Source organism: Turicibacter bilis (assembly GCF_024499055.1).
Taxonomy (GTDB): Bacteria; Bacillota_I; Bacilli_A; order MOL361; family Turicibacteraceae; genus Turicibacter; species Turicibacter bilis.
In genome coordinates this window covers 115,343-173,013 of record NZ_CP071249.1, presented here as the reverse complement: position 1 = coordinate 173,013, position 57,671 = coordinate 115,343, and the positions used below count along the sequence as shown (strand labels likewise).

Genomic DNA, 57,671 nt, shown 5'->3' with positions numbered 1-57,671 from the left:
TAATGGATTTTCTGTAACAGCTTCAAACATAAATTGAGCTTTTTTACTTGGTGTATAGAATTGTCCATCTTCAAATAAACGGCGCTCATTTTCTGTTAAAGTGTCCCCTTCTTTAAATGGCCATTGAATTCCTTTTGAATCCACTAAAGCATTATAATCAACACCTGTAATATCACATGGCATTCCTTTTGAACATTTTTTCATTTTTTCAAAGACTTCTTGAGGTGTTTTCCATCCATCAAGTAAATCCCCCATTCCAAGTGCTTTACCAACATTTAAAATAACATTGAAATCAGTCATTTCATTTTCTTCCATTAATAAAGCCGGGCGTACAGCAGATAAACGACGTTCCGTATTGATTAATGTTCCTTCTTTTTTCGTTCCAGGTACAACTGGGAAGAAGACACTACAATCTTCTGAGCTATCTGTATCGTCATAAATATCTTGAACGATGAATAAATCTAATTTGTCCATTGCCTCTTTGAATGTTTCATTATTAATCCATGAGTGACGTGGATTTGTACAAAGAACCCATAATGCTTTAATTTCTCCAGCATTAATTTTTTCGATAATCGCATTGTATGGTAACGTTGGTTTAGATGGTAACCATGATTCATCGATTCCTAATGCTTCTGCTACTGCTTGACGACGAACTGGATTATCATAATCTCCCCCACCGTATAAACCAGCTGTATTACTGAATAAACGTGATCCCATGGCATTACTTTGACCAGTAATTGAGTTCGCTCCTGTACCAGGACGTCCCATATTTCCTGTCATTAAGGCAATATTGATAATAGCTTGCGCATTACGCACCGCTTCATATCCTTGGTTAATTCCCATTGTCCACCAAAGTGAAACAGCTTTTCCTTCATGAATCATTGTTGCTAATTCTAATACTTGTTCAGCTGTTAAGTTTGTTTTCTCTTCAACTTTATCTAATGTAAACTCTTTAACAAATGTTTTGAATTCTTCAAACTTTTCTGTATGGTTTTCAATGTATGCTGCATCAATCCAATTTTTTTCAATTAATACATGAGCTAATGTATATAATAACGTTAAATCAGATTTTGCTTTTAAACGGTAGAAATGATCGGCACGTTTTGCTGTTTCTGTATAACGTGGATCAATAACAATCACTTTTTTACCTTCAATTTTGTTCGCTTTAATACGTCCCCAAAGAATTGGATGAGCAACCACTGGATTTGCTCCGATTAAAATGATTGTATCTGATAATTCTAAATCATTTAATGTATATGGTGGTGCGTCAAATCCAAAACTTTGTTTATGTGCTACAACACTCGTCGCCATACATAAGCGTGTATTTCCATCTACGTTAGCTTTTAAGAAGTTACGCATGACATGTCCGTATAACGCCATTTCTTCTAGCGTTAATTGTCCGGTACTGATTCCGGCAATACTTTCTGGACCATATTGTTCATGGATTTCTTTTAATTTATTGGCTGTGTAAGTAAAAGCTTCATTCCATGAAACATGTTCAAATGTTCCATCTTCTTTTTTAATACGTGGTAATGGATTTGCTTTATAAACTGAGTGCTGTTTATCTAAATTTAATCCTTTAATACATGAGAATCCATTATTAACTGGATAGCCTTTTGTCGGAATGACTTTTACAATTTTGTTCTCTTCTACGATGTAATCGATATTACAAGCTAATGAACAATAATTACATGTCGACTGTACTTTTTTCATAAGTATCTCCTTTCAATAGTAGCGCATAAACTTGATGAATCTAAAGTGCTTCCTAAATTAACTAATTTAAATTAATTTTGAACGTAGCGAATCCCACTCCAGTAAATATTATGCTTAACAATCGCATCTTCACCTAAGTTAACATCTTCAAGTACCCATTTTTTAAACTCCATGAATCCTGTACGATCCACGATGTAACCAATGTGTTCTTTTCCACCAGGTGCATCTTTTGCGATATACTCTGTTACATACTTATATGTATTTTGGATAATTTTAATGATGCTATCCTCATCTGCCCAAACAATAAAGTCTTCTGCTAAACGTGGATTTTTCTTACCTGTACGTCCCATAATGGCTAAACGATAGTACTTTTCTTTGCTGCGCGTCCATGCTGCTGTTGGGCAGTTAATCACACATTCTCCACATCCGATACATTTTGAATGATCACGTTCAACTTTATAATTCACAGATGATAAAGCACCTGTTGCTTTTTTCTTACAAGCACGAACACAAGCCCCACACGAAACACAACGATCTTTGTCATACTGAGGCTTAGTCATCCCAATAATTCCAAAGTCATGCATACGTGCTTTAATACAGTCATTAGGGCACCCTGTTAAAGCAATTTTAAAGTGTAAATCATTAGGAAAAACTGCTTTTTCAATACGTTTAGCAAAGTTTGTCGTATTGTAGTTTGCAAAAGGACACACATTATTACCAATACAAGCTGATACATTTCGTGTTCCAGCTGCTGTATATCCTTTTCCAGGAATCTCTTGATTAATATCTAGCCCTTCGATAATTGGCTGTAATAACTCATTGACTTTCGGAATGTCTTCAAATTTAATACCAGGGATTTCAAATCCTTGACGTGTGGTAAGGTGAACAGCACCATTTCCATACGTATTAGCAATTTCATAAATTTTCAATAAATATTCAGCTTGAAGCGCTCCACCTGGAACCCTAACACGAGAAGCTGTAATTCCACGATGCTTCGTTACACGAAATGCATTTTTCTTTAAAAGCTTAGTATTCACATCCATGCTGACACCCTCCTTAGTCAATTAAATCTTTCCCTTTAGTGTAATTAAATACTGGACCTTCTAGGCAAATGTAGGTGTCATCAATTTTACAGTGACCACATTTTCCAATTCCACAGCACATTTTACGTTCTTGCGAAATCCAAATATTTTGTTCAGCAATTCCACGTTTTAAGAACTCTTGGACAGTAAAATGCATCATCATTGGAGGTCCAACGACAATGACCTGAACATCATCTAAGTTTTTAATCGGTAAGTCTGGAATAAATTTTGTAACTAATCCAACATGTCCTTCATAACCTTCTTCTGCTTTATCAACCGTTAGAATGACTTCTGATGTTTCGCGCCATTTAGCTAAATCAGCTTTGAATAAGACATCTTCTGGTGATTTGAATCCTGTGATTAAGGTAAATCCATTTGATCGACTAGCATCTGTTGCGAAATAATCAACCACACCACGAACTGGAGATAATCCCGTTCCTCCAGCTACGACAATTAATTCTTTTCCTTCATAGTTTGCCACATCAAAACCATTTCCATATGGTCCTCGTAAGAATAAATGTTGTCCTTTATAGTGATTAAAGATTTCATTTGTTACTTTTCCAACTTTACGAATTGTTAAATCAACATAGTCTTCACCAATGCCACTTACTGAAATTGGAGCTTCACCGTATTTTGGAAGTGAAACTTCAAAAAATTGACCAGGTTTAACCTCACCTTGATAAGCCATACGGAATGTAAACTCGATTTCAGTATGCTGAATTACATCTTTGATTTCTGATAAAAACGGGATATACTCATTTACTGTCATTATTCCACCTCATCCATTGCTTTCCCTAGTTTGTTAATACAGTTAGAGAACGAAATATATTCTGGACAAACATCATCACAACGACCACAACCCACACACATATGATATCCATTACGTTTTTTAAAGTCGTAAATTTTATGCATCACTTTAAATCGCATGCGTTGTCCTTTATTTTCACGGAACTTATGTCCGCCAGCCATATCTGTATATCCATTTACTTGACATGATGCCCATACACGGCGTCGCTCTCCACATTTATGATTGTCTTGATAGAAAATGTCTTGCATCGTAAAGCATGTACACGTTGGACACACAAAATTACAACGTCCACAAGCAATACAACGCTCACTATACTCTTCCCACATGTCAGAATAGATAATTCGTAAATCTAATTTTTCAGGAATCTCAACATGAACTGGATTTTCTGTCACGAATTTTGGTGTGACTTCAGTCGTCTCCATCGCTTTAAGTTTTGCATCTGATAATAGTTCTTCGCATTTAATATCAAATGCCACTTGATCTTCTGCTAAATGAATATACGCCTCATAATGATCACACGTATTCGTTCCCATATCGACACAAAAACAGTTATTAAAGCTTTTTTCACATCCCATGACAACAAATTTTGCTTTCTCGCGGAATTTTTTGTAATAAATATCTTCAAAACCATTGCGTAAATAAATCTCATCTAGACGACGAACTGCATGTAGATCACAACTACGTAAGAAGATTAAAAGGTTTTGTTCATTCATTGACGCTTCTTTGACTTCTGTTTCTGTAAAGAAGAATAATGTTTGTGTAATTGGTAATAATACCTCTTTGTACGAAAAACTTGATTTTTCATTAAATTCAATTTCCTCAATACATTTGATTTCCCCGTAACGAACACGGTGCGTATCTGAGAAAGTTCCTTCTCCTTCATACTTCTTTGGTGCATAAATTACATACTTTTTTGCTAATTCTTCTAAAACTTCATTGAAATTAGCCCTTGCCATAATTAACCCCATAATAAAAGACCTCGCTTCTTAAGTTCTTTACTGTAACGAGGTCATTGTACTCTATTTCACAATTTTTTTCCGTGATAAAAATCACACAATGAGTGATTTTCATCACAAGTTGTGCATATTAGTGTACATTTATATATTTTTATGGTATGCACCTAAAGCTTCAATGGAGATAACTTTAATTTTTTTATTTTCATATTCAACTAAATTAGCCGCTATTAATTTTTTTAAAGCCCTTGAAACAGTTTCACGCTGTGCTCCTAATAATTGAGATAAATAGGAAACCGTTAAAGGTAAGTCAATTAAATAACCCTGATCAATTTGCACTCCATAATCTCGACATAAACGATATAACTTTGCGGCTAACTTTCGTTCCATCGCTATATTAGTTGGAGCATTTTTTAATTGCCGATACGTTCGTCTTAACTTCGAACAATATTGATTTATAACAGCTTGAGTTAAAGCAAAGTCATTCTCCATGATTTTAATAAATTTCTCTTTTGAACAAATAAGGATAGTAGAAGCTTCAAAACATTCACAGTCAATTGCGCATGGAAGTTGATTCGTTAGATTATCATTGAGCAAATGTCCTTTATCTAAGATAAAAATGACTCGTTTTTCTCCAACTTCACTCAGTTTATAAATCGATACCTTCCCACTTAAGACAATAAAAACTTGATCGATTAACTCTTTATCTCTAAAGATATAGCACCCTTTTTTATACTTAGCAACTCTCATACACTCTAATAATTCATCCATACTTTCCTGTTTAATACTCGAAAATAATTCAATATGACGTAATGTTTCCGCATTTACTACTTCCATATAACACTCCTTCTTAACCGTCTAATTCTTTTTAGGTCACCTCTAAATTTTTTACTCTTTCACTTCTATCATACAAATTCTTATCATAATTTAAAGTGTTTTTTTTTTCCATCCCCCCTCACATCCGTTATTTTTCTATCCTAACATTCATCTCATTCTTTCTAGTTTTACAATAAAAAAACTTACATATTCTAACTCAAATGATTATTTAAAATTTAACCTCTCACCTTATTCATTCTCTATCATTTAATCCTTTATTCTTTACCTCTTCAATATAAAAAAGGCTATCTTTAGTTCAGCAAGTGCCTAACTAAAGATAGCCTTTTCAAATGATGACTTACATTTTATATTCCTATAATAAAAACTGCATTAACTAGTCTTCTATTCTATCGCCTCCGCTAAAATCCTTTCCTATAAAACAATGATTAACGCTAAATAAGCAAAGAATGATAAGGTGGCAAGAATATGCCACTTGACACTTGGTTTTCCATTCTTTGTGATTAAATAACCCGTTCCGGCAATCGCTAACATTACGCACGAAAAACCAACATATTTAAGAAAACGATCTGTCCCAAACTTCATTGCTGTTTCATATAGCATTCCAAGGACAGATAAACTTCCTAACACCATATGTAAATTAATAATAAACCTCGTCTTTTTACCAAAAGCTTTTGGAATATAGTAAACTAATAACGCAGCAAAAAAACATCCATGTGATAACATTTTAATCTCTCCTTAGCTTAAACTTTTTTCTTTTTTAGAACCAGCGGGAATCGTTTCAATTCTAAACATAAAATAATAAAACTTCGCGATCACTAACACAATTAAGAAAATTCGCATATGTAAATTATCAACAAGAAAGAAAGGGAAACAAAGCATGATATCGGCAGTTAATAAGATGGTCCATTTTTGTTTTAGTGTCATTTGTCGATTTTGAACAAAGCTTTCTAAGTGCTTCTTATATAAATTTGTTGATTTAAACCAACAATCAAATCGATCTGATCCTTTGACAAAACAAACGGATGCTAATAATAAGAATGGTGTAGTTGGTAATATCGGTAAAATAACCCCTAATAACCCCAATCCCACACAAATTAAACCACATAATACTAATAATGCTTTTGTTATTTTTTTCATCTTAGCTCGCTCCCTTTCTTAATAAAACATGTGACGGAAAAATTCAATAGGTGAATAGATTAAGACACGTGGTCCAGAAAATCGCATCACATCTTTTACTTTTTGTTTCATGTCTTTTTTATAACAATGAATTGGACATTTCTGACAAGTTGTCTTTTCATCTCCAAACTTACAAAAACTTAAACGTTTATGAGCATAAGTTAATAATTCTTGACACTCATCACATAATCCATGTGATTTATGTTGATGTTTTTTATGACAATATAATTCAATCATTAATTTAATCACGCGTTTTTCACGTTCTACTCTTCCCTTAGCCATCTTATCCACTCCTATCAACGATAATCATTATCATTAATTGTCTAAAAATAGAGGACTAGGAGAGCCTAATCCTTACTATTTATTTTTGTAAAATTAATGTTTGATTTTCTAACTTATAGACTTGATCACAAATCGCTGTTGTCGATTTACGATGTGAAATCATAACAATCGTTTTATCCTTATTATAATCATTGATCGATTTTAGAATTGATCCTTCATTTAGTGCATCTAAATTACTTGTTGGCTCATCTAAGATTAAAACATCACCATCATGTAAAAAGGCACGTGCTAATCCTAAACGTTGCTTTTCGCCTGAAGACACCATTCCTCCAAGCTCTCCAACTTTTGTTTCATATCCATTTGGTAAAGTTTCAATAAATTCATGAATGGATGCTTTTTTCGCTGCTTCAATGACTTCTTCTAATGTCGCATCGGCTTTTCCAATTTTAATATTGTTTGCAATCGTATCATTGAATAAATAAGTTTCTTGACTAACCAATGTTTGTTTTGTGCGAAGTGAAGCTGTTGGAATCTCTGAAATATTTGTGCCATCGATTTCAACGCATCCTTTTTCAACATCAAAATAACGCATTAATAATTTAATGAACGTACTTTTCCCAATTCCACTTGGCCCAATTAACGCTAGCTTATCTCCTTTTTTAATCGAAACAGAAGCTTCATTAAAAATCGGAGTTTTTCCATTTGGATAAGTAAACGTCACTTGATCAAAGGCTAACTCATTCATTTCAACTGTTGCCATTCCTTCAACTTCAGTGACTTGTGGCTCTTCATCTAATAAATCAAATAATCGCTGTGCACATGCAAACGTATGAGCTAACGTATTTGATAAGTTACTTAATGCGACAACCGGTCCAAATGATGAAGCAATAATAACTAATGCCACTAAAACTAATGTTAAGCTTAATTGTCCCGTTGTATAGAAATAGAACCCCATTCCAACGAAAACTAACATCGCTGAAGTAATGATAACCCCTGTTAATCCAGTTACAAATCCTTCATGATCTTTAATTTTTCGAACACTTTTATTTAACTGATTTGATTGCTCATTTAAGGCAGCTAAACGCTCTTGTCCTTGATTAAATAATAAGATTTCTTTTAAGCCACGTAATGAATCTAAAATATATTGATTACTGCTTGCAAATGCTTGACGATAGTTGACCCCTGCCGTCTTCACAAGTATTGATGATACGTAAGGTACGATAACTCCAACTAAAATAAAATATGCAGCAGCAACAAATCCGTAAGCAGGATGAATGAAATATAAAATGATTGCAATCATACTATTTGTTAATAAAGCAATTGCGATCGGTGCGATCGTATGTGCGTAGAATACTTCTAATAATTCAATATCTGAAGTAATTAATGAAATTAAATTCCCTTTATCTTTTCCTTCCAATTTCGCTGGTGCTAACGTACGAAGTTTCGTAAAGATTTTATCTCGTAACAGATATAAAATTTTAAAGGCTATGTAATGTCCTGATAATTGTTCAGCATAACGTAATAGCCCACGGCTCACGGCACAAACCACCATAATAATAATGGCTGCTTGGAACGTAACGATGGTTGGTCCTTCTACAATTGTTCCAAGCGCAACAGCAGCAAAACTAGCAATGGCAATTGCTGCTAAGAATCCTAGAACTCCCATCGTAATCGTGATTAACATCACAAAAATTAATGGTTTCAATTCTAAGATTAATCGCTTCATAATACTAAATCCAGATTGACGTTGCATTATCTCACCTCTCTAATGCTCTCTAATTGTTGTTGTTCAGATACCATGTGTGCATATACTTCATCTTGACTCATTAGAGCTTCGTGTGTACCTGACTCAACTAATTCTCCTAATTTAAAGACATGAATCATTTTCGCACGTTTCACGCTTGATAAACGATGCGAAATAACCATGATTGTTTTTGTTTCAGATAAATCATAAATTGCATCCCAAATCGCTTCTTCACTTTCAACATCAATATTTGATGTCGCTTCATCGAAGATAATGGCTTGACGATTCGCTAAAATAACACGTGCTAACGCTAAGCGTTGCTTTTGTCCACCTGATAATGAACTTCCGTTTTCAGCGACTTCCGTCTCTAATCCATTTGGTAAACTAGTTACAAATTCATATAAACGCGCTGTTTTTAATGCCTGTTCAATCTCTTCCATTGTTGCAGCTGGGTTGGCCATTAATAAATTATCACGAAGTGTTCCTTTGAAGATGTGACTATGAGCTGATACTAATGAAACGTGACGATATAACTCCTCAGGTGCAATGTCAGATAGGCGAACTCCATTTAAAGTAATCTGCCCATGATTCACTTTCTTTTGCGCCAATAATAAAGCGGCCATTGTACTCTTACCACTTCCACTCTCTCCAACAATAGCAGTTAAACCACCCGGTGTTAAGTCCAATGAAATATCTTTTAAGACTTGACGTTGGCCATCATAACTAAAGTTTACATTTTCAACTTTAATATTTAACTGATCGCTAGCCGGAATCACTTTTGGAGACTTAACCACTTCTTCTTCTGTATCCAATAAAGCAAAAATACGATCTGAAGCCGCCATCCCATTCATCGCAATATGGAAATATGAACCTAATAAACGAAGTGGGATAAAGAATTCTGATGATAATAAGATAATCACAATTAAATCTCCAACTTGAAGATTTCCATTTTTAAATTGATAAAGAGCAACAATTGTTCCAAGTGCTGATCCACCAAATGCAATTAAATCCATAATATTAATTGAATTTAATTGCATACTTAAAACTTTCATCGTAATACGACGGAAAGCTTCGGCCTCTTCATTCATTTCAATATGTTTTTGATCATCCTGACCATAAACTTTTAACGTTGTTAAACCTTGTAAATTTTCTAAGAATGTATCTCCTAAATTAGCGTAGTTATTCCAATACTCTTTTAAAATACGTTTTGCTACTTTCATAATGGCAATAATCGATACGGGAATTAGTGGGACACATAACATAAAGACTAACGCCGCTTGCCATGAAATAAACGAAATAACAACAAATAGTGTTAAAGGTGCTAAAAGTGAATAGAAAAATTGAGGGATATATTTACCAAAGTAAATTTCTAACTGCTCTACTCCTTCAATTGAAAGTTGAACAACTCCTGATGTCTTTTCAGATTTCTGATAATCCATCCCTAAACGTAACAATTTCTCATATACTAAACGACGTAATGTCGCACGTGCATTCGCAGATGACTTATATGAAAATGTCCCATATAAATGGTGACTCACTAATTTAACAATTAGGGCAATTACAATAATAATAATCCCCATCGTTAATGAGACATGCTTCGTTAACATATAATCCGACATTGCTGTCCATAGTGATCCACTAGTCAAATTTAATGTTTGTCCCGCTACCATCACATTTATTAATTGACCAATTAATAAAACAATAATGATATTACAAATAATCCCAATCCAACTACATAAAATAGTTAACCCCATATATTTTTTGGATTCATCACAAATCGAGATGAGCCTTTTATTGATCATCATATCTATTTCAACTCCATTTCTTCTCCGCTTAACGTTATCTATGATAATGATTATCATTAACTCTCGTTTTCTAGTATAGCATAGATCTTTCTAATTTTTATAACTATATTCACTTCTTTACCCTTTTCAACATTTTTATCCATAAAAAAAATCTAACGATATCGTTAGACTCTAATTCAATGTTGCTTTCACAACGTAGCGCTCTTTATTCAGACCATAATAAACAAATGGGTAACAAGTCACTAAGGTTAATACACTCTCCTCCGTCGATTCAAAAATATAAGGATCATTAGGAAGTCTAATTGAAATTTCATCAACCGCATAATAAAAAATTCCTTCAACGCTTTCAATGATAATTGGTTCTCCAACTTTAAGATCTTTTAGGGACCATAAAAATTGTTCTCGATGCCCATAAATTAAACAATTTCCTTTCCTACCTGGAAGTAATGAGAGTGGATTGTGAGCTAACCCTTGTTCAAGTTGTTCTTTCTCAACGCCTTCAATTATAATCAAAGACTCTTCTAAAAATTGAGCACGCCCAACAATGGATCCAACATCAGTTACCTTCTTTAAAGTAGCCGTCATTAGATTGGTATCTGGAAACAAAATAAATCCTTGAGCAGGTTGCCACTGGTTGCAAATGCTGCTAATTAATATTCATCTTTAATAAATGATAAGAAGGAGTGAGAGTAACTATGAGCAAACTAAAAATTAAGAAAAATAAAATGATGTTATTAGACTTCTTCATGATTTAGGTATCGTACAATAAGAACACCTAAGCAAGTTAAACTAACACCGAAACTGCTCATAAAGTAGATAGGAGAAAGGCCTGTTGTTGGCATCTTCCGTGCATCAACTACATTAATGGGCTCATGAGGAAACTCTACTTCATATAAATCAATATTAGAAGCATCAATACTCATCACTTGATACTGCTGGGATACTTCATAACCTTCTGTTGATTGTAAGACTTTTAACTCAATAAGACCAGGTGTAACTTCAATCAGTACTTCTCCTTCAGAATTAGTTCGATAAACACCTAACTGTTCTCCATCTGGCGTAAATACTCCAATTAAAACATCAGATAGTCGATTACTTTGGTTGGCTGATTCAAATGCGGATACCTTAATATAACTAATAGCTTCGGGATATGTCTGTGCTTCAACTGAAACCTTTGAAAAAAGACATAAAGTTAATAAGAGATACATGATTTTAACTATTTTTTTCATTCAATCACCTTTTTATATAAAATACTAACAGATTAATGAGCCCTCTTAACTGGACCAGATTTAAAAGACTCAAACCTCCTTAATTACTCTTAATCCTATAAACAATCATCCGTCTATGATTAACGAGAATAATTGTTTCTTATATAGATATAACTATTTTTTACTATTCATCTTAAATTATAACAACTAATCGATTAGAAAATATTTCCTTTTATCTATATCCTCTTCTGTTTATTAAAACATAATATGGTATAATAACCTCAAATTTAAAAAAGGGGGAATCCAACCTATGCTAAATGAAGCATTAATTAAAGATGTATTAGATGAAGCAATGTCATTAGGTGCAGACTTTGCTGAAATCTATGTTGAACAAACAGAATCCCAATCCATTGATATGGTTGGCGGCAAAGTAGATAAAGCCAATCGCGGACAAGATTATGGAGTTGGAATTCGATTATTCCAAGGAACAAATTCAGTGTACGGATATACAAATGATTCATCACGTGAAAACTTGTTAAAAACAGCTCGTGAAATTGCATCAGCTCTTGTAGGTGAGGTCATTAGGAAACCATTAAATCTTGTTCGACAAAATATTATTAACCAACATATCATTCAAACGGATTTAAGTGAAATGCCTGCTTCACGACGTGTTGAAAAAATGCGTCAAGTGAGTGACACGATTAAACACTATCACGAATCAATTAGTCAAAGCGCTGTTGCTTTATCTGAAAAAAAACAACATGTCTTAATTGCTAATACAGAAGGAACATTAGTGGAAGATACTCGTGTCTATACTCGCCTTTTCATTCGAGCCGTTGCTTCAAATGGGAAAGAAATGCAAACGGGCGCACATGGTCCTGGGGCTTTACAAGGCTTTGAATTTATCGAAAATCTTGATCTTGATTTTTATGCTAATGATGCTGCTCGTCAAGCGGTAACCATGTTAAATGCAGGCCCTTGTCCAAGTGGAAAAATGCCAGTTGTTATCGATAATGGATTTGGAGGCGTGATTTTCCACGAAGCTTGCGGACATGGTTTAGAGGCAAGTTCTGTTGCAAAAGGGCTATCTGTCTTTGCCAATAAACTAGGTGAACAAGTAGCAAACCCAATTGTGACAGCCATCGATGACGGAACGATTCCAAATGCTTGGGGTTCTTTAAATGTTGATGATGAAGGAACACCAACACAACGTAAAGTATTAATTGAAAATGGGATCTTAAAAAGTTACATGATTGATAAATTAAATGGTCGTCGTATGAAGATGGCATCAACTGGTTCTGGACGTCGTCAAAATTATCGTTTTGCTCCAACCTCACGTATGACCAATACATTTATTGCTGAAGGTCCAAACACAAGCGATGAAATTATCGCTAACACGGAGTATGGTCTTTATGCTAAAAGTATGGGGGGCGGTTCAGTTAATCCTGGAACAGGTGACTTTAATTTTGCCGTTAATGAAGGATATATTATTCGTAATGGAAAAATTGCTGAACCCGTTCGTGGTGCAACACTCATTGGTAATGGACCAGCTATTTTACACCAAATTGATATGGTCGGTGAAAACTTAGCACGCGCTCAAGGAATGTGTGGTGCTGCCAGTGGTTCAATTCCAACTGATGTTGGTCAGCCTGCTCTTCGTGTAAAAGAAATTACTGTTGGTGGAGCAAAGGGGGAATAAAAGATGATTAATTTAGATTTATTATTTGAAGCAGGATCAAAAGCAGGCTTAACAGATATGGAAGTTTATGTAGTTAAAAATGATAACTTTTCATGTAAAGTTTTTGAACAAAATGTTGATTCTTACTCTGTTTCAAAAACACAAGGCTTATCGTTTCGTGGGGTTTATGAAGGTAAGATGGGCTATACATATACGGAAAAATGTGATGATTCATCCATCCCATTCATCGTATCTAGCGTCATTGATAATGCCCTGTTAATTGAAAAAGATGAAAATGAAGAATTATATGCTGGAAATGATAACTATGTTTCTTTAAATCTTTATAATGAATCTTTTAATGAAGTCAGTGCATTAGATAAAATTAACTTCTTAAAAGAAGTAGAAAACGAATGTTTTGCTTTAGATTCACGTGTTAAATCCGTAGACTATTGTGCCTTTTCAAATGGAACAACTGAAGTTGCTCTTAAAAATACAAAAGGATTAGATGTCTCAGAACGTCAAAACTTTGCTTATACATATGTTAGTGTTTTAGTTTCTGAAAATGGAGAAAATAAAAACGATGGAGACTTCATCATTAGTACAGATTTTAATGACTACGAACCAAAATCACTGGCTAAAAAAATCGTTTCTGCCGCTCTTTCACAACTTGGAGCAACAAAAGTAAAATCAGGAACATACCCGATTGTTCTAAAAAATTTAGTTGCAGGCTCTATTTTAGAAGCGATGAGTGGTATCTTTTCTGCAGAAGCTGTTTTAAAAGACTTATCCCGATTAAAAGATAAAGTTGGAACATCTATCGCTAACCCACTGATCACGATTATTGATGATCCACATTTAGAAAATGGAATGGGAAGTTCATCATTCGATGGTGAAGGTGTGGCAACATTTGCAAAAGAAGTTATCACTAAAGGAATTCTTAATACTTACTTACATTCCTTAACAACAGCTAAAACATTTAATGTTCAGCCAACAGGAAACGCTTCGCGTGCTAGTTTTAAAAGTTCTGTCAATATTTCACCAAGTAATATGTATATTAAACCACAACAAACAAGCTTTGATGAAATCCTTCAACAAGTATCAAATGGAATTTATGTGACGGATGTTCAAGGATTACATGCAGGTTTAAATGCAATTTCAGGAGATTTCTCACTATCAGCTAGTGGATTTTTAATTGAAGATGGAAAAGTAACAAAACCAGTTCACGAAATGACGATTGCTGGTAACTTCTTTGATGTACTCAATCACATCGTCGGTGTTGGTAATGACCTTGACTTTGGTCCTTCAAATGTAGGTTCTCCAACCCTTTGGATTGAATCATTAGCGGTAGCTGGTGAATAGGAGTTACTAAAATGAAGAACCGACTCTATAATTTGATATTTCCCATTTGGATGCTGATCTTTATTCCTATGACATGGCTGATTGTTTTACCAGCTAATTTCCTCATTGATAGTCTCATCCTACTTCTTTCACTTTTTCTATTCGTTAAATCAAACTATTGGATGATTTACAAACAAACTATCCTAAAGATTTGGGGATTTGGTTTTTTATCCGACTTCATTGGTGCTCTCATTCTATTTAGTATCTATTTAAGTGATTTTTTTATCCAAAACAGTGTCATCTCTAATTGGTGGTACGATAATGTCTTTTATCCAGTTTCATATGATCCATTCAGTTCAATTTTTAGCATCATTTGGTGCTCGATTGCCGTTTTAGTTTCTGGAATCTGTATTTATGAATTCAATTACCGTGTTAGTTTTAAACAGTTATCATTAGAACCAAAAACAAAAAAGAAAATGGCATTATTACTTGCCATTTGTACTGCACCTTACTTATTTTTAGTACCAACCGCACTATTTTTCTAATAAAAAAAATCGTAGATTTCTCTACGATTTTTTTATTACTTTTCTTTCATATAGTGAATATAAAACAATTGCAATAATACTGAAGAATACTGGTCCCGCCATCATCCATAACGTTTTATCATAATCTCCTGTAGTTAATGGTTCCACAATTGAAAATACATTCGCAAATCCAACAACGGCTGTTACAATATAAGCAACAACGATTGCTACTGTTTTACTTTTATAAATGACAAATGGTTTTTTGATTTCATCTTTTCGTTTAAACGAAATGAATGCAATTGAAATAAATAAATAAGGAATGGTCATCGCAACATTCGTCATTAACACTAATTTGTCAAAGAATTTAGCGGCTGACTCCCCCCCAAATGAAACAAGTAGAATTAAAATAATCGCAATAATCGCTTGAACTTTCATTGCATTAACAGGTAATCCATTTTTGGTTTTCGTTAATGATTCTGGCCAAATTCTCTTTGGTGTTCCTTCAATTAATTGTTTCAATGGACTATATGATAACGTCATAAATGCTCCGCTTAATGCTAAGAACATTGACAATCCTACAAAACGAGCTACCCAAGAACCTATTTGAAGTGAAAGTTGTTCACTTAAACCAAGAGCATGACCTAACTCATAACCAAGATTTTGCATAATAATATATGCTACATTCCCTGTATTTACACCAGAACCTGATAAAACGCTAGTCCAATTTGTAAAGATACCGATCATAAAAATTCCAATGATATAACCTAACGAAATAATTCCCGCTGCAATTAACAGCCCTTTAGGAAATGTTTTAACGGGATTCTCCGTTTGATCGACTAATCCACCAACAACTTCTGTTCCACCAAATGCAAAAATAGCAAATGTTAAAAATGATAGCGTAGCGACAACACTTTGATAATTTCCGTTTGGTGACTTTGTAAAGGCATGCGTAACATCTGCTATTGGTTGAGCTAATTGACCTTTGTTTAAAATTAAAATTAGGATTCCACCGATTAATAGTACAATATTTAATAAAGCAACGGCTGAGCCACCAATTGATGTTACCTTTTTAATGCTTTCTAATCCGCGAGAAATTAAAACAAAAACAAGGATTAGCCAAGCCACTCCTAAAAGTCCTAGAACTTGTGTACTTGAAAGTCCAAATACACCCCATTGACTTGTTGTATCATGTCCAAAAATCATGTTTGATAATGGAATCCAAATGGTTGAAGCAACGTTCACCATCCAAATCACATAAGAAGCATACCACATAAAAATCCCAATAAATGCGTAGCGTGGTCCTACCGACTTCTCCATCCATGAGTAGATTCCACCCTTTTCATTTTTAAACGCGGCTCCAAATTCTGCAATCATGAAGGCAAATGGAATAAAATAAGTAATTGCTGCAATGATATACCAAGGAATAGCCGCATATCCCATTAAAAAGAATCCACGTGGCATATTCGCAAATCCAAAAACAGATGTAAAGATCATCAAGATTAATGATACTAATGTTAGTTTTCCTGTTGCACTTTTCGTCATTCTTTAACCTCTCTCACTAATAAAATAAACTTTACTTAATTTTTTCTCAAAACAATATTTAATTTTCTTTCTTAACATTCCCAATAGTTATACTTTTATTCATACCAATTTAACTCGAATTCTGTCAACAATTATAAAGTTTTTTTCGTCTTTTTTCCCTCTTTTTATTAAAAAGAATACGTTAAACTATTACTGTAATCGTTAACAGATATAGTTATAAAGGAGCTAAAATGATGCTAGAACCCAAACCAATTTTTAAACCTTATCAATTTGTTCAACAAATTGAATTTAAAAACAAAGATATTCATCGTCATGATTTAGGCTTAGATTATTTTGGATTTATTAAAACATCTCATGTGATTGAACGAACAATGATTGAGTATGAAATCGTCTTTGCCTCTTCAAATGAACATAGAGTATTAGAATATTCATTACGTCCACTATCAGATGATGAGATCGAAAGTCGCTTAGAACAGATTTTAAAATCGCCTGAGAAGTACCAAACATTCATTGATACTCTTCAGAGTGAACTAAACTTACAACTAGATTACCCTAATCTATTCTGCACTCAATCGCTCCCTCTTGAAATGGCACTCGAATAAAAAGACAATGACCTTTTAGTCATTGTCTTTTTATTTCCTTGAAATAGGATAAGTCATTGCGACATGATCGATGCCAGCATCTTTAAACACTTCTCCATAAGAAGTAAAACCTAAACTTTCATAAAATTTAACAGCTGTCAATTGTGCATCTAGTTGAATCTCTTTAGCAGTGGTCTGTCCTTTGATGTAACTCATGGCCTCTAACATCAGATTTTTTCCAAAACCTTTTTTACGTGCCTCTTTTAAAACAGCCACACGTCCAATTTTAGCAATATCTTTATTTTTAATAATCACCCTAGCTGTTCCCAAAGCCTTTTCATCCTCATAGGCAATAAAAATAGGAACAAAACAATCATAGTCATCAATTTCCTCCTGGACTGGGACGGATTGTTCTCCAATAAATACAGTCGTACGAATTCTAAAAGCATCTGCAAAATGTTTCTGATTCGTGGCTAAAATAACATTCATGTGATGATACTATTAGGACTTGATGCCCTAATAGTCCCCTCCTCTCCTGATTTAATCTCTTATTTTTTAATTACTTGATATAGGTTTCATAATAGTTAGTATAACTTGTATTAAAAGTTACTAATGCTTCTTGATGTAATAAAGAAATGGCATTAGCTTCATCGATAGCTAAATTAATAGCCGTTACTAACTCATCTAATCTCGCTACCGGGGTTGATGGAGTAATTTCACGATAAAAAACGTTTTGTGCTTCATTTAAAGCCAATAAGGCTTCAACATACTTAATTAAACTTGTCTCATAGTTTACATATTGAGAAATTAAAGTGTTCGTTTCTGTTTTTGATTGATCATTTTTATTTTCTTGATTCTGTTTTTCTAATTCTGACTGATTCAAACGCGCTCTTAGAATACAGGCTTGATACGTTTCAAGATAAGTCCTACTTTCTTGAACAGTTGTTTTTCCCTCTTCAATTAATGGTTGAACTTGATCAAAAGGATCTAAACCTTTTTCAATAATGTCATTGTATATCGTCGTTTCCTTGCTAATCAAATCAGTCAATGTTTGATTATTGACGTTACATTTATTTTGACTAGAAATATGCTCATTTAAAGCATTAAAAATCTTCGCTTCATGTTGACTACGGCATCCACTTAAAACGACTAAAAGACCTAGTGATAGTAATATTAACCATTGCTTCACAAGTGCCACTCCTTTAAAATTTGGATATCCTTTAGTTTATCACTTTCTAACATATTCATACGTCATGAAATTGAATATATTGTAAATATTTAACTAGTACTCAAAATTTTAAAGCAAGTAATATCGATGTAAGCGCTATAGGGCTCTATCTCAATCATCGATTTTTATAAATAAGTAAACAAATCCATCGATTTGAGATAACACTACTCTTTTTTTGACATAAATATATAATAGGTTGATTACCTATACCAACGGTAAGTATCATCTCAAAGGGGGATTTCCATGCGTCAAGCCTTTTCACCACCTCCACCGCCCCCTTCACCTTCTCCTTTTTTCGATGAAGGTAATATTGATGAGGGACTAGGACAAACTGGACAAAAAATTTCCGCTGAAGACCGAGTACCACCTGAATGCCCTCAATTTCTCCCCTTTTTACTCTCACTTGATCCTTACTCCCTTGTGACGCTTGGTTATATCATTGCTATCTTTATTGCGATGGAAGCTAAACACCCAGAGGAACAAGAGGCTATCGGAAACTTTTTAGAGGTTATTGCAACTAATATTGAATATATTGCTGAGCAAGGATTTTATTTACAACAGCTCGACGAGCGACGTCAAGACAAAATTGAGGCAATTGAAAAACAAGAACTTCGAGACGAGATTAATGAACTTAAACAAACCATTGCTGAACTTCAAGATCAAATTATTGCCTGTTGTCCAGGGGCAGCAGCCTCGTTAAGTGAAACAAATGAGGCGAGTTCAGAATAGTAAAAGGCTCAAAGAACTAAATTTCTTTAAGCCTTTTTGTTATGATTTGAAGTTGGTTAATCATTGCAATCAACACCATGGCAAGTGCTCCCCCTGAGGTATCAATTAAAACATCAGTAAATGCACAAGCACGTCCAGGAACAAAAGCCTGGTGAAGTTCATCCGTACAAGCGTATAAAAAGACACCCAATAATGCATAAAATAATACTCGTCTAAATGAAAGATAATCAATTATAACATTAAATATTAGTACATACAAAATCAGATATTCAGTAAAATGCGCACCTTTTCGAATGATGAGCTGTAATTCTATTCCAAACAGTTGGTGTGGTATAAATGGAAAAAGTGACAGCAATTGTTCTACTAAACCACTGCTTTCTGAAGATTGCTCCCCAGTCTGTGCAGAAAATAAAAAGATGACCAACATCCATACTAATAAAACTAACCATTTGATTTTACGTTGCATTTCTCATCCCTAATTTCAATCACCCTAACCATGAGGTTAGGGGCAAATTTTTTAGTTATAATTTAAAATCGTTTCACGAATCTCATCCCAACGGAAGGCATCACGAATTCCATCTTCAATTGAGTATTTAGCTTCCCAATCAATTAAGTTTTTAGCTCGTTCACAGCTTGCATAAGCACCTGCCACATCTCCTGGACGTGGTTCAGTCTCTGCTTTATTGACTTCACGACCTAATACAGATTCAAAAATAGACACTAATTCTTTAACCGTTACACCATTTCCTGTTCCTAAGTTAATGACTAAGTAAGGATTTGATGGATCTTCAGAGCGTGCAAAGGCTTGATCAAAGTTTTCAATGGCTTTAACGTGTGCCATCGCTAAATCCCAAACATGAATATAATCACGGATTCCTGAACCATCGCGTGTTGGCCAGTTCACTCCTGTGATATTAAAGATCGCTTCCTCACTTGAAGCAGCTTCTAATAATTTAGCTAAAACGTGTGATGGGAACTGAACGTGTGCTCCAGAACGTAATTTTGGGTCCGCTCCAATTGGATTAAAGTAGCGAAGTGCAATTCCATGCATCCCATACGCGTGACAGAAATCTTGTAAAATCATTTCCATCATGTATTTTGTACGAGCATATGGACTTGATGGTTTTAATGGTGCTGATTCAGTTACTTTGAACCCTGGTACGACATCATATAATGAAGCTGATGATGAGAATACAACATTTTTGCATCCTAATTCATTTAAGTTTTTAAATAACTCTAACGATTTAGAAACATTTTCTGTGTAATATTCATATGGATTTGAGACTGAATCAGGCACCACGATTAATGCTGCAAAGTGAATACAGTGCTTGATTTCAGGATGATCAGTAAATATTTTTTCTAAAACTTGGCGATCTGCGATATCTCCTTGGTAAAAGATTTTCCCTTCCGTAAATTCTTTACGACCTGTGACTAACGAATCTAAAATGATTGGTGTATGTCCATGATCTTCTAAGGCTGATACAACGGTACGTCCAATATATCCTGCCCCTCCAGTGACTAATACTTTCATGAGTTTCATCCTTTCTTATATAAAAGTTTCATTTATTCATAGTCTACCCTAAAAAATAATTAATTGACACTCATTCAATAAATCTATTAATTAAAAGAGGATTTGACCTCTAAATTTTATCATAATTTGCCTATCAAAAAAACTAGTATTCCGTTTTTTCGCTACTATCTTTAAAAATGTGTACTTAAAGCGGTACAAGCGCACTCCTTAAATCACTCACGTTTGAATAAAATATCATGTAATACAAAACAAGTGAGGTGATCAACAAATGGCTAATTATTATGACCGTGATACTGAATCACAATCCGCTGATACAAGTATTGATGTGTTACAATCAGAATTTCAAGGAATCTTTATCAAAGATTCTAACGAAATCCGAATTAATCAAACTGAGGCTCAAGCATTAATTGTCCTTCAAATTGCTTTACAAGCTGCTCTAGACGTGCTTCTGATCGCATTTGACTTAGATGATAACGACGATGATGTTCGTGAATTACAATCAATCATTCAATCAATTAAAGGTGCTCAGTTGCAACATCAAAAAATTATCATTAAAGATTGTAATGATATTACATTGAATCAACAACAGCTTCAAGTGGATGCTTTAATACAAGTCGCACTCCAACTTCTTGCAAAACTTGAAGCAAAATTTGTCGAGATTTAATTGACCTTGTTACATAAAAAGAAGCTATATAAGTGAGGTGAATTACTATGAAGTCAAACTGCTACTATTCTGAATATCAATGTCCAGACCATTATAAACAAGATGTTGATCAGACAGAAGATATGAAAATGAATGGTATTCAAAAACAAAGTCAAACTTTAGTTATTAAAAAAAGCCATGGTGTTACTATTAATCAACAAGAAGCACAGGCTTTAATCGCTCTTCAAGCTTCACTACAGGCTGCTATTGAAGCTGCTATCACGGTCTTTGATGCTCAAGATAATGCTGACACCAGTGATCTTCAACGATTAGATCAACAATTGAAAGTTCTACAACTACAAAAAGAAGTCATCGCTATTCAATGCTCTGATGATATTATTATCAATCAACAACAAATTCAGATTGATCTTGTTATTCAAGCTGTTATTCAATTATTAGCAAAAATTTCTGCAAAAATTGTAGAGATTTAATTCAAAACGTCTCATTTCATTCTGTATAACTGATTGACTGAATCATATAATAAAACACACGATCGATAAATCCAGCTCAGGAAACAGTTGATCGTGTGTTTTTTAGTACGACACTATAGTATATGCCCACTATTCAATTTGGTGATTATCTGATGCTAACGCCATTTCAATTAAAATAAACTGTGACTGTTCATGAGTTTTAATCTCAATTCGATCTTCATAAATCTCCATACCATCTCTTGAGGCCATTTCCTCATCATTAATCATAGAGCTTCCCTCTAATTGAATTAAATAAGCTTGACGGCCTTTTTTTATATCAAATTGAGTTTGTTTAAACGCTTCAAGTTCAATTAACCAGATATACGCCTCTTGATAGATTGTGATAGGCGTTGTCTCAGTGGGGGAAGCAATTAAGTGCCATTGGTTTTTGGCATGATTACTATTAAAGCTTGCATATTGAACATTTGGAGTTAATCCTTTTTCATTCGGTTTGATCCATATTTGAATCATTCGAACGGAAGTATCGCCCCAATTAAATTCACCATGGTCAATCCCGCCTCCAGCACTCATGTAATAAAGATCCCCTCGATGCAGGGTCTTTATCTCATGCTGCCTCGGGGTATGTGTTAAATCGCCTTCTAATATATAAGTTAAAATTTCTACGTCTTTATGTTTATGTAAATCATGTCCGCTCCCCGCATGTAAAATATCATCATTGATGACACGTAAGACTCCAAATGTATTTGAGGGTTGATGATAGTTTGTATGTGAAAAATGAAATAGACTTTGAATCCATGTATGATAAGCTGTTCCTAATTGTTTTTTCTCAATCTTTTTAATCATAGCTACTAACTTCTCCTTCCCTTTCTCTACCCTCTCCTTTTCATTCCCTTTAGTTCATACCTTCTTCATTGTATCATATATTCCTTTCGTTAACGCCTGTCAATTCAATACATAAATTCCAACTATTTTTGATAAAAAAAGTAATAGCATTTACACTATCACTTTTTGGGTAATTTATTAATAGACGGATTAATTGATTAAGTACTCTTTATATCGAATCAGCAACGTCCGTAACTTTCTCATCGCTTTTGCTTCAATTTGACGGATTCGTTCACGTGTGACCCCTTCAATTGCTCCTATTTCTTCTAATGTTTTCTTTTCTGCTCCATTTAGTCCAAAACGGTGAGTAATCACAAACTGTTCCCGAGGATTTAAACTTAAAATCATTTTATCCATATAGGCTTTTAAATCTTCATCCATGGCTTTTTTTTCAGGATTGTCATACATGCGTGAACCGCCTTCAGTCAGCAATTCATTTTCATTAGAAATTAAATCTTGAAGCTCAGTATCCTCATCTTCCTTTGAAACAAATCCGTTTAATGAAGTAGGTTTTAACATATAAGTCTGAACACGTTTAACTGCTTCATACTTCTCCATTGGAATATTTAATTCTCCACATAAATTAGACACATCAATCGGTTCATTTCCTTGATCTGCTTTTTGCTCATATCTCATCACTTGATTAATAGATTCAAACATATGGACTGGAATTCGGATAGTAAATCCTTCATCCGCAATCGTTCGTGTTACAGCCTGTTTCACCCAATAGGTGGCATACGTTGAGAAGTTGTTATCGTAAGTGAAGTCAAATTTTTCAATGGCTTTCATCAGCCCTTCTAATCCAACCGAGAATAAATCATCGTAATCTAACTTATGATGATAAAATTTTGTATATCGCCCAATAATCTTATGTACGAGGTTTGTATTATTAAAAATTAACCACTCTAGAGCAGACTCATCATTTTCTAAACGATATTTCTTTAAATACTCTAAATTATGCTGATAATCATTTGAATGCTTTCTCATCAATAGGTTATGTGCACTCCCTGATACAGGACTTACTGTGGATTTCGTATTTTCCATACTCATTTTGCTATTAACCTCTCCCCTCATTGAGTTATTCAGACTAGCTTTCGTCTTTCGACGATTGCTTTCTTTTCGGTTAGCAACTTCCATATGATTCATTCGATATCCCCTCTCTCTCATCGAACTTTATTCACTTATCCTATTACTCTCGTTTTTTATAATGACATTCAACCAATTGACGACTTCTCATTCTGCAACACCTTTTATTTTCCACATTTACCCTATACTTAATCCGTAACAAGTATGAATTAAACCAATCAATTGGTCTTCATTATAATATTGAAAAAAAGCGTTCATCTTCAATAACTGTTCCAATGGCTTCTTTTACTGAGAAGTAGATGATACCTTCTGATTTTAAAATCAATTTATATCTCAAATAGATGACATCTCTTTCATCAGAACCTTTCATAACGAATCACACACCTAAACTGCATCGAATTGGTTCCCAAATGCAAGTTCATGCAATCACGAATAAATAACCGGTTGTCCCAGTCATGCACTTGCATATGTCACAGGTTCTTTGACATCATCGACAGCTATCACTTAATTCCTCTATCATGCTAAAAATAAGCTATCTCGACCTGGACAATAGCCTAAATCCAAAAGCCATCCCTCCTTTTTTACATACGGAAAAAAACATTTGGTAAATATCGTTTAAGTGTGTTTTAACCATTAAAAAAATATTCCTTTGCTCGTTGTTCATAAAAACTTAACGGCATTTTAACACCATTTCCCTTCTGATTATATTAATTTTTCTCTATAATTATCACTTTTTTCTCACATAATAATATTAAAATTCCAACACTAGATTTGGAATTTTGAAAGGAGTAATCAACAATGGGTAAAAACGAAATGGGATCTCCAATGAATGCCTCTATGCAAAGTATTAAAGATAAATCTGATGTTGAGTTCGGAACAGGAAATGTACCAGATACACGTCTTGAAGTCAAAAAATCATTACCTGAAGCCAAACGTTTTACTCAATCAGCAAAAGACCGTCGTAACACTGAACAGTTTTTAAAACGATAAATCCAATCGTCCTATCCGTTAAAGAGATAGGACCTTTTCATTTTAATCGTATAATCTTCCCTAATTTAATCCATAATAAGGTAAAAGTATAAATTGGAGGAATAAATGATGTCATCGAAATCATTAAAATCAGCACGTCAACGTATGACGTTCTTCTTTTATTGTTCGTTATTATTATCTGTCTTTTTTCTCATACAAATTCGATATACCCTAAGTTTAAGCTTCACTCATTGGAGCGCAACTCAATATACGCTGCTCTTTTTATTATTCTCTTTCATTGTGATTTGTTGTCTAAAATATTACTCCTATTACCGTGATTTAAAATCTGATTGTCAGTTCATTGACCTCGAAGAAAAAAAATTAAAGCTTAAAAAAAATGCAATTCGTCAACAAGTTGCCTCAATGAATCCTTATGATTTTGGTGAACTAGTCGCCGATTTATTTCGAATGAAAGGATTTAAGCGAATCTTTTTAACCCCTCGAATGAATAAACATTTTTATGATATCGAAATGTATCTAGATGACCAAAAAGTTTTAGTCTCTTGTTTATTAAATGCACTGGATTATCCTGTTCCACAATCTTACTTAGATCGGCTTCATTTAATGATGCGAAATAATCAAATCGATCAAGGCGTTTTTGTCACACTCGGACACTTTTCAGATGACTGCTACCTCTTCTCAGAAGATAAACCTATCCACTTAATTAACGGTGAGCAACTCATTGATACCTTAATTGAAAGTTCCAATCTTTAAATTTCTTTCGTTTTAAAATAAGACTCGCAAAAAAGGCACCATTTGATTTGATACGCTTCATTCGTAATAATAGGTAAATCACGAATGTTAAACTTTTGTTCCTTCTGGCAAAAGTAAACAAAATCATCGATATAGGGTTCATACTCACCTAAATAAACATAAATTTCACTAAATCCCAATAATTCAGCTGCTTTTAGTCGAGTATGTCCATCAATTGAGATCCATTGATTTCCTTCTTCAATGATTGGAATAATAATATCTTCTGGTTTTTGAATCCACGTCAATAAGCGATTTAATTTCGCTTCATTAATATATAATTGGCTCGGTTGAATGTTTAATAATGGGACTTTCATGACTTTCTTTTTCGGTTGATGATAAATAATGGTTCCCTCTAATGTTTCAATATGATTAATAAAACCGCTATAAAATAAAAATTCTTCAATGACTTCTTGAGGACACTCATTTCCATCAGTATGTAAGATAGCTTTTTGATGATTAACAATCTCAAAATCATATTGAGTCGATTGTTTTAAGTCTGTCACTCTAAAAGATGTGTTATGATTTTGAATTCCTACATGATGATTTACTCTCTCATCTTCACAACACTCAATTTTCATCTTATTCCCTCCTCGTAGCGATAGTAAGTTTACTTCATTCTAGCTCCTTTTATAAAATCCTCAATTCTATTTCTTTTAAACATAATTGGTATCACACACTAATTATACTGCAATACTTTGTTGAGATTTCGACATTTTTCGTCACCATAATCGGAAATTTATTGACTTCATTTTGTTTTTCTGATACTATAATAAACCCAATTACCTCTCATATTAAAGGAGGGACATATGATGTTCGAAGATTTAATTTTAAAAGCTACAGAAGTTCTAAACCCTCGTCAACTCTCTTCTGCTGCAGAAGCGGGAAGTGTCGCTGCTGCTCTTTTAACAGATAGTGGTCAGATATACACAGGCATTTGTATTGAAACAAAATGTTCAATGGGATTTTGTGCGGAACATGCAGCTGCAGCTGCTATGATCACTGCCGGTGAAAGTCATGTCGTTAAAATGGTGGCAATTAATAAACGTGGAAATGTCCTTCCACCTTGTGGTCGTTGCCGAGAATTTATCAGTCAACTCAATGATAAAAACATTGAAGCTGACGTACTCATTAATCGAAAAAAATCAATGAAATTAAAAGAGCTGCTTCCCTATGATTGGCGTGAAGCAAAAATGTCCGAAATCGACTAAATGTCTTCGGACATTTTTTTTTAAAATCTTTACTCTATAAAAACAAAAACTCGCAAGTCATCACTTACGAGTTGAATTGTTTTTAAATAAACTTTTGCATATCCGTTGGCAATGGAACCGTAATTTCTAATAGCTCCTTTGTTATGGGATGAGTCATTTCAATACGTGAAGAATGAAGGGCTTGTCGCTTAAGTGGTCCAACTTTTGCAACACCTCCATATAAGACATCTCCAAGCAATGGATGGCCCAAGTGACTCATATGAACACGAATTTGATGTGTTCGTCCGGTTTTCAATTCTAATTCCACTAAGGCATAGTTTTTAAATTGTTTTTTTAATTGATAAAAAGTAATCGCCTGATCACCATTTTTAGCGACACGTCGTCGTGCACTATGATGACGATCTTTACCAATTGGAGCGTCAATTTTCCCTTTTTTTGTTTTTAATCTTCCCATCACTAAAGCTAAATACCAACGTCTAATTTTTTTCTCTGATAGCCAATAATCCATTAAGCTATGCGCTAGATAATGTTTTGCAAAAATAATCCCACCACTTGTATCCGTGTCTAATCGATGAATGTATCGAACTCGATGAGAGATTCCTTTTTCTTGATAATAATGAGCCACTCCATTGACTAAAGTATCCCTTCCATTCTTTTGGTCAGGGTGTACCATTAATCCTGCTGGCTTATTAATAATCAACAAATGATCGTCTTCATAAACAATATCTAACTTCATCTTTTGTGGGTGAAAATCAATTTCTTCGGCTTCAAAAACAGGAATCGATAGTTGATCTCCTACTTGAAGTTGCTCATTAAAATTTGTTCCTTCTCCATTTAACGTCACTTTTTTATCCATATATAATTCATGGATTTTCTTTCGTGATAAATGATAATTTTGCAAAAACTCACGAATGGTTTGATTCGCTTGTTCCTTTTCTATCATAAATACTAATTGCTCATTTTCGCGAGTTACTTTCATGTTACCACCACGTTACTTTCTAAATTGCTTGACCACTCCAACAACATCTTCCTTAATTCTAATTAAGCCTAATGAAGGGGAGCGTGAATCTAAGCTATGATTTCGATTGTCCCCCATGACAAAAAGGTGTCCTTCTTCCACGATTAAATCAATTTTAGGATGTCGTTTCATCGGCTCGTTAATGTAAGGTTCCTCTAGTAAAATGCCATTAATATAGACCCTTCCATCCTCCACCAAAACATGTTCATTCGGTAAACCGATGACACGCTTTAAAAAAAATTTATGTTGATTTTTTTGATGAGCTCTAAAAGCTACTAAATCATGACGTTTAGGTTCACCTCGATGATAGGCTCGACAATCTAAAATAATGGGTTGGTTATTCTTGATTGTTGGCACCATTGATTGTCCCCGTGCTAATGCAAGACGAACAAAGCGAGAAATAACATAACCCACGAGTAAACTAGCTCCCACTTCAACTACATCATCTAAAAACGTATTCTCTTCCTTCCCCACCTCAAACGACCTCCTCTACTACTAATCCTTTTCTTTTTCTATTATAACATAATGACTCCTCCCTTACATACAACCTTTAAAATGTGAACTAAATTCACTTAAAACACCCCATCATTCATTATATTATTTATGAATTCATGGTAAAATATACATAATTTAAAGTGAAGAGCACATACTAAATTGAATCATTATTGGAGGGCTTATTTATGAAAACTGTTATGGATCGTTTCTTAAACTATGTTACCTATGATACAAAATCAAATCCTGAATCACTAACAACACCTTCGACTGAATCACAGCTACTCTTTGGTGATATCTTAATTGAAGAGTTACATGAATTAGGATTAACTGAAATTGAAAAAGATGAAAATGGCTATATCTATGCGACATTACCAGGAAATGTTGAACATGATGTTCCTGTGATTGCTTTCATCTCACATATGGATACCAGTCCAGACTTTAGCGGCACAAATGTAAACCCACAAGTCGTTGACTATGCGGGAGGAGATATTGTTTTAAATAAAGAAAAAAATATCGTTTTATCTCCAACTGACTTTCCTTCTTTAAATCAATACGTAGGTCAAACGTTAATTACAACAGATGGAACAACATTACTTGGAGCTGATGATAAAGCGGGAATTGCTGAAATTATGACAGCGATTGATTATTTGAAACAACATCCTGAGATTAAACATGGCTGTATTAAAGTTGCTTTTACACCCGATGAAGAAATTGGACGCGGAGCCGATCACTTCCAAGTTGAAAAATTCGGTGCCAACTTTGCTTATACTGTGGATGGTGGAATTTTAGGAGAATTACAATATGAATCATTCAATGCTGCAGGAGCTAAAATTACAGTTCACGGAAAAAGCGTTCATCCGGGAGATGCCAAAAACAAAATGATTAATGCTGGTTTAATTGCCACTGAAATTGCGAGCATGTTCCCACGTCTTGAAACCCCACAACATACGGAACATTATGAAGGATTCTATCACTTAACAGATATTTCAGGACATTGCGAAGAAGCTTATCTAAATTTAATCATTCGTGACTTTGATACCGAACGTTTTAACTCACGCAAACAATTTGTTGAAGATTTAGTAAAAGAATTTAATCAAAAATATCCATCTAATACGGTTGAACTTGATATGCGCGATCAATACTATAATATGCGCCTTCAAATTGAAGATAAAATGCACATTGTTGAGTTAGCAAAACAAGCATTTGTAGAAGTTGGAGTGGAACCTTTAATTATTCCGGTTCGAGGAGGAACGGATGGATCTAAATTATCCTTCATGGGCCTTCCAACACCAAATCTTTTCACAGGTGGGCATAACTTCCACGGTAAATTTGAATATATTCCAGTTCCATCAATGGAAAAGGCTGTTAGCGTCATCGTTAAAATTGCTGAATTAGCCGCAAAATAAAAAGCTAGTCAAAACTAGCTTTTTTTCATTGTCGAATCAATAACAAAATCAAGCTTTTGCAAATAATCTTTATATCAAACCATATGCTTTGATGTTCAATGTAGTATACATCTAAAATAAACTTCTCCTCCCAGGTTAGGTTTTGTTGACTATGAATTTGACTCCACCCTGTCATTCCAGGACGAATAGAATGACATTTCATGTATCGTCGATTTCTCGAAGGAATGGAGCGAATCAAAACTGGTCTAGGACCAACTAAACTCATATCTCCAATTAAGACATTATAAAACTCTGGAAGATGCTGTAAATGATAGCTTTTTAAAAAACGTCCCAATTTTGTTAGACGTTGTTCCGGTGATAATAAGTTCCCTTGCTTATCTCGGGATTCATTCATTGTTTTGAATCGATACAAAGTAAATAGTTTTTGATTTAGTCCTGGATATCGCTGCTTATAAATGACTGGCCAACCTAAATCAAAAAAGACTAAGATTCCAATCAATAAATAGATGGGTGATAAGACAGTCAACATTAAAAAAGAAATCATGATATCCATCATTCGCTTCATCATTTCGCCCCCTTTTTCAATGGAGTTGTGAAATTCCCCCTTTATTTCAAGCTTAATTATGAACCCTTTCACTTTTTCTTACTATCTTATTTTCGTGGAAACTTCTACTACTACTATATGCCCTAACTAAGCTTCTGTTCAAATTAGTAAAACAATCCATTAGTTTACCTAATGGATTGTTTTTTTACTGTCTAAATTGACTATTATATAAATTAGCATAAAAACCATCGATTGCTAGTAATGTTTCATGATTTCCTTGTTCAATGATTTCTCCTTGATTTAAGACCAAAATTTGATCAGCATTACGAATCGTACTTAAACGATGCGCAATCACAAAGGTTGTCTTACCTTCCATTAAACGAAGCATTGCTTTTTGAATTTCAACTTCTGTTCGCGTATCAATCGACGATGTTGCCTCATCTAAAATTAAAATAGAAGCTTGTGATAATACGGCACGCGCAATTGCTAGTAATTGTCGTTGTCCTTGAGATAAATTACTTCCATTATCCGATAAAACCGTATCATAGCCATCCGGTAACTGCATAATGAACTTATGGGCATTCGCCATTTTAGCAGCCTGGATAACTTCTTCATCACTTGCATCTAAACGACCATAACGGATGTTTTCACGAACCGTTTCTGAGAATAAATACGTATCTTGTAAGACCATTGAAATACTACGTCTTAAACTTCCACGAGTAATTTGATCAATATTTTCACCATCGATTAAAATTTCACCCGAATCGATATCATAAAACTTTGTTAATAAGTTAATAATCGTCGTTTTTCCTGCACCTGTTGGTCCCACAATGGCAACTGTTTCTCCTCGACGCGCATGAATACATGCATCTTTTAAAATTGTTTTTCCTGTATCATACGAGAACTTAACATGATTTAAAATGACATCCCCGTCTAATTTCTCAACATCATGAGCACCTTCTCGATCTGTTTCTGGTGTTTCATCCATAATCTCAAATACACGTTCTGCTCCTGCTAATGCAGATTGAACCGTATTAAAAATATTTAAAATCTCATTGATTGGACGTGTAAAGTTTCTCATATATAAGATAAACACAAAAATATTTCCAACTGTAATACTCGTTGTTGTAAGAGCTAAAACACCACCAACAACAGCCACTAACAAGAAAGTAAGGTTATTAATAAAGTTATTCACTGGTCCCATGAATCCTGATAAAGCCTGCGCCATAATTGCACTTTTTGTTAAACGGCGGTTAATCTTTCCAAACTCCTTCTCAACTTCCTCCTCTTGTGAGAATAACAATACCGCTTTTTGTCCCGAAACAATCTCTTCAATATAACCATTGAGACTTCCTAAATCTTGTTGTTGTTTAATAAAGAAAGGCTGTGTTTTTTTCACTAAAAAACGTGACGTTAAAAACATCAATGGTGTCGTTAATAATCCTACGACTGTTAGTGTTGGACTTAAAACAATCATGGCAATCAGCATCCCAATGATCGTAATAATACCTGAAAACATTTGAGTAATACTTTGAGACAATGTCATATTAATATTATCGACATCATTCGTTAAACGACTCATTAAGTCACCACTTGAATGTGTATCAAAAAAGCGAAGTGGTAGCTTTTGCATGCTATTAAATAATTGACGACGAATTTCTGCCGTTGTTTCTTGAGATAACTTAATCATAATTAAGTTTTGAATGTAAGTGGCAATGACACTAATTAAGTAAATCAACCCGATAAAGATACAGATTGTTTTTAGCCCTGATAAATCACCGGGTACAATATAATCATCAATGATGCTTCCATAATAGTTTGTGGCTAAAACACTGACAATCGTTGAAATAATACATAAAATAAACACAATAATCAAAGCATAGACTTTATGACTCATATAAGCCAGTAATCGTTTAATAGTTGATTTTGGATTTTTTAACTTCTCAGCTTTGTGAAAACGTCCACCAGGTCCTGGTCCACCTGGTCCTGGTCCCATCGGTCTACTCATGGTTGACAGCCTCCTCCCCTAATTGTGAAATCGCAATACTACGATAGATTTCATTTGTTTTTAATAATTCCTCATGAGTTCCAATTCCTGAAATCTCACCTTGATCTAACACAATAATCTGATCGGCATCCATCACTGCTGAAATACGTTGCGCAATCATAATAACCGTACTCTCTTTCATACGCTCTTTAATGGCTCGTTGCAACTTACTTTCGGTTGCCATATCTAGTGCACTTGATGAATCATCTAAAATTAAAATTTTAGGATCACGAATTAATGTTCTTGCAATCGAAACACGTTGTTTCTGTCCACCTGATAAGTTCTTTCCACGTTGTTCAACGACTGTTTCATAACCATCTTCTTTCGCCTGGATAAACTCCATTGCCTGAGCATCTTTTGCAGCATCATCTAACTCATCTTGAGTCGCCTCATGGTAACCAAATTTAAAGTTTGAAGCAATCGTTCCTGAGAATAAAATACTTTCTTGTAAAACAACTCCAATCTTATCTCTTAACTCACTCAGGCTTAATGTTTTAACATTTTGACCACCAATTAAGACTTCCCCTTCGCTGACATCATAAAGACGTGGAATTAAATTGACTAATGAACTTTTCCCCGATCCAGTTCCACCAATAATTCCGACTTGATTGCCTTGCTTAATCTTAAAGGAAATATCTTTTAATACTTCTTCACTATGCTCATGATACTTAAATGAAACATTTTTAAATTCGATGTCATAGTTTGTTAATTCAGCTGTTTTTTCATTTTCTTGAATACTTGAATTTGTGGCAAACACTTCATTGATACGATCAGCTGATGCTTTTGCACGTGAGAAATTCATCGAAATCATGATCACCATCATCATAGACATCATAATTTGTGTTAAATAATTAATAAAGGCCATGATTTTACCCGTTTCAAGTAAGCTATCTTGAACTAAATAGCCTCCATACCACAACACACCAATGACACTAAAGTTAACCAATAACATGACGACTGGATTTAAAATAATCATAATTTTTTGTGCACGAATACTTTGACTCATTAAATCATCATTCGCCTCATTAAAGCGATCGCGTTGTTTATGCTCCATGGTGAATGCTTTAATGACACGAACTCCTAATAAGTTTTCACGCATCACATTGTTCACTTTATCAATTTTTTCTTGCATCGTTTTAAATAACGGGAAAGATTTTGACATCACGATTGCAACAAAAATTAAAATAATTGGAATCATAATTACAAACACAATGGATAAGCGTTGACTTAATCGGTAGGCCATCCATAATCCACCGATACAAAGTAACGGCGCACGAACTAAAATACGAAGTCCCATCATCACCATCGTTTGAACTTGAGTAATATCATTTGTTAAACGTGTAATTAATGATGACGTTTTAAAATGATCTAATTCTAAAAATGAAAGAGACTGAATTTTAGCGAATAATCCATCACGTAAATTTTGCCCTAAATTGACTGCCGCAATAGTTGAAAAAATAGAGCATCCCACTCCTCCAATTAACCCTAAAAAGGCAAATAGAATCATCTTTGCACCTGCAGTCAACACATAATTAATATCACTATTAGCAATTCCAATATCTACAATGTTTGATAACATGGTTGGCAAGGTTAAATCCATCGCAACCTCTAGCAACATCAAAATAGGTGCCAAAATGGCATAAAAAATAGCTGGCCCCTTTAAATATTTTAATAATTTAAACATCCTATTAACTCTCCCTTCTCTTTAAATTTTCATACATTCGGTTCAGGTAACCAAGGACTTCTTCTCTTTCCTCTTTTGTAAATCCTACAAAACAACACTCATCAATTTCACAAAAGGTTTGTTTCACCTGTTTTTGGGCTTCAAATCCAGTCTCCGTTAAAAAGACATTCGTAATTCGACGATCCTCTTGATTTGCTTCACGATAAATTAATCCACTTCTTTCTAAATGACTTAATAAACTCGTGGCAGTGGCCGGTTGAATATGACAATGCTTGGCCAAATCTTTTTGTGAACATCCATTATGATGATGTAAATAATCTAAAACTTTAGGTTGCCCCTCTGTCAATCCTAATTCTTGAAATCGATGTTGGCAAACTTTTCGGTGCATCTTTGATGTCCGAATAAACGCACGATGCAATGATTTTGATGCACTATCATCTAGTTTTCCTTTCATGTTATCCCTCCTTTTCTTTTAAATAGTTAGATATCAAATCTTTAGATATCTAAATAATTACCATATTCACAAATAAAAGTCAATGAGTCTAAACTAAAACATAAAAACAGAGCCGTAGCTCTGTCTTTAGTCGTGACGATTATTTTAAAAACTTTGCATGTTGCCATTCATAAGGAAAGAGTGATAAATACGTGGGTTCAATATAACGTTCATCAATCATAATCACAACGCCTTTATCCTCTTCTGTTCGAATCACACGTCCCACTGCTTGCATCACCTTATTAAACCCAGGATAAAGATAGGCATATAAATATCCCTTCTTAAAAGCTTCTTCAAAATAAAGTCGACGCTGTTCAGTCAAAGGATTAATTTGAGGAAGTCCAACCCCAACAATAATAGAACCGATCAGTCGATTTCCAATAAGGTCAATCCCTTCACTAAAAACACCACCTAAAACAGCAAATGCCACCAAAGTTTCACTAGAATTGGCTTGGAATGAATCTAAAAAGGCTTCACGAGCTGACTCATCCATCTCACGCCCTTGTTTTAATAAACGTTGCTCATCGTCTATTAATTCTTTATACGCCTCATACACCATCTCTAGATATTGATACGATGGAAAGAATACAAGATAATTCCCCTGCTGGTTTCTAGTTACTTGATAAATTGTTGAAATCAGGGGGGCAAGCGTTTGATCCCGCTGCTTATACTTCGTTGAAATACCATGATGGACATATAAATCCAAATGCTCGCGCTCAAAAGGAGACGGTAAAAAGATTTGCTCACACTCCTCATCATGAAGTAAGACAGTATGATAATAGCTCAGTGGATGTAAGGTCGCTGAAAATAAAATACTTGATCGAACTCGCTCCATTTTTTCACTTAAATAAAGGCTTGGATTTAAACATATCAGACTCACCTTGACTTCAATTCCAGACCGTTCATAACGAACGCGAAAACTTTCATTATAAAAATCAGAAATTCGTAAAAATTGATGGCAATCAAAATATAGATTCATTAATTGGGGTTTATATTCAGTTTCAGGATACTGATATAAATATTTTTCCAACACCTCAAGAAGAGATTGAATCTTTGTTAAAAAAGTTTTATCGACATCATCTTTAAATAAATCATAAACTTTCTTTTCTTCAAGTTCATGACGACACTCAATAAATTTCAAATTCAAAGCCCCTAATACCTTTGCTAATGGTTTATGCCGGTCTTTAAATAAACGTTTCAGCTCTTGAATCGGCGCCTTAGTTAAGGAAGCACTATACATGTCGCAAGCTCGATCATATAAATTATGTGCCTCGTCAATTAAGGCAATATGGGGTGACGGCTCATCAAAAAAGCGACGGAGGTAAGCACGTGGATCAAACATGTAGTTATAATCTCCAATCACGGCATCGCTAATCGACGCCATTGCCAACGAATACTCAAATGGACAGACGCTGTGCTTTTTAGCATAACTCACGATTCGATCACGATTAAACAGTTGTTCTGACTCAAATAGATCTTTAGTTGCTTCGTTAATTCGATCAAAATAACCTTTAGCATAAGAACAATAGCTTGGATCGCATTTTACTTCATCCATTAAACAAATTTTCTCTTTTGCCGTAATCGTTGTCACTTTTGCTTGCCATCCATTGGCTAAGCAAGTATCAAAGGCTTTTTCTGCCACGCTACGGCCAATCGTTTTAGCAGTTAAATAAAAGATTTTTTGTTCATGTTCTGTTAAGGCTTTGATGCTTGGAAAAATAGTTCCCATTGTCTTGCCAATCCCTGTTGGAGCTCGTAATAAGAGTCGTTTCTTTTGTTTAACACATTGATAAACCGCCCCTGATAATTCTCGTTGATAAGCTCGAAAATCTCCAAATGGAAACTGTAAGGTTTTAGCTGTTTTTAATTTTAACTCCATCGAACGTAATAAAATCAAGTACCAATCCAAGTAAATACGTAACGTTTCTTGAACAAACGGTTCTAACATTTCTTTCGTATATATTTGATCAAAACAACGTTGATTAATGCCCTCTAAATCGCAATAGATCAATCGAACCGTTATTTCTTCCCAGTCTAAATGCTGACATAATAGTAAATAAGCATACATCTTGGCTTGAGCATAATGAGCTGGTCGATCATTCTCTTCAATTACTTCTAGCTTGCGTGTCGTTGATTTAATTTCTCCAACAATCCATCTTCCATCTCTCTCTAGTAATAAATCCATTCGACCACTTAAATGAATCTCATGTTCATCTAATGATAAAATATGTTCTAAATAAACTTCACACTCTTCATCTAAATATTGATCTTGGATGACTTGATGAACCTCTGTTCCATACTGCGCACGATTCGCTTGAAAATATTCTAAATTTAAATCGCCTTGCTGATATACGTAACTAACGACTTCTTTGATTCCTTTACGAATAATCATCATTTCACCAAATTTCTATATAAAAGCAGATAAATATTTAACATTTCCCTGTCAATGTTAACCTCTTAAACCATCATAAGCAAAAGCTAACACTCAAAATTGATTCTTATCTATTTATCCTTTTTACCATCATAACACTTTTTATTCCTCTACTCCTAGATGATAATCCTTCCAGTTATCAACTAGCAGATAAAAACGTCTCAAAAGGAATATTCCCTCTGAGACGTTTCATTTAAACCGCTGGTTGAATTGAACCGAATTGTTTCGCGCGAGATAAAATACGATAAACATAATCCTGTTCTTCAGCTAAGTGTAATTTTCTACAAAATTCTTCATGTAACTGATAAAATTCTTCGACAATCGATTTTAAAACCTCTTCTAACTCTTTAATCGATGGACTAAATGCCCATTGTTTTAATTTGTTTTGTTGTTCTAATTTTAAAACAGATTTACTTCCCTCCATATGTGACCAATCTAAATAAACATTTGGTTTATTCCCCTCTTGAATCATCCACATCGTTGCAACTAACCAACGCATGACATTTAAACAATGTCTCGCCTTATAAGATTCATCAACATAAACACTTCGATGAAATTCATAATAATTTGAGAAAAACTTTGTGCGCCAACTATCTAAATCCTCGAAGCTTAAGGCATACTCTAGATTTTTCGACTCTTCAGACACATAGGTCATGATCCCATACGGATCATCAACAATCATAATCTTCTTATAATCAATCGATGGTTGTATCTCTTTCACATCATGGAATGTGACGAAGACTTTCAATAGACTTTCATAATGGACAATTATTGTGTTTTGTTGCTTCATATCTTCCTCAAAAAAGAAGACTTTCCCAAAAGTCGAAGCAATAGCACGCTTATGTTGTAATGTCTCTTTATAAAATGCTGGTTGAACGACAAGATTTAAATGAAGATCTAACTCTGAGGACCCTTCAATCAAGTCACTATAGAAAACAGAAATAATATGGGGATTTTTCTTTAACTCCTGTTTAATTATTTTTAATAAATCTTCACGTTCTAGTTCTCGGTGTACTTCATTTACATAGTATAACTCTCCCTTTTTCATCCGCTACCCTCCAGAACAACATTTATTGTCATTTTTTTACATTATATCACATTTTCAAACATTTGACCATATGCATTCTGTTTTAAGCAATCTTCAATCATCCCTTTACAACTCTTCTCCTTGTTCAACGACTTCATATCCCTTATTTTCACCTCGTTTAATCCTCATCATCCAATGTTCTGTTTGATATTCACACTCTAGGTCATCTATTAAATTTAAATCATAATCAATTTTAACGATAAACTCTTCTATATTTCCCGATATCACTTGAATTTTCTTAATCTCAATGTGCCATTCTAACTGACCATTTTTTATCGGACTCATTCTCTCATTAATCGTATTATTAAAAAGAGAAAGCGCCACTTCCTTCATCAAGTCAACGGATTTCTGACGCCTCCGTTTATAACAAATCCCTCCAATAACCCCGACTCCTAAAACAATACAAATACTCGAGTGAACCCAAATTTTATTCCCTTTTCGTTTGATTCTTATTTTCATAGCTATCCCTCAACTTTTATTCATCTAATTCATTATAAGAGACATTAAATAAAAATATACACCTCAAATCGATCATTAATTCATGTGGTCGGCTATTATGTTCAATTAATATTTTAGACTATTTTCAAACGAGTGAGCCTAGTCTATCTTGGAAATAATTCTCTAGATCAAATTCCTTGCTTTATCTTTTAATCAGTGATCCACCCATCACCTTTATATCATTTCATCCCAAATTAATGATTCGATCTTAATCAATAAGAACGTTATCTTTTTGACATGATGTCGTTAACTTAACTCTATCAAAAAATGCGACCTCCTAACAAGGTCGCATTTTTTCACTTTATACTAAACGAGTCGTCCATTTTTCTCCGTCCCAAATATCTGTCACGACATCGCGATAGAATTCAGGCTCATGGGAAATCAGTAAGACACTTCCTTTATATTCTTTTAAGGCACGTTTTAATTCATCTTTTGCATCCACATCTAAGTGATTCGTTGGCTCATCGAGAATTAAGACATTTGTTTCACGGTTAATTAATTTAGCAAGGCGAACTTTCGCTTGTTCTCCCCCACTTAAAACCATTACTTTACTTTCGATATGTTTCGTTGTTAATCCACACTTAGCTAAAGCGGCACGAGCTTCCCCTTGTGTTAAGTGTGGGAACTCATCCCAGAACTCTTGTAAACATGTTTTATCTTTTCCACCTTTGATTTCTTGCTCAAAGTATCCGATATGTAAATGTTCACCTAATTCAACCGATCCTGAGATTGCAGGAATTTCACCTAAGATACTACGTAATAACGTTGTTTTCCCAATTCCGTTCGCTCCACAAATCGCAATTTTTTGTCCTCGTTCCATTGTTAAATTTAATGGTGCCGATAATGGTTCATTGTACCCAATCACTAAATCTTTTGTTTCAAAGATATAACGTCCTGACGTACGAGCCATCTTGAAGTTGAATTCTGGTTTTGGACGCTCAGCTGCTAACTCAATGATTTCCATTTTATCTAATTTCTTTTGACGTGACATGGCCATGTTACGTGTAGAAACACGAGCTTTGTTACGAGCCACGAAATCTTTTAAATCAGCAATTTCTTGTTGTTGTTTTTTATAAGCAGATTCTAATTGTGCTTTTTTCGCTTCGTAAATACGAACAAAGTTATCATAATCTCCTACATAACGGTTTAACTCTTGATTTGCCATATGATAAATTAAATTGATGACACTATTTAAGAATGGGATATCATGTGAAATTAAAATAAAGGCATTTTCGTATTCTTGTAAGTAACGTGTTAACCAAGTAATATGAGCCTCATCTAAGTGGTTTGTCGGCTCATCTAATAATAAGATATCTGGCTTTTCAAGTAATAATTTCGCAAGTAAAACTTTCGAACGTTGCCCTCCACTTAACTCCGTCACGTCACGATCTAATCCGATATCTTGTAATCCTAAACCTTTAGCTACCTCTTCTACTTTGGCATCAATGACATAGAAGTCGTTGTTTGATAAGATGTCTTGAAGGACACCGACTTCTTCTAATAAAGCATCCATTTCTTCTGGATCAACCTCGGCCATTTTCATATATAAATCATTAATTTTTGCTTCCATATCAAATAAATATTGGAATGCCGTTTTTAAGACATCACGAATCGTCATTCCTTCTTGTAATGACACATGCTGATCTAAATAACCAACGCGCACATTACGTGACCATTCAACTTTCCCTTCATCTGGTAATAATTTTCCAGTAATAATATTCATAAATGTTGATTTTCCTTCACCATTGGCTCCGATTAATCCAACATGCTCTCCTTTTAATAAACGGAATGATACATTTTCAAAAATAGCACGATCCCCAAACCCATGACTTAAGTTTGTAACGTTTAAAACACTCATTAATGGCTCTCCTTTCAAACATGAAGTCTCTTCATGTCGATTGAAATTTTTCTTCTTCGATTATATCTAACATTTTAATTAATGAAAAGAAAATTTTCATATTTTTCATCTGTTAATTTTCAACAGCACCATTGATGGATTTTGATTTCAACTGTTCTTGACGAACCGTTGACCATTTTTCATAACGTTTGTTTCGTTCTTCAAGCGTTACAATCCTGTCACTGAGTTGCATTCGTTTAAATTTCATCGGTGATAATCCATACGGACTATAAGACTTCGTATAAGGAATAATTCGAGAGACAGCATAGCTTCCACCTGAGGCATAAAGAGGAATAAAATACGCTTGATCAAGAGCATAGGCCTCAGCATCAGCATAGCGTTCATAACGCTTATCCATATCACGAACCTCTAAATTTGCTGCTTCTTTTAATTCTTTAAAAACATACAGACCGATTTGTTCCTTTAACTCTTTTTCTTCCTGACTCTGAATCGCTGATCGATTCAATCCAAAGCTTTTTAATAAATCGCCATTATCCGGATCTAAAATATCTAAATAACTTTTAGGATCGCCATAATCAGGCGACCATCCCGCTGAAAAGACCAGATCAGTATTGACTAATTCAGCTGTCTTAGAAGCTAATAAATTTTCACGAGAGCTCATAATTAAATTAATTAAAACCTCCCCCTCTAAATGTTGTTCAATACTTTGTTTTAAAGCTTGCGCACTTCGGAAACTTCCGTCACTTTCACTATTTATAATCACATCTAAATAAATGGGAAATGTCACACCTTGTGCTATCAATTCTTGTTTAGCAATTGCTAATTGCTCTTTCGCCTGTTCTGGATTAAAAAATGCCATCTGTCCATCGTCTAAGCTCAGCTGTTTAGAGTATAATACCGGATTTAGTCCCTTCAACGAGTCACTCACTAACTTACCATAACAATCACCATCACTCGTTTGAACGAACGTCGGCTGAGTTAATGTATTTCTTAATGAAATTTTTTTTAGCTCTTCCCCTACCACTTGCATATTGATTGATTCTGTATCAATCGCCCGCATAATCGCTCGACGAAATGAAGTATTTAAAATGGCTGCTTTCGTATCCGCTTTTTGCTGATTGGTTTTTGGGGAAACATCTTGACGGCTATCTAATGGCGAATGATACTGTTGGCGATTAAAGACAAAAGTTACAAACGCCACAGACCCATTAGTATCGGTGACAAAAATAGAATCCCCATACTTTTCTCTCGCACTTTTAACCAGTGGAGGATTATTCACATCTAATGGGGCAGAAACAATTTCTCCACGATCAAAGGCTAAAAATAAAGTCGTCGGATCCGCTTGCTGACAATAAATCAACTTCACATTTGGAATATAAACGGAATCACGGTCCCAATAATTTGGGTTAGCTTCATATTCAATAATTGATTTTGAAGTAAAGTTTTTTAGAAAATAGGCTCCATTATATAAAATGGATTCTGGCTTAGCGACACCAAACTGGCAACTCGAATATTCTGGTTCTCCTAATTTACATCCTAATCCTTTTGATTCTAAAAAACTTTGGTTAACAGGCAACAAAATAGAATAAGTCGTCATGGTTGGAAAATAAGGCGTCGGTTGATTCAACTGATACTCCAGTGTATACTTGTCCACCGCCTTCACCCCGACTTCACTAAACGGAATCTCTCCATTCACATAAGCGTCTAAATTTTTAATGACCGATTGAACGAGATAAAGCGTCTGCGATTGAAAATCGGCCGCATGTTGAAGGCCTGTGACAAAATCTTGAGCCGTCACCTCAGCGTATTCTTCACCTTCATCTGTATACCAATAGACCCCTTGGCGAAGATCAAATCGCCAAATCGTTGAATCTTCATTCCCTTCCCAATGCGTTGCCATCGCACCCACTAAATTTCCATACGTATCATGTTCAAGCAACCCATCAATAAAGTTAGCAAAATGTAAAGAATCCACGGTTTTATAAGTATATAAATAATCAAAGGTTTCTGGATCCATGCCATAAAATCCAACATAATCATGTTCTTGACGATCTTCTTGTTGAGCCTGTACTGGTCTCACGATACCAGCTAAACAGATACTGACTAATAATAAACCTATTAATCCTATGCGTCTCATCACATCACCCGATCCTATCAAAAATAAAAGTAGCCAAATGGCTACTCTTATTTTTCTACATTTTTCATGAGACATACATATTTAATAAGTTTCTACTCATCACTATTTGTCATCTTATCGTATATAGTCAATTTAATCATGATTACTTTATTCATCCATTTATTTAAAATCAACTTGATAAGTTAAACCATCTGTCGTCACAACTATATTCCCCTTTTCATAGGTAACGTAAACCTCATCAGTATAACGGTTTACACGTTCTAATAGTGCTCGATGGGGATGTCCATAACTATTATTTAATCCGGCACTAATGACGACGACTTCAGGTTGAACCTCTTGTAAAAAGTCTATCGAACTTGAAGTCTGTGACCCATGATGACCAGCTTTTAAAATCTCAGCCTCTAAATCACGATATAAGATTTTTTCCTCTGTCTTTGATTCCATATCTCCTGTAAATAAAAAGTCAATGTCTTGATAGCTTAGCTTTGTTAACACTGAATTATTATTTCGATCCCCATTATCATCACCAGTTTCAATGACTTCAAATGTAATCTGATCACTTAATTCAAAGATCATATCAGCATCTTCAAGATAAATAGCACCTTGCTCTTGTTGCTGTTTAACCGCTTCAAAATAAGCCTTATAGGTTTGAGAAGAGTGAGACTCTCCAGAATCAATAATCAAATGAACGCGATATTCTGCCATCACTTCTGCTAAACCTCCGATATGATCAGAATCTGGATGAGTCGCGACTAAAATTTCGATATCATCAACGCCAACTTTTTTCAAATAGTTTAACAATTTTGCTTCAGATCCGTTATTCCCACCATCAATTAAAATATGAAAATCATCATAAACAATTAAAGTGGCATCTCCTTGACCGATATCAATAAAATGGACTTCCAAATTCAAATCATTCGGACGCTTTACTAAATGACTATCTTGATATGTTTCAACCTCTTGATAGTTAGGGTGTGGCATCCATCCTAAATAGATGAAAATAGCTGATAATACAATTGCCCATCCAGTGAGCGAATAACGTATCAACTCTTGTTTTTTCTTCTTTTTAATTCTGCGATTATGTTTAACTAAATAAATACCTAACGGAGGGCATACAAATAACCAGACACAATTATACCAAACCTGACGTTGATTCTTTTTTAAACTTCCTAGTAACCCTAAGACTAAAATAACATAAGCAAGTATGAAAATTAAATAATCAGTCCAATTTGCCTGTTCGATTAATTCAATCACATAATCAATTTGTTCTAAAAACTGATTCAAAAAAATATCCTCCCTACAATTTGAGCTATTGTTTTTTAAAACTTCATTATAACACATCAATTCCCCCTCTTATCCTTTTATTTTAGGATCCGTTTTAAATTCGTGTGGATGACGCATAAAAAATAGGGCTGTCTCAAAATGAGATAGCCCCTTGATTCTTCATTTATTATTCTTCTTCATTTCCTACTAAAAATTCAGCATAAGCAGATTCACCATGCTCAGATAAATCAAGCCCTTGACGTTCTTCTTCTTTTGTGACGCGAAGTCCCATAATACGTTTTAAAGCTATAAAAATAATAAATGATGAAACAAATCCCCAAGTAGCAATCACTAAAGCACCTAATACTTGAATACCGAAGAAGCTTACACCACCACCGTACAGTAATCCATCAGTTGTAGCAAGTAATCCAGTTAAAATAGTACCAACGACTCCACAGAAACCATGAACTGGAATAGCTCCTACAGCATCATCTAATTTAAATTTACGTTCAAGTAAATCAGAACCAACCATCATCACAACACCTGAGACAATCCCAATGATAATTGCTCCAAGTGGTGAGACAAGATCACATCCTGCAGTTACCCCAACTAAACCAGCTAAAGCCCCATTCATGGCAGCTCCAACACTTGGTTTATCTTTAATCCATGAAATAACTAATGTCGTAACCGCTGCGGCTGCTGGTGCTAAATTGGTCGTCATCATAACATGGGCAATCGCTTCTGGATCACTTGCCGTTAACGTTGAACCTGCATTAAATCCAAACCACCCAATCCATAAGACAAAAACCCCCATAGCAGCTAAAGTTAAACCATGACCATGAATGGTATTTGAACTACCATCTGGATTAAATTTACCTTGACGTGCCCCTAATAATTTCACTCCTGCTAAAGCGGCGAATCCACCTAATGCATGAACAACAGATGACCCAGCAAAATCATGGAATCCAAGTTGAGCTAGCTATCCGCCACCCCATACCCAATGACCACTGATTGGATAAATAATAGCCGTCATAATCGCACTAAAGACAAGATACGTTGAAAATTTCATACGTTCTGCAACAGCCCCTGAAACAATCGTTACCGACGTTGAACAGAAAACGGTTTGGAAAAAGACAAATGCTAATAATGGAATAATTAATCCCAATCCACTGTAATCCCCTGAAACGAATAAATCAGGTGTCCCAAATAATCCAAAATTTGATCCATTAAACATGAGTGAGAAACCAAAAACGAAGAAGACTAATGCCCCAATAGAATAATCCATGAAATTCTTCATCATAATATTGGCTGCATTTTTAGACCGTGTAAACCCACTTTCTACTAAAGCAAAACCTGCTTGCATCGAAAATACTAAAACGGAAGCAATAACTACCCATAAAGTATCAATAATTACATTAAGATCAACCGTCATAATCTTTCCCTCCTTAAATTTCACACCAACTGGTGTCAATTCCTTTACTATAAAATAAAAAGTAAATTCGGGCGATGCGCGATTGTCTTTGAGCTCAAAAGAAAATCAAAAAAGGCGAACTTCTTTCGAAGAACGCCATTGTTCACACCAAGTTTTTATTAACTAAGACCTCTTTGTCTATACTTCACTATATTCACATCAACCGGAAAAATAAACCTATTTTCGATATTTTTTTAAACTTTTTTCGACTCAAATTCCTTCCACTGTGGTAAAAGAAATTCAACTAGCTCATAAAAACGATGACTATGGTTAGGCTGTAGCAAATGACTAAGTTCATGCACAACAACATACTCAATAAAAGCATCAGGCTGGTGAATCAGATTCTTATTAAACGTAATCGTTCCTCTTGTTGGACGGCACACACCCCATGTTGAAGTCATTTGACGATACTTAATCTCTACAGAAAGAATGCCCTGCTTTTCAAAATAAGGCCAGTAATACGTTATATAGTCAGTAATCTTCTGTTGTAATTGTTTAAAGATCCAATTTTTTGCTGCGACGATTGCTTTTTCATCCGAATAGGCTCTAGGAACACTAAGAAGTAATTGATCCTCTTCTACTTTAATCGCCACCCGTGAGTGAGATAATCGTTTAACTTTTAGTGGAGAACCAAAATATAAAATCTCATCTGTCTCTAATGTTTGACTCGGTGCGCTTAATACCGCCTGTCGCTTCGCCATAATCCATGACCATTTGGCTAATACAAATGATTCAATCATCTCTTGCGTTATATGAGGTGAAGCTGAGATTTCAATATCCCCGCTACGACGCACTCTCAAATACATATTTTTAATGGGTTTACGAATGATGGTTATTTCTAAGTCTTTCATGTTTAATGTTTCTACTGTCATGTTTTGCGCTCCATCTTAATAATATCTTTCATTATAACACAAAAAAAAGACTTCAAATGAAGTCTTTTTCCCATTATCTTTTCATTTCAACAGGTTGAATCCATACGCCTGGATAATTCGAATGAACTAATGCTTGTTGAACTTTTTTCGCCTCATTTAAATCAGAATAAGATCCACAAACCACACGATAATAAGTCTCTGTTTTTAAAGGTTCTGGACGATCAACCACTTCATGTCGCAACTCGCGTTGATAATTCATATTGAATGCTTTACTTAAGGCTACAACAATCGCCTCAACATAAGCATCTTCTTGATTTAAGAAAGTATATAAATCACTTTCATTATCTAGATAAAACATTTCGATAATATCACAAGAAACCCCACCACGCCAAGCTTCTCGAATAATACCATAATAGTCAGTATAATTATAAGTTTGTGTAAATCTTAATGTTTGCGGATCAATATAACGTTCATAAAATTCACCAGTATACGCTCTTGAGAAAATTTCTCGAAAAGCATTCAAGCGACTAAGCTCTTCTCTTAAATAATATTCAAATCGGGCGCTATCTTCTTTAATCGGTACATAAATTTCAGCTCCGCTATATTCACCTGTACCTCCAGCACTATTGACATGAATACTAATCGCTAAGTTAGGCTGTAATTCAGCAATTTGACGACCTCTGGCTGAGGCATTTCCAATATATGTATCATCCGTCCGTAATTGAGTTACCTGAAATCCAATTTGTCTTAATCGATTACTAACTTTTGTTGCCACACGTAAAGTAATATCTTTTTCATTGTATGCACCAAAATGAGCACCTTTATCCCATCCACCATGACCTGCATCTACTACAATATAAGGCATTCTATCACTCCTCACTCCTAATATAAGTCTGCCCTCTTATTGTATATGCCCCAGAAAGGCGGATGGTATAGGCACTTGACATCCTCGGCGTATTCCCTTTATACTTTATAGCTGTTTTGCTCACTTCTCTTGATGATTGAAAAATAGCTTTTTCAATGAGACCTGTTAAAGAGGTATCCATCATTGATCAAGTTCGTCGACTATCACCTATCTTATCGTCAACTTGATTAAGACGTTTTCATCATTAATCCGTGCCGTTTTCACAAACAACTCAAACGATTTATCGTTAATTATCTTTGAAATGATTTGTCTTAAATTCATTCACAGAATCACTTTCACGATGAATCTCTATCCATATTATTTTAAAGGAGATAACTAAAGTTAATATCTCTACTATGAAACGGATAGGTTAAAACTCGTCTAAACTAGAGAAAAAACTGAGTAATCGGTGTAATATTAAGTGTCATAAAAATTAAATCCATTCCTTCAGATAGCCACTCAATTAGATTAAAGCCAATTAAATAATGGAGCACAGTCAAAACGACCATTGATAATAAAATCACGGCTTTTCGTATCAGTCCGTCTAATCCAATCGGGCTATTTAATTCCCCTTTCAAGTATGCTTTGACATAGCCCGTTACAAAATCAATTAATACTACTACAGCAATTACACTTAACATTCGATGCATCGACATTGCTCTCCCCCTCCTTTACTATAAACCTCTAGAAAAATAGGAGATTCGATGTGTCCAAATAAAAAAAACGCCAGATAAATCATCATCTGACGTCTGTTTATAAGCTATTTTCCTTCATCTAGTCTAATGCTGATGAAGCACGTGAACTAATCCTTGTTCATATAACATTTTAATATGATCATCATCTAGTGAGTAATAAACAACTTTTCCCTCTTTACGATAATTCACTAAGTGCGCCTGTCTTAAAACACGTAATTGATGTGAAATGGCTGATTGTGTCATTTCAAGTAATGCTGCTAAATCACATACACACATTTCTGAATGAACAAGGGCTGAAAGAATACGAATTCGAGTTAAATCTCCCATGGCTTTATATAAATCAGATAATTTTAATAAATCATCATCGTTTGGCATCTTTATTTTAACTTTTTTAACTACATCATCATGAATGGCTTCTAAGCTACATGCTTCCATTTCTTCACCTCATTTTACCGTTATGTGAAGATTATATGACTAACACGCCTAAAGTGCAAGAGTTTGCCTTAAAAACGTCAATTGATACAAAATATCGTTATCTTTCTCGATCAAAAATCCATGATTTAACAATCGCTAAATGTTCTCGCAACTCCCATTTATATCGTTTCGGAATTGGTGATGGCGCTCCTATAATCATATGATCCATCCCAATTCGTTTCGCTAAAAAGGACGTACGAATACTATGAAACTCATTTGTCACAATCGCAATTTTATGGTTAGGTAATAACGGTTTGGACAAGATTAAATTTTCAAACGTATTATGCGCTTGATCTTCCATGATAATTCGTTCTTTTTCAATTCCATACTCTTCGATTAATACTTTTTGCATCAAATGTGCTTCTGGTGGTAAGGTTTCACTTCCTTTCCCCCCCGTGACCACAACCATCAACTGTGGATTCTCTTTCAAAAGCTCTGCACCTTTTTCCAATCGAGAACGAAGTGTTTGTGTAACATGATTACTTCTTAATGAAGATCCTAAAATTAAAATATAATCAATGTCTGGCGTTAATTTCTGTTTTAGTGATTGATTCATTTGAAGATGCATGCCGACTAAATAAATAACTAAGAGTGTCACAACTCCCACCATCCTAATCCCTCCCTCCTTACCTTTCTACTCTCATCCTATGACACCCTCTCTAAAAATGTGTTATTTTCATTATCAAAAAATTAGTCAAATGCCTATGTTTTTTGCATAGATTATAGTAGAAATGATGTCCTAAACCATAAGGAAGTGAGCGTATGGAATCAAAAACATTTGCAACAACGACCTACTTAATTCAATCAAATGATACTATCAGGACGATTGCGTCAAAGTTTCAAACCACGCCACAACAATTAATCAAACTTAACGGAAACAAGCCACTCATCATTCAAACGAAACATCAAATCAAAGTTCCTCTTCCTTCAAATTCAAAACTTCATGTCGTTACGGAAGGAGAATGCATTCGAGATCTTCTCATTCGCTTTAAACTATCACCTGATGAACTTATTTCCTTGAATCAGAATTTATTTTTACAACCTGGCCAACTCATTACCATCGAACGCTAAAAATCACACAGTTAAACTGTGTGATTTTTAATCTTTCAAAAGTATAAGATTCTAATGAATGATATCTCATTTAATTCAATTTTCTATAAAACTCTATGTCCTATCCTCTATTTGAGCTATGAATAGAAAGATGCCATCGCCTCATCCTTCTTAAAAATGTCCGCATCTTGATAATCGGTTCATTGATCATTATTCCTTCAAAATTTCCTCTCATAATGCCATTGACTTTAAACCATGAAATACTTAAGAGCCTTTAAACGAATGTTTCAAATAGTTTATGCCCTGAACCCTGGAGCACAGCACAAAAAAACTCATAAATAGGATCCTTAAGTATTAGATTCTACTTATGAGTTCATCTTAAAAGATTTGAGCTTTTTGTTGAAGCTCTCCTTGAAGTTTTCCTACTTCTTGAAGGAGTTGTTCGTTAGATAATCGATTACGACCAAGCAGTCCCACCACTTCAACTTGAGTGAGACCAATTAAATCAAAAATAGCTTTAATTTGAGATTGATGATGATCTAAAAATTTTCGCTCTCCATCATAGACTTGCCCAGATGAGGTAATATACAGCACCTTCATCTCTGAACAAAGACCAAGCATTTTTCCATCTTGATAAGTAAACGTCACATGACGATAAATAATGTTATCTAAATAAACCTTTAACATCGCAGGAAAACTATGATTCCACACTGGAGCTGCAATGACACATTTATCATAAGATTTAAATTGTTCAGCAATCTGTTTAATCTCTGTTTCTATTCCTTGATTATAACGAGACAATCGTTCATAATCCATGATAGGCATAATCGTTTGATATAAGTCAAGCACCTCTACCTCATCTGTCGGATGAGCTTGTTGGTACGCTTGAATAAAGACATCACTTAAGCGATAGGTCAATGATTGATCGCATGGCTTAGGATTAGCTTTAATATATAAAAGACGCGCCATAAATTTCACCTCGCACATTAGTTGTTAAGAATTCAGATACTCTTAACATAATATGATAAGTTAATCGAAATTTATGACGCTATTTGACTATTTTAGCTCATTTTTTGAAATTGTTTAATCATAGCCTCTGCACATTTGATTCCATCGATTCCAGCTGAGACAATTCCACCCGCGAAGCCTGCCCCTTCACCGGATGGATATAGCCCTTTAACTGTTAATGACTGTAACGTTTCACTGTCACGGTCCATACGAACAGGTGAGGATGAACGTGATTCTACTCCTGTCATAACAGCATCATCCATCGCAAATCCTTTTAATTTACGATCAAAGGCTTGTAATCCATCTGCCATTGCATCCGTAATATAATCAGGTAATAAACGACGTAAGTTCGTTAATTTAACACCTAAGGCATATGAAGGAGTCACTGATCCTAATTTTTTAGAGGCTTGTCCTTTTAAGAAATCACCGACTAATTGGGCTGGTGCTGTATAGTTACTTCCACCTAATCCAAAAGCTTTTTCTTCTAAGCGACGTTGGAACTCCACACCTGCTAACGGGTGATCTGAACCAAAGTCTTCTGGGAATACTTGAACAAGTAACGCACTATTTGCATTGTCTTGATCACGGGCATGTTCACTCATTCCATTCGTTACTAAGCGACCTTTTTCAGAACTTGATGGAACAACTAATCCACCTGGACACATACAGAATGTATAAACCCCTCGTCCATTTGACGCCGTATGCGTTAATCGATATTCGGCTGCTCCTAATTTTTCATGTCCAGCAAATTCTTTATACTGTGCCACATCAATTAATGATTGCGGATGCTCCACGCGAACACCAACAGCAAATGGTTTAGCTGTAAAATGAACACCACTTTCATATAACTCATAGAACGTATCACGTGCACTATGTCCAATCGCGACAATGACATGCTCCGTTTCGATGATTTCGCCACCTTTAATTTTAACCCCTGTCATTTGTCCCTCTTCGATAATAAACCCTGTGGCTTGTGTATTAAAGCGAACTTCTCCACCTAATGAAATGATTTTTTCACGAATATTTTTAACAATATTACGTAATAAATCGGTTCCAACGTGCGGGTGAGCCATATATAAAATATCTTCTGGTGCGCCTGCCTCGACTAATGCTTCTAACACTTTACGTCCACGTAAATCTTTAACACGTGTCGTTAATTTCCCATCAGAAAATGTCCCAGCCCCACCTTCACCAAACTGAACATTTGAATTAGGATCGAGTTTTCCTTCACTCCAAAACTCAGTAATTGAACGGACACGATCTTCAACCGCTCCTCCACGCTCTAAAACAATTGGACAATAGCCCATCTCAGCTAAAATTAAAGCAGAAAACATTCCTGCTGGACCGAATCCAACAACAACTGGACGATGTTTCATGACTTCAGTTCCCATCTCAGGATATTTATATTCGATATCTGGTGTGATCGAAACATTTGGTAACTTCTTAGCTAAAATTTTCGCTTCATCTTTAACCGCAATATCTACCGTATAAACAAAATCTAGCTTTCCACGGCGACGAGCGTCAATCGATTGTTTATAAATTCTATATTCTAATAAGTCACTTTCTTTTAACTTCAATTGTTTTAATAATAACTCTTTTACTTTTTCAATCGGATCATCAATTGAAATCTTGATTTGAGATACTCGAATCATAACATCACTCACTTTCATTTCTCTATTATAGCACAAAGCGACGCAAAATATCATTTCGACGTTTTCTAATCAAAAAAAGTACGAATTCTCAGCGAAACTCGTACTTTTATGACTCAAAAGCAATCTAATAGACTGTATAAACATTTTCGTATTGATTCGATTTTAAATAACCATTTTTGACATAGTCATAGAAAACAAACATAGACATGGCATATAAAGGTAAAATATAAACAATAGCTAACCCAAAAGTAAACGATCCTAAAATGGCCCATCCGAAGAAACTCGATTGTAAAACCACAAGCTCCCACTTATGACCCTTCATCATTTCACGACTACGTGTGATCGCTTCATCAATCCCTATTCCAGGGTTATCATTTAAAATAAACATCGCCTGAGAATAAGAATATGATTTGATAATTCCAGGAACAGCTAATAATAATGACCAGAAGAAAAGATACAATCCTTTAATAAAATAAAGTCCTACGACTGAACCTAATTGATCGGTTGGGAAAAAATCTCTTAGCCCAAACTCTTGTCCACGACGGATACGATGCATAACATCAATCGTTCCATACGAAATCATTGACATTCCAAACAAAGGGACCAAAAAAGCAAAGAACGTCAGAAATCTTCCAACAATAACTGTTACAATCATCGTTCCTAAAACGGATACCGTTAAACAAAGAGCAAACTTAATCCAAGCACCTTCTTGAAAATAAGAGCGGGCCTGCTCCTTAATATGACGTCGCCACTCAATCTTTTGAAATAAGGCGATAATCACAATAATAAGCGGGACACTTCCACTTAAAAAAATCTTCATCTTTCCACATCACTTTCACAAATCATATTTATCCTTATTCTACTTACTTTCTTCAACACTTTCAACTCTTTTATTCTACTTTACTCATCAAAAAAGGACCTGACCTTGATTCGACTCAAATCATTAACCCCAACCGATATCCATCTGTAGATACGAAACACAAAGTTTTCGAGCGAATGAACGTCACTCGTATGAAGCATTGAAAAACTTGACTATCAAGGAAACAATCCAATACTTGGCTATTATAAATGAGACGTGTGACTCGCCTATATCTATCTTACTAAGTGTATGCAACGTCATCCGTTATTTTTAAATGACTTTGCCGTTTCATTTAAGCATCTCATGAGATGGTTTTTTCATGGATGACATTCCCGCCTCATCAATCAACAAGTGATTTAACATGACACTAATTGAGTTTAATAATTATTTCCCAGGCTATATTTATAGCTCATTACAGACTCCCCGGCTAAAAGAAAAACCTAGTCAAAGTCGTCCTTTAACTAGGTTTTCATCAATCAATTATCACCCTAATAAGTCATCATTAAAATTCCAATGCTTTTTGATCTGCTTCGCTTGCTGTTGAAACAGGAGACTCTTCCACAACAATGGAAACTTGTGTTTTAGGATGTAAAACACGAACAATCGTTTTTCTAAGTAAATCCACTGGAATAATCGAAACAGCTAAAACCAAGATTAACGCCCAATGAGCTAATCCCATTGGCGTACAGCTAAACATTTTTCCACCAACAAATGTTAAAATAATTTGCACGATAACAATCATCCCCATCACTTTAATGAATCCTGGATTTTGATTCATATGTACAAACAGATTCGGGCCTTCACTACGAATATTGAACGCATTAAATACAGCTAATAAAACGAATAATGAGAAATAAGCCGTTGAATGAATATCTTCACTACCAAAGAACTGTTTAAAGAATGGTAATGTTAAGAAAATTAAACTTAAAATAGTAACATAAGTTCCCGCGACCAAGATTTGTCCCATCATTTTTCGTGACACAATGCTTTCTGTACGAGATTTAGGTTTTTCATTCATATACGCTTTTAAAGCTGGTTCTGATCCTAAAGCTAACGCTCCTAACCCATCCATAATTAAGTTAATCCATAAAATATGAGTGACACCTAACGGTTGTTCCATTCCTAAGAATGGCGCAATCGCACAAATTGCAACAGCTGCCACATTAATCGTTAATTGGAACTTAATAAATTTTTGAATATTATTATAAATTGTACGCCCATATAAAATGGCACTTTCAATTGATTTAAAATTATCATCTAAAATAACAATGTCCCCGACTTCTTTTGCTACATCTGTTCCTGATCCCATCGAAAAGCCAACATCGGCACGTTTTAAAGCTGGTGCATCATTCACACCATCCCCCGTCATTCCACAAACTAAATTTAATTCTTGGGCTAAACGGACCATGCGTGATTTATCCGTTGGTAAGGCACGCGCAATAACACGGATATTCGGTAACATCTCTTTCACTGTTTCATCTGATAATTGATTTAATTCATCTGATGTCAAAGCAACATCACTCGCTTTTTTCATTAACCCACAATCTTTTGCAATCGCAACCGCTGTTTCTTTACGGTCACCTGTAATCATCACGACTTGAACACCCGCTTGCTGAACTTCACCAATAGCATGACGAGCTTCTGGTCGAACATCATCACGAATCCCAACAAAACCAATGATCACTAAGTCAGTAGGTAAAGTATCTTCAACTAATGGTGAATTACTATAAGCAAAAGATAAAACACGCATTGATTTTTCAGCTAATTGGTCAATTTTTTGATTGATCGCTGCTAGATCTAATGGTATGACATTTCCTTCATGATCTAAGTAATATTTGGCACGTGACAATAAACGCTCAGGGGCTCCTTTGTAATAAGTTGTTCCATCTAACTCTGCTGCTGAGTATTTATTAGCTGAGTTAAATTGTTGTGATTTAAATACTTTAATCCCTTGAACTGCCTCATAATTTTCTTTAGTTACAAACGATAGCAAAGCTTTATCTGTTGCATTTCCGTCAATAATCTCTCCAGCTTCATCAAACATGGCTCCTGTATTTTTTCCAATACAAAGTAGCATTTGTTCTTTGATCATGACTGATGCTTCATAGCTATCTTCTAAAGCCCCATCGAAAAATTCAACAACCTCTAGCTTTCCTTTTGTAATCGTTCCTGTTTTATCACTAAATAAAATATTTAATGACCCAGCTGTTTCAATCCCAATAGGCTTACGAACTAAGACTTGGCTATCTAATAGTTTTTTCGTATTTTGCATTAACACAATAGCAATCATTAATGGTAATCCTTCAGGAACAGCCATCACAATAATCACAACAGCTAGCATCACCACTTCTAAGATTTGTTTGAAAATTAAAATAGGATCTTGTGAAAAATAAGCACCAAATCCACCCATAGCCATTACTTTAGAGAACAGCAATGCCACCATGATGAGGACAGCTCCAATGTAACCAAAGGTTGAAATTTTATGGGCTAAATCTGATAACTTCACTTTTAATGGACTATCAACTTCATTATCAGCCATCTCTTTCGCCATTTCCCCCATGACTGTTGCCATTCCAACGCGAACGACTTTCATCACAGCACTTCCATCGACCGTCACTGCCCCACGGAACACAGAGGTTTCATCGACGAATGTATCCCCTGTAATTGATGTGTTCCACGTCGACAATTCAACGCTATTTGGATCTTCATGTGCAAATTTCTTACATTCTTCCGACTCACCATTCAAACTCGAATTATCCACTTTAATGAAGCCATCCACTAAAAATCCATCAGCCGGAATTTTATCTCCTGATTGTAAAATAATACAATCTCCTACCACGATATCATCAATCTCGAGTTCAACGACTTTTCCATGACGATACACTTTACATGTCTCTTTTTTAACACTACTTTTTAATTTACGATATTCACTATCTGAAGCCAGTTCAGTTCGAGCAGAAATAAGCGTAACTAAAGCAACTGAGAAAACAATTCCTGCTACCTCTAACCACTCTCCATAACCAATCACTGCAAGAATTCCCATAATAATGGCAATCGCAATTAATAATTTAATCATCGGATCCCCTAGCTGCCCTTTAACTTTATCTAAAAATGTTTCTGGCTCAGCCTCTTCAATCACATTACTTCCATACTTTAAGCGGCTCTCTTGAACCTGCTTATCTGTTAAACCCTTTAACATACACTCTTTCTATTACGAACCCTTCTTTTGGCAAGATGAACCTTCATCATTTCAAGCATCCAACTTACATGATTAATCACTTACCACTCTCGTAATAGGCCTCCTTTCTTTTTTATAATGATGCTATCCGTCTAAATACAAATGAATTTAGGTTCTATAGCTTCAAATCTCTTTTTTATATAACCAATTGTCAATATAAATGCGACAGTTTTTCATGAAATAGCTCGAATGAAGATCTCTTCTTTGGACAACCTAATCAACGTTATTCAGCTAATTCGTCTGCAAACTCAGCCTGATACATCTCTTAAGGATTTCGTTTCACCTTCATATCTTTTGGGAAATATTTTAAAAATAAATTCCATTAAATCCATGGCCATTCCACCACTCTAACTAAAAATGACCTCTTTATTGTAACTTATTCCCCTAACGTTGTGCAAATATTTCCTTTATATTCACCAAAACTCACAATTAAGATAAAAGAGACTGTAAAATTTCCTCCATTGTAATTCTATTACTAGTGACTTGAGCCTGTTTAAAACAGGCATGTGCACATCTATTGCTCATCCTCTTCCCTATCTACACCTACTAGAATGTATTACTAACAAAAATGATTAATTAAATAGCACCATTCGTTAATCCAGAATAAGCATGTAGTGTCTAACAGTTGTCATTTTATTTGAAGTCTCAAATTCCCCTTTTAAAAAATAAAATTATTTTATCGATTAGTTATTCATAACTTAATAAAATTTATGATAAAGACCATTAAACTAAAAATAGAAAAAAATGTATAACAATTCTGAATTTTTAAAAGGAATCTTCACTTTCTTGACGTATAGCATGTCAGGAGGTGATCATTATGCCAGTCAAAACGAAGCTCGTCTCTATCATCCAACGAGCTGAAACCTTAAAGGCAAGTGATATTCATTTCATCTTAAAAGAGAATAAAATACTCGTTCAATTCCGTGTTGGAGCTTTTATGATTCCTCATGAAGCCATTCCCATTTCTTTATATGAGCAGTTGCTCGCCTATATTAAATTTCAAGCCTCACTCACTCTCACGCATCCCCGTCAACCCCAATCGGGATTATTACAGCTTCAGACTGACTCGACCATCTATTATACACGAGTCTCCATTCTCCCCACCTCACACTATCAAAGTCTTGTCCTACGCCTCATTAATCATCAACAACAAAAAACACTCGATGACATCCCTTACTTTATTCAGAATGTCGATATTTTAAAAGATATGGCGAAGATGCAGGCTGGACTTATCCTAATTAGCGGACCAACTGTTGCACTATTCTGAAAACCGAAAATATAAATACATATCGTTTAGGAGGAATAGCAATGTTGGAATCAAAAAAAGAGAATTATTGTGGATGTAATGTAACTATGTATAGAATCGGCGATCACCTTTGGATTTCTAACGTAATGACAAATGAACAACATTTAGTTAATCAATTTGACTACAATAAAATGATGTGGGTGCAAACAACCTATACAACAGATGAAATTGAAGAGTTGTTTAACATATCCAGTCATGTTCTTAAATAATATAAAAAGCAGTTAGGTAGCGAATGGCTACTTAACTGCCTTTTTATTATCTATTATTCTTCTAGTAACTTAAATGCTCTATCTAATATTGCTTTATATTTTTAATTGTAAGTTAAATCCA

57 protein-coding genes and 1 pseudogene (2 of these 58 running past the window's edge) are annotated in these 57,671 nt (G+C 34.7%); 14 read left to right on the top strand and 44 right to left on the bottom strand.

Annotation, left to right across the window (positions count from 1 at the left end):
• The 12 genes from J0J69_RS00870 to J0J69_RS00815 form a co-directional block, all read right to left on the bottom strand.
• Positions 1-1,713: the 5' portion of a molybdopterin oxidoreductase family protein gene (locus J0J69_RS00870; RefSeq protein WP_212725501.1), read on the bottom strand. 375 nt of this gene lie to the left of the window's left edge; 1,713 of the gene's 2,088 nt are visible here — the first part of the coding sequence; the start codon lies at positions 1,711-1,713; its stop codon lies off the left edge, out of view.
• Between the two features lie 71 nt (positions 1,714-1,784).
• Positions 1,785-2,756: a sulfite reductase subunit C gene (asrC, locus tag J0J69_RS00865; protein ID WP_212724521.1), complete on the bottom strand. Its 972-nt coding sequence runs from the start codon at positions 2,754-2,756 to the stop codon at positions 1,785-1,787.
• Between the two features lie 13 nt (positions 2,757-2,769).
• On the bottom strand, positions 2,770-3,564 hold the full coding sequence (gene asrB / locus J0J69_RS00860) for an anaerobic sulfite reductase subunit AsrB (RefSeq protein WP_055305612.1): 795 nt from the start codon (positions 3,562-3,564) through the stop codon (positions 2,770-2,772).
• Complete coding sequence (asrA, locus tag J0J69_RS00855) at positions 3,564-4,559, bottom strand: anaerobic sulfite reductase subunit AsrA (protein ID WP_237252360.1); 996 nt, start codon at positions 4,557-4,559, stop codon at positions 3,564-3,566. Before asrA ends, asrB begins: the two co-directional genes overlap by 1 nt.
• Positions 4,560-4,700: 141 nt before the next feature.
• The gene (locus J0J69_RS00850) at positions 4,701-5,393 is read right to left on the bottom strand and encodes a Crp/Fnr family transcriptional regulator (RefSeq protein WP_212724522.1); all 693 of its coding nucleotides are present in this window, start codon (positions 5,391-5,393) and stop codon (positions 4,701-4,703) included.
• Positions 5,394-5,804: 411 nt separating this feature from the next.
• Positions 5,805-6,116 (bottom strand): hypothetical protein, encoded by a 312-nt coding sequence (locus J0J69_RS00845; protein WP_212725502.1) that lies wholly within the window; start codon positions 6,114-6,116, stop codon positions 5,805-5,807.
• A 12-nt stretch (positions 6,117-6,128) separates the two neighbouring features.
• Positions 6,129-6,530: a YbaN family protein gene (locus J0J69_RS00840; RefSeq protein WP_055244940.1), complete on the bottom strand. Its 402-nt coding sequence runs from the start codon at positions 6,528-6,530 to the stop codon at positions 6,129-6,131.
• Between the two features lie 18 nt (positions 6,531-6,548).
• Entirely contained in the window at positions 6,549-6,851 is a 303-nt protein-coding gene (locus tag J0J69_RS00835; protein WP_055244938.1) for a nitrous oxide-stimulated promoter family protein, read from the bottom strand.
• 79 nt (positions 6,852-6,930) lie between these two features.
• Positions 6,931-8,604 carry a thiol reductant ABC exporter subunit CydC gene (gene cydC, locus J0J69_RS00830; RefSeq protein WP_055244936.1) on the bottom strand — a complete coding sequence of 558 codons (1,674 nt, stop codon included), beginning with the start codon at positions 8,602-8,604 and terminating at the stop codon, positions 6,931-6,933.
• Positions 8,604-10,400 (bottom strand): ABC transporter ATP-binding protein/permease, encoded by a 1,797-nt coding sequence (locus J0J69_RS00825; RefSeq protein ID WP_212725503.1) that lies wholly within the window; start codon positions 10,398-10,400, stop codon positions 8,604-8,606. Before J0J69_RS00825 ends, cydC begins: the two co-directional genes overlap by 1 nt.
• Before the next feature lie 171 nt (positions 10,401-10,571).
• Positions 10,572-10,985: a class D sortase gene (locus tag J0J69_RS00820; protein WP_055305617.1), complete on the bottom strand. Its 414-nt coding sequence runs from the start codon at positions 10,983-10,985 to the stop codon at positions 10,572-10,574.
• Positions 10,986-11,134: 149 nt separating this feature from the next.
• On the bottom strand, positions 11,135-11,629 hold the full coding sequence (locus J0J69_RS00815; protein ID WP_055305618.1) for a hypothetical protein: 495 nt from the start codon (positions 11,627-11,629) through the stop codon (positions 11,135-11,137).
• Between the two features lie 289 nt (positions 11,630-11,918).
• Here J0J69_RS00815 and J0J69_RS00810 point away from each other — a divergent pair, with 289 nt between their 5' ends.
• From J0J69_RS00810 to J0J69_RS00800, 3 genes are read left to right on the top strand one after another with little or no spacing between them, the layout of a single operon-like run.
• Entirely contained in the window at positions 11,919-13,307 is a 1,389-nt protein-coding gene (locus J0J69_RS00810; RefSeq protein ID WP_212725504.1) for a TldD/PmbA family protein, read from the top strand.
• A 3-nt stretch (positions 13,308-13,310) separates the two neighbouring features.
• Positions 13,311-14,645: a TldD/PmbA family protein gene (locus tag J0J69_RS00805; protein WP_055244927.1), complete on the top strand. Its 1,335-nt coding sequence runs from the start codon at positions 13,311-13,313 to the stop codon at positions 14,643-14,645.
• Between the two features lie 11 nt (positions 14,646-14,656).
• On the top strand, positions 14,657-15,169 hold the full coding sequence (locus J0J69_RS00800) for a hypothetical protein (protein ID WP_055244925.1): 513 nt from the start codon (positions 14,657-14,659) through the stop codon (positions 15,167-15,169).
• A 21-nt stretch (positions 15,170-15,190) separates the two neighbouring features.
• On the opposite strand, the gene yjeM is transcribed toward J0J69_RS00800, so the two are convergent.
• The gene (yjeM, locus tag J0J69_RS00795) at positions 15,191-16,690 is read right to left on the bottom strand and encodes a glutamate/gamma-aminobutyrate family transporter YjeM (protein WP_055305620.1); all 1,500 of its coding nucleotides are present in this window, start codon (positions 16,688-16,690) and stop codon (positions 15,191-15,193) included.
• Positions 16,691-16,923: 233 nt separating this feature from the next.
• On the opposite strand from yjeM, the gene J0J69_RS00790 reads away from it, so the two are divergent.
• Positions 16,924-17,292 (top strand): hypothetical protein, encoded by a 369-nt coding sequence (locus J0J69_RS00790; protein ID WP_055275315.1) that lies wholly within the window; start codon positions 16,924-16,926, stop codon positions 17,290-17,292.
• A 30-nt stretch (positions 17,293-17,322) separates the two neighbouring features.
• Here J0J69_RS00790 and J0J69_RS00785 read toward each other — a convergent pair whose 3' ends face one another.
• Together J0J69_RS00785 and J0J69_RS00780 are read right to left on the bottom strand one after the other, a co-directional pair.
• Positions 17,323-17,760, bottom strand: coding sequence for a GNAT family N-acetyltransferase (locus tag J0J69_RS00785; RefSeq protein WP_055276303.1), 438 nt, complete (start codon positions 17,758-17,760; stop codon positions 17,323-17,325).
• Between the two features lie 70 nt (positions 17,761-17,830).
• Entirely contained in the window at positions 17,831-18,460 is a 630-nt protein-coding gene (locus tag J0J69_RS00780; protein WP_055242647.1) for a YkyA family protein, read from the bottom strand.
• A 282-nt stretch (positions 18,461-18,742) separates the two neighbouring features.
• Between J0J69_RS00780 and J0J69_RS00775 the strand changes: the two genes are divergently transcribed.
• Positions 18,743-19,228 carry a hypothetical protein gene (locus tag J0J69_RS00775; RefSeq protein WP_212724531.1) on the top strand — a complete coding sequence of 162 codons (486 nt, stop codon included), beginning with the start codon at positions 18,743-18,745 and terminating at the stop codon, positions 19,226-19,228.
• Positions 19,229-19,244: 16 nt separating this feature from the next.
• Here J0J69_RS00775 and J0J69_RS00770 read toward each other — a convergent pair whose 3' ends face one another.
• Together J0J69_RS00770 and galE are read right to left on the bottom strand one after the other, a co-directional pair.
• Positions 19,245-19,694: a VanZ family protein gene (locus tag J0J69_RS00770; protein ID WP_055242643.1), complete on the bottom strand. Its 450-nt coding sequence runs from the start codon at positions 19,692-19,694 to the stop codon at positions 19,245-19,247.
• 51 nt (positions 19,695-19,745) lie between these two features.
• A complete protein-coding gene (gene galE / locus J0J69_RS00765) occupies positions 19,746-20,759 on the bottom strand; it encodes a UDP-glucose 4-epimerase GalE (RefSeq protein WP_055242642.1) in 1,014 nt (337 codons plus the stop codon).
• A gap of 268 nt (positions 20,760-21,027) precedes the next feature.
• On the opposite strand from galE, the gene J0J69_RS00760 reads away from it, so the two are divergent.
• Complete coding sequence (locus J0J69_RS00760) at positions 21,028-21,423, top strand: spore coat protein (protein WP_212724532.1); 396 nt, start codon at positions 21,028-21,030, stop codon at positions 21,421-21,423.
• Between the two features lie 47 nt (positions 21,424-21,470).
• Positions 21,471-21,893: a spore coat protein gene (locus J0J69_RS00755; protein ID WP_055276299.1), complete on the top strand. Its 423-nt coding sequence runs from the start codon at positions 21,471-21,473 to the stop codon at positions 21,891-21,893.
• Between the two features lie 129 nt (positions 21,894-22,022).
• Here the strand turns inward: J0J69_RS00755 and J0J69_RS00750 are convergent, their stop codons facing one another.
• From J0J69_RS00750 to J0J69_RS00740, 3 genes are all read right to left on the bottom strand, one after another.
• Entirely contained in the window at positions 22,023-22,736 is a 714-nt protein-coding gene (locus tag J0J69_RS00750; protein ID WP_055276297.1) for a pirin family protein, read from the bottom strand.
• 189 nt (positions 22,737-22,925) lie between these two features.
• Entirely contained in the window at positions 22,926-23,921 is a 996-nt protein-coding gene (locus J0J69_RS00745; protein ID WP_055276295.1) for a sigma-70 family RNA polymerase sigma factor, read from the bottom strand.
• Positions 23,922-24,093: 172 nt separating this feature from the next.
• On the bottom strand, positions 24,094-24,231 hold the full coding sequence (locus tag J0J69_RS00740; protein ID WP_156344121.1) for a hypothetical protein: 138 nt from the start codon (positions 24,229-24,231) through the stop codon (positions 24,094-24,096).
• Between the two features lie 428 nt (positions 24,232-24,659).
• On the opposite strand from J0J69_RS00740, the gene J0J69_RS00735 reads away from it, so the two are divergent.
• Both J0J69_RS00735 and J0J69_RS00730 read left to right on the top strand, forming a co-directional pair.
• Positions 24,660-24,851, top strand: a complete 192-nt coding sequence (locus J0J69_RS00735) for a hypothetical protein (protein ID WP_055242630.1) — start codon at positions 24,660-24,662, stop codon at positions 24,849-24,851.
• 108 nt (positions 24,852-24,959) lie between these two features.
• A complete protein-coding gene (locus J0J69_RS00730) occupies positions 24,960-25,604 on the top strand; it encodes a restriction endonuclease (RefSeq protein ID WP_055276293.1) in 645 nt (214 codons plus the stop codon).
• Here J0J69_RS00730 and J0J69_RS00725 read toward each other — a convergent pair.
• A complete protein-coding gene (locus tag J0J69_RS00725; protein ID WP_212724534.1) occupies positions 25,601-26,221 on the bottom strand; it encodes a hypothetical protein in 621 nt (206 codons plus the stop codon). The two genes, J0J69_RS00730 and J0J69_RS00725, sit on opposite strands and share 4 nt — an antisense overlap.
• A gap of 231 nt (positions 26,222-26,452) precedes the next feature.
• Between J0J69_RS00725 and J0J69_RS00720 the strand changes: the two genes are divergently transcribed.
• Complete coding sequence (locus J0J69_RS00720; protein WP_082417945.1) at positions 26,453-26,851, top strand: cytidine deaminase family protein; 399 nt, start codon at positions 26,453-26,455, stop codon at positions 26,849-26,851.
• Between the two features lie 82 nt (positions 26,852-26,933).
• On the opposite strand, the gene J0J69_RS00715 is transcribed toward J0J69_RS00720, so the two are convergent.
• Positions 26,934-27,830, bottom strand: a complete 897-nt coding sequence (locus J0J69_RS00715) for an RluA family pseudouridine synthase (RefSeq protein ID WP_212724535.1) — start codon at positions 27,828-27,830, stop codon at positions 26,934-26,936.
• A 12-nt stretch (positions 27,831-27,842) separates the two neighbouring features.
• Positions 27,843-28,343 (bottom strand): signal peptidase I, encoded by a 501-nt coding sequence (lepB, locus tag J0J69_RS00710; RefSeq protein WP_055242621.1) that lies wholly within the window; start codon positions 28,341-28,343, stop codon positions 27,843-27,845.
• Positions 28,344-28,549: 206 nt separating this feature from the next.
• Between lepB and pepT the strand changes: the two genes are divergently transcribed.
• The gene (pepT, locus tag J0J69_RS00705) at positions 28,550-29,770 is read left to right on the top strand and encodes a peptidase T (RefSeq protein WP_055242618.1); all 1,221 of its coding nucleotides are present in this window, start codon (positions 28,550-28,552) and stop codon (positions 29,768-29,770) included.
• A gap of 25 nt (positions 29,771-29,795) precedes the next feature.
• Here the strand turns inward: pepT and J0J69_RS00700 are convergent, their stop codons facing one another.
• From J0J69_RS00700 to J0J69_RS00625, 16 genes and pseudogenes are all read right to left on the bottom strand, one after another.
• On the bottom strand, positions 29,796-30,335 hold the full coding sequence (locus J0J69_RS00700; RefSeq protein WP_055242616.1) for a sugar transferase: 540 nt from the start codon (positions 30,333-30,335) through the stop codon (positions 29,796-29,798).
• 184 nt (positions 30,336-30,519) lie between these two features.
• Positions 30,520-32,322, bottom strand: a complete 1,803-nt coding sequence (locus J0J69_RS00695; RefSeq protein ID WP_055305681.1) for an ABC transporter ATP-binding protein — start codon at positions 32,320-32,322, stop codon at positions 30,520-30,522.
• Entirely contained in the window at positions 32,315-34,045 is a 1,731-nt protein-coding gene (locus J0J69_RS00690; RefSeq protein ID WP_212725505.1) for an ABC transporter ATP-binding protein, read from the bottom strand. Before J0J69_RS00690 ends, J0J69_RS00695 begins: the two co-directional genes overlap by 8 nt.
• Positions 34,046-34,049: 4 nt before the next feature.
• Positions 34,050-34,499 (bottom strand): MarR family winged helix-turn-helix transcriptional regulator, encoded by a 450-nt coding sequence (locus J0J69_RS00685; RefSeq protein WP_212725506.1) that lies wholly within the window; start codon positions 34,497-34,499, stop codon positions 34,050-34,052.
• 139 nt (positions 34,500-34,638) lie between these two features.
• Entirely contained in the window at positions 34,639-36,930 is a 2,292-nt protein-coding gene (locus J0J69_RS00680) for an ATP-dependent DNA helicase (protein WP_212725507.1), read from the bottom strand.
• Positions 36,931-37,162: 232 nt separating this feature from the next.
• A complete protein-coding gene (locus tag J0J69_RS00675) occupies positions 37,163-38,017 on the bottom strand; it encodes a hypothetical protein (RefSeq protein WP_212725508.1) in 855 nt (284 codons plus the stop codon).
• A 105-nt stretch (positions 38,018-38,122) separates the two neighbouring features.
• The gene (locus tag J0J69_RS00670) at positions 38,123-38,515 is read right to left on the bottom strand and encodes a hypothetical protein (protein WP_055305686.1); all 393 of its coding nucleotides are present in this window, start codon (positions 38,513-38,515) and stop codon (positions 38,123-38,125) included.
• A 340-nt stretch (positions 38,516-38,855) separates the two neighbouring features.
• Complete coding sequence (locus J0J69_RS00665; RefSeq protein WP_212725509.1) at positions 38,856-40,412, bottom strand: ABC-F family ATP-binding cassette domain-containing protein; 1,557 nt, start codon at positions 40,410-40,412, stop codon at positions 38,856-38,858.
• A 112-nt stretch (positions 40,413-40,524) separates the two neighbouring features.
• The gene (locus J0J69_RS00660) at positions 40,525-42,549 is read right to left on the bottom strand and encodes a peptide ABC transporter substrate-binding protein (protein WP_055242600.1); all 2,025 of its coding nucleotides are present in this window, start codon (positions 42,547-42,549) and stop codon (positions 40,525-40,527) included.
• 159 nt (positions 42,550-42,708) lie between these two features.
• Positions 42,709-43,833, bottom strand: a complete 1,125-nt coding sequence (locus tag J0J69_RS00655; RefSeq protein ID WP_055242657.1) for a ComEC/Rec2 family competence protein — start codon at positions 43,831-43,833, stop codon at positions 42,709-42,711.
• Between the two features lie 166 nt (positions 43,834-43,999).
• Positions 44,000-45,244: pseudogene (locus tag J0J69_RS00650) on the bottom strand (ammonium transporter).
• Between the two features lie 233 nt (positions 45,245-45,477).
• Positions 45,478-46,155: a M48 family metallopeptidase gene (locus tag J0J69_RS00645; protein WP_237252363.1), complete on the bottom strand. Its 678-nt coding sequence runs from the start codon at positions 46,153-46,155 to the stop codon at positions 45,478-45,480.
• A 73-nt stretch (positions 46,156-46,228) separates the two neighbouring features.
• Entirely contained in the window at positions 46,229-47,020 is a 792-nt protein-coding gene (locus J0J69_RS00640) for an N-acetylmuramoyl-L-alanine amidase (protein WP_055242596.1), read from the bottom strand.
• A 425-nt stretch (positions 47,021-47,445) separates the two neighbouring features.
• Complete coding sequence (locus J0J69_RS00635) at positions 47,446-47,715, bottom strand: phage holin family protein (RefSeq protein WP_055305688.1); 270 nt, start codon at positions 47,713-47,715, stop codon at positions 47,446-47,448.
• A gap of 123 nt (positions 47,716-47,838) precedes the next feature.
• A complete protein-coding gene (locus J0J69_RS00630) occupies positions 47,839-48,189 on the bottom strand; it encodes an ArsR/SmtB family transcription factor (RefSeq protein WP_055242593.1) in 351 nt (116 codons plus the stop codon).
• Positions 48,190-48,286: 97 nt separating this feature from the next.
• Positions 48,287-48,838 carry a YdcF family protein gene (locus tag J0J69_RS00625; RefSeq protein ID WP_212725510.1) on the bottom strand — a complete coding sequence of 184 codons (552 nt, stop codon included), beginning with the start codon at positions 48,836-48,838 and terminating at the stop codon, positions 48,287-48,289.
• A gap of 152 nt (positions 48,839-48,990) precedes the next feature.
• Between J0J69_RS00625 and J0J69_RS00620 the strand changes: the two genes are divergently transcribed.
• The gene (locus J0J69_RS00620; protein ID WP_212725511.1) at positions 48,991-49,299 is read left to right on the top strand and encodes a LysM peptidoglycan-binding domain-containing protein; all 309 of its coding nucleotides are present in this window, start codon (positions 48,991-48,993) and stop codon (positions 49,297-49,299) included.
• A 357-nt stretch (positions 49,300-49,656) separates the two neighbouring features.
• On the opposite strand, the gene J0J69_RS00615 is transcribed toward J0J69_RS00620, so the two are convergent.
• The 4 genes from J0J69_RS00615 to J0J69_RS00600 all read right to left on the bottom strand — a co-directional run bounded on the left by J0J69_RS00615 (position 49,657) and on the right by J0J69_RS00600 (position 55,996).
• Complete coding sequence (locus J0J69_RS00615; RefSeq protein WP_212725512.1) at positions 49,657-50,247, bottom strand: FMN-dependent NADH-azoreductase; 591 nt, start codon at positions 50,245-50,247, stop codon at positions 49,657-49,659.
• Positions 50,248-50,339: 92 nt separating this feature from the next.
• Positions 50,340-51,938 (bottom strand): NAD(P)/FAD-dependent oxidoreductase, encoded by a 1,599-nt coding sequence (locus tag J0J69_RS00610; protein ID WP_212725555.1) that lies wholly within the window; start codon positions 51,936-51,938, stop codon positions 50,340-50,342.
• A 124-nt stretch (positions 51,939-52,062) separates the two neighbouring features.
• Positions 52,063-52,758 carry a DUF975 family protein gene (locus tag J0J69_RS00605; RefSeq protein WP_212725513.1) on the bottom strand — a complete coding sequence of 232 codons (696 nt, stop codon included), beginning with the start codon at positions 52,756-52,758 and terminating at the stop codon, positions 52,063-52,065.
• Positions 52,759-53,299: 541 nt separating this feature from the next.
• A complete protein-coding gene (locus tag J0J69_RS00600) occupies positions 53,300-55,996 on the bottom strand; it encodes a cation-translocating P-type ATPase (protein ID WP_212725514.1) in 2,697 nt (898 codons plus the stop codon).
• Positions 55,997-56,852: 856 nt separating this feature from the next.
• Between J0J69_RS00600 and J0J69_RS00595 the strand changes: the two genes are divergently transcribed.
• Positions 56,853-57,302 (top strand): ATPase, T2SS/T4P/T4SS family, encoded by a 450-nt coding sequence (locus J0J69_RS00595; RefSeq protein WP_212725515.1) that lies wholly within the window; start codon positions 56,853-56,855, stop codon positions 57,300-57,302.
• A 41-nt stretch (positions 57,303-57,343) separates the two neighbouring features.
• On the top strand, positions 57,344-57,550 hold the full coding sequence (locus tag J0J69_RS00590; RefSeq protein ID WP_212725516.1) for a hypothetical protein: 207 nt from the start codon (positions 57,344-57,346) through the stop codon (positions 57,548-57,550).
• Positions 57,551-57,662: 112 nt separating this feature from the next.
• On the opposite strand, the gene J0J69_RS00585 is transcribed toward J0J69_RS00590, so the two are convergent.
• Positions 57,663-57,671 carry the 3' end of a hypothetical protein gene (locus J0J69_RS00585; protein ID WP_212725517.1) on the bottom strand. Its footprint extends 147 nt past the window's final position, so the window shows 9 of its 156 coding nt (coding positions 148-156); its start codon lies beyond the right edge, outside the window; the stop codon is at positions 57,663-57,665.

What these genes read in the sequence shown, in the direction of transcription:
- J0J69_RS00725 (WP_212724534.1), bottom strand. Translation starts at nt 26,221, where the DNA reads ATGAAAATTGAGTGTTGTGAAGATGAGAGAGTAAATCATCATGTAGGA.
- J0J69_RS00605 (WP_212725513.1), bottom strand. Translation starts at nt 52,758, where the DNA reads ATGAAGATTTTTTTAAGTGGAAGTGTCCCGCTTATTATTGTGATTATC.
- J0J69_RS00640 (WP_055242596.1), bottom strand. Translation starts at nt 47,020, where the DNA reads ATGCCTTATATTGTAGTAGATGCAGGTCATGGTGGATGGGATAAAGGT.
- J0J69_RS00715 (WP_212724535.1), bottom strand. Translation starts at nt 27,830, where the DNA reads ATGAAAGTAACTCGCGAAAATGAGCAATTAGTATTTATGATAGAAAAG.
- J0J69_RS00645 (WP_237252363.1), bottom strand. Translation starts at nt 46,155, where the DNA reads ATGACAGTAGAAACATTAAACATGAAAGACTTAGAAATAACCATCATT.
- J0J69_RS00685 (WP_212725506.1), bottom strand. Translation starts at nt 34,499, where the DNA reads ATGAAAGGAAAACTAGATGATAGTGCATCAAAATCATTGCATCGTGCG.
- asrA (WP_237252360.1), bottom strand. Translation starts at nt 4,559, where the DNA reads ATGGCAAGGGCTAATTTCAATGAAGTTTTAGAAGAATTAGCAAAAAAG.
- J0J69_RS00620 (WP_212725511.1), top strand. Translation starts at nt 48,991, where the DNA reads ATGGAATCAAAAACATTTGCAACAACGACCTACTTAATTCAATCAAAT.
- J0J69_RS00630 (WP_055242593.1), bottom strand. Translation starts at nt 48,189, where the DNA reads ATGGAAGCATGTAGCTTAGAAGCCATTCATGATGATGTAGTTAAAAAA.
- pepT (WP_055242618.1), top strand. Translation starts at nt 28,550, where the DNA reads ATGAAAACTGTTATGGATCGTTTCTTAAACTATGTTACCTATGATACA.
- J0J69_RS00625 (WP_212725510.1), bottom strand. Translation starts at nt 48,838, where the DNA reads ATGGTGGGAGTTGTGACACTCTTAGTTATTTATTTAGTCGGCATGCAT.
- J0J69_RS00615 (WP_212725512.1), bottom strand. Translation starts at nt 50,247, where the DNA reads ATGGCGCGTCTTTTATATATTAAAGCTAATCCTAAGCCATGCGATCAA.
- J0J69_RS00775 (WP_212724531.1), top strand. Translation starts at nt 18,743, where the DNA reads ATGCGTCAAGCCTTTTCACCACCTCCACCGCCCCCTTCACCTTCTCCT.
- J0J69_RS00665 (WP_212725509.1), bottom strand. Translation starts at nt 40,412, where the DNA reads ATGAGTGTTTTAAACGTTACAAACTTAAGTCATGGGTTTGGGGATCGT.
- galE (WP_055242642.1), bottom strand. Translation starts at nt 20,759, where the DNA reads ATGAAAGTATTAGTCACTGGAGGGGCAGGATATATTGGACGTACCGTT.
- J0J69_RS00600 (WP_212725514.1), bottom strand. Translation starts at nt 55,996, where the DNA reads ATGTTAAAGGGTTTAACAGATAAGCAGGTTCAAGAGAGCCGCTTAAAG.
- J0J69_RS00680 (WP_212725507.1), bottom strand. Translation starts at nt 36,930, where the DNA reads ATGATTATTCGTAAAGGAATCAAAGAAGTCGTTAGTTACGTATATCAG.
- J0J69_RS00720 (WP_082417945.1), top strand. Translation starts at nt 26,453, where the DNA reads ATGTTCGAAGATTTAATTTTAAAAGCTACAGAAGTTCTAAACCCTCGT.
- J0J69_RS00610 (WP_212725555.1), bottom strand. Translation starts at nt 51,938, where the DNA reads ATGATTCGAGTATCTCAAATCAAGATTTCAATTGATGATCCGATTGAA.
- J0J69_RS00695 (WP_055305681.1), bottom strand. Translation starts at nt 32,322, where the DNA reads ATGAGTAGACCGATGGGACCAGGACCAGGTGGACCAGGACCTGGTGGA.
- J0J69_RS00730 (WP_055276293.1), top strand. Translation starts at nt 24,960, where the DNA reads ATGTCATCGAAATCATTAAAATCAGCACGTCAACGTATGACGTTCTTC.
- J0J69_RS00745 (WP_055276295.1), bottom strand. Translation starts at nt 23,921, where the DNA reads ATGAATCATATGGAAGTTGCTAACCGAAAAGAAAGCAATCGTCGAAAG.
- J0J69_RS00675 (WP_212725508.1), bottom strand. Translation starts at nt 38,017, where the DNA reads ATGAAAAAGGGAGAGTTATACTATGTAAATGAAGTACACCGAGAACTA.
- J0J69_RS00835 (WP_055244938.1), bottom strand. Translation starts at nt 6,851, where the DNA reads ATGGCTAAGGGAAGAGTAGAACGTGAAAAACGCGTGATTAAATTAATG.
- J0J69_RS00590 (WP_212725516.1), top strand. Translation starts at nt 57,344, where the DNA reads ATGTTGGAATCAAAAAAAGAGAATTATTGTGGATGTAATGTAACTATG.
- J0J69_RS00815 (WP_055305618.1), bottom strand. Translation starts at nt 11,629, where the DNA reads ATGAAAAAAATAGTTAAAATCATGTATCTCTTATTAACTTTATGTCTT.
- J0J69_RS00820 (WP_055305617.1), bottom strand. Translation starts at nt 10,985, where the DNA reads ATGACGGCTACTTTAAAGAAGGTAACTGATGTTGGATCCATTGTTGGG.
- J0J69_RS00670 (WP_055305686.1), bottom strand. Translation starts at nt 38,515, where the DNA reads ATGAAAATAAGAATCAAACGAAAAGGGAATAAAATTTGGGTTCACTCG.
- J0J69_RS00845 (WP_212725502.1), bottom strand. Translation starts at nt 6,116, where the DNA reads ATGTTATCACATGGATGTTTTTTTGCTGCGTTATTAGTTTACTATATT.
- asrB (WP_055305612.1), bottom strand. Translation starts at nt 3,564, where the DNA reads ATGACAGTAAATGAGTATATCCCGTTTTTATCAGAAATCAAAGATGTA.
- asrC (WP_212724521.1), bottom strand. Translation starts at nt 2,756, where the DNA reads ATGGATGTGAATACTAAGCTTTTAAAGAAAAATGCATTTCGTGTAACG.
- J0J69_RS00750 (WP_055276297.1), bottom strand. Translation starts at nt 22,736, where the DNA reads ATGATTAAAAAGATTGAGAAAAAACAATTAGGAACAGCTTATCATACA.
- J0J69_RS00735 (WP_055242630.1), top strand. Translation starts at nt 24,660, where the DNA reads ATGGGTAAAAACGAAATGGGATCTCCAATGAATGCCTCTATGCAAAGT.
- J0J69_RS00595 (WP_212725515.1), top strand. Translation starts at nt 56,853, where the DNA reads ATGCCAGTCAAAACGAAGCTCGTCTCTATCATCCAACGAGCTGAAACC.
- J0J69_RS00690 (WP_212725505.1), bottom strand. Translation starts at nt 34,045, where the DNA reads ATGTTTAAATTATTAAAATATTTAAAGGGGCCAGCTATTTTTTATGCC.
- J0J69_RS00805 (WP_055244927.1), top strand. Translation starts at nt 13,311, where the DNA reads ATGATTAATTTAGATTTATTATTTGAAGCAGGATCAAAAGCAGGCTTA.
- J0J69_RS00755 (WP_055276299.1), top strand. Translation starts at nt 21,471, where the DNA reads ATGAAGTCAAACTGCTACTATTCTGAATATCAATGTCCAGACCATTAT.
- J0J69_RS00850 (WP_212724522.1), bottom strand. Translation starts at nt 5,393, where the DNA reads ATGGAAGTAGTAAATGCGGAAACATTACGTCATATTGAATTATTTTCG.
- J0J69_RS00785 (WP_055276303.1), bottom strand. Translation starts at nt 17,760, where the DNA reads ATGAATGTTATTTTAGCCACGAATCAGAAACATTTTGCAGATGCTTTT.
- J0J69_RS00810 (WP_212725504.1), top strand. Translation starts at nt 11,919, where the DNA reads ATGCTAAATGAAGCATTAATTAAAGATGTATTAGATGAAGCAATGTCA.
- J0J69_RS00760 (WP_212724532.1), top strand. Translation starts at nt 21,028, where the DNA reads ATGGCTAATTATTATGACCGTGATACTGAATCACAATCCGCTGATACA.
- J0J69_RS00740 (WP_156344121.1), bottom strand. Translation starts at nt 24,231, where the DNA reads ATGAAAGGTTCTGATGAAAGAGATGTCATCTATTTGAGATATAAATTG.
- J0J69_RS00700 (WP_055242616.1), bottom strand. Translation starts at nt 30,335, where the DNA reads ATGAAGCGAATGATGGATATCATGATTTCTTTTTTAATGTTGACTGTC.
- J0J69_RS00790 (WP_055275315.1), top strand. Translation starts at nt 16,924, where the DNA reads ATGCTAGAACCCAAACCAATTTTTAAACCTTATCAATTTGTTCAACAA.
- yjeM (WP_055305620.1), bottom strand. Translation starts at nt 16,690, where the DNA reads ATGACGAAAAGTGCAACAGGAAAACTAACATTAGTATCATTAATCTTG.
- J0J69_RS00770 (WP_055242643.1), bottom strand. Translation starts at nt 19,694, where the DNA reads ATGCAACGTAAAATCAAATGGTTAGTTTTATTAGTATGGATGTTGGTC.
- J0J69_RS00800 (WP_055244925.1), top strand. Translation starts at nt 14,657, where the DNA reads ATGAAGAACCGACTCTATAATTTGATATTTCCCATTTGGATGCTGATC.
- J0J69_RS00635 (WP_055305688.1), bottom strand. Translation starts at nt 47,715, where the DNA reads ATGTCGATGCATCGAATGTTAAGTGTAATTGCTGTAGTAGTATTAATT.
- J0J69_RS00660 (WP_055242600.1), bottom strand. Translation starts at nt 42,549, where the DNA reads ATGAGACGCATAGGATTAATAGGTTTATTATTAGTCAGTATCTGTTTA.
- J0J69_RS00825 (WP_212725503.1), bottom strand. Translation starts at nt 10,400, where the DNA reads ATGATGATCAATAAAAGGCTCATCTCGATTTGTGATGAATCCAAAAAA.
- cydC (WP_055244936.1), bottom strand. Translation starts at nt 8,604, where the DNA reads ATGCAACGTCAATCTGGATTTAGTATTATGAAGCGATTAATCTTAGAA.
- J0J69_RS00840 (WP_055244940.1), bottom strand. Translation starts at nt 6,530, where the DNA reads ATGAAAAAAATAACAAAAGCATTATTAGTATTATGTGGTTTAATTTGT.